At 71.2% G+C, this 56,536-nt stretch carries 50 protein-coding genes (1 of these 50 running past the window's edge); 22 read left to right on the plus strand and 28 right to left on the minus strand.

Translation table 11 applies throughout. The annotated features are described in order from the left end of the window. From OG322_RS04180 to OG322_RS04190, 3 genes are all read right to left on the minus strand, one after another. Nucleotides 1-814, minus strand: partial view of a M20/M25/M40 family metallo-hydrolase gene (locus OG322_RS04180; protein WP_306086100.1) — the 5' portion only. Its footprint begins 530 nt before the window's first position; the window shows 814 of its 1,344 coding nt (coding positions 1-814); it begins with the start codon at nt 812-814; its stop codon lies off the left edge, out of view. Further along, nucleotides 807-1,640: a M55 family metallopeptidase gene (locus OG322_RS04185; protein ID WP_123464073.1), complete on the minus strand. Its 834-nt coding sequence runs from the start codon at nt 1,638-1,640 to the stop codon at nt 807-809. The genes OG322_RS04180 and OG322_RS04185 overlap by 8 nt, the downstream gene beginning before the upstream one ends. A 142-nt stretch (nt 1,641-1,782) precedes the next feature. Beyond that, a complete protein-coding gene (locus OG322_RS04190; RefSeq protein WP_123464071.1) occupies nt 1,783-2,334 on the minus strand; it encodes a DinB family protein in 552 nt (183 codons plus the stop codon). Between the two features lie 84 nt (nt 2,335-2,418). Here OG322_RS04190 and OG322_RS04195 point away from each other — a divergent pair, with 84 nt between their 5' ends. Beyond that, the gene (locus tag OG322_RS04195; RefSeq protein WP_124285635.1) at nt 2,419-2,859 is read left to right on the plus strand and encodes a GNAT family N-acetyltransferase; all 441 of its coding nucleotides are present in this window, start codon (nt 2,419-2,421) and stop codon (nt 2,857-2,859) included. 95 nt (nt 2,860-2,954) lie between these two features. Here the strand turns inward: OG322_RS04195 and OG322_RS04200 are convergent, their stop codons facing one another. Beyond that, the gene (locus tag OG322_RS04200; protein ID WP_123464067.1) at nt 2,955-3,956 is read right to left on the minus strand and encodes an aldo/keto reductase; all 1,002 of its coding nucleotides are present in this window, start codon (nt 3,954-3,956) and stop codon (nt 2,955-2,957) included. A 152-nt stretch (nt 3,957-4,108) separates the two neighbouring features. On the opposite strand from OG322_RS04200, the gene OG322_RS04205 reads away from it, so the two are divergent. After that, nucleotides 4,109-4,999 (plus strand): LysR family transcriptional regulator, encoded by an 891-nt coding sequence (locus OG322_RS04205; protein ID WP_329306050.1) that lies wholly within the window; start codon nt 4,109-4,111, stop codon nt 4,997-4,999. A 181-nt stretch (nt 5,000-5,180) separates the two neighbouring features. Here OG322_RS04205 and OG322_RS04210 read toward each other — a convergent pair whose 3' ends face one another. The 4 genes from OG322_RS04210 to OG322_RS04225 all read right to left on the minus strand — a co-directional run bounded on the left by OG322_RS04210 (nt 5,181) and on the right by OG322_RS04225 (nt 11,730). Beyond that, entirely contained in the window at nt 5,181-5,900 is a 720-nt protein-coding gene (locus OG322_RS04210; RefSeq protein ID WP_329306051.1) for a class I SAM-dependent methyltransferase, read from the minus strand. A gap of 111 nt (nt 5,901-6,011) precedes the next feature. Then, complete coding sequence (locus OG322_RS04215; protein WP_329306052.1) at nt 6,012-8,459, minus strand: ATP-binding SpoIIE family protein phosphatase; 2,448 nt, start codon at nt 8,457-8,459, stop codon at nt 6,012-6,014. Between the two features lie 195 nt (nt 8,460-8,654). Next, on the minus strand, nt 8,655-11,099 hold the full coding sequence (locus OG322_RS04220) for an MFS transporter (protein ID WP_329306053.1): 2,445 nt from the start codon (nt 11,097-11,099) through the stop codon (nt 8,655-8,657). Between the two features lie 187 nt (nt 11,100-11,286). Further along, nucleotides 11,287-11,730, minus strand: coding sequence for an SRPBCC family protein (locus OG322_RS04225; RefSeq protein WP_123464059.1), 444 nt, complete (start codon nt 11,728-11,730; stop codon nt 11,287-11,289). Between the two features lie 149 nt (nt 11,731-11,879). On the opposite strand from OG322_RS04225, the gene OG322_RS04230 reads away from it, so the two are divergent. From OG322_RS04230 to OG322_RS04240, 3 genes are all read left to right on the plus strand, one after another. Next, a complete protein-coding gene (locus OG322_RS04230) occupies nt 11,880-12,929 on the plus strand; it encodes an Rv2578c family radical SAM protein (protein WP_266410655.1) in 1,050 nt (349 codons plus the stop codon). Nucleotides 12,930-13,069: 140 nt separating this feature from the next. Then, nucleotides 13,070-14,662, plus strand: a complete 1,593-nt coding sequence (locus OG322_RS04235) for an alpha/beta hydrolase (protein WP_329306054.1) — start codon at nt 13,070-13,072, stop codon at nt 14,660-14,662. Nucleotides 14,663-14,761: 99 nt separating this feature from the next. Next, nucleotides 14,762-15,274: a GNAT family N-acetyltransferase gene (locus OG322_RS04240; protein ID WP_124286120.1), complete on the plus strand. Its 513-nt coding sequence runs from the start codon at nt 14,762-14,764 to the stop codon at nt 15,272-15,274. Here OG322_RS04240 and OG322_RS04245 read toward each other — a convergent pair. After that, entirely contained in the window at nt 15,252-15,824 is a 573-nt protein-coding gene (locus OG322_RS04245) for an adenylosuccinate lyase (RefSeq protein ID WP_124285632.1), read from the minus strand. The genes OG322_RS04240 and OG322_RS04245 overlap by 23 nt on opposite strands. 372 nt (nt 15,825-16,196) lie before the next feature. On the opposite strand from OG322_RS04245, the gene OG322_RS04250 reads away from it, so the two are divergent. Further along, nucleotides 16,197-17,978 (plus strand): 3-hydroxyacyl-CoA dehydrogenase family protein, encoded by a 1,782-nt coding sequence (locus OG322_RS04250; protein WP_123464024.1) that lies wholly within the window; start codon nt 16,197-16,199, stop codon nt 17,976-17,978. Nucleotides 17,979-18,183: 205 nt separating this feature from the next. Continuing rightward, complete coding sequence (locus OG322_RS04255; protein ID WP_123464022.1) at nt 18,184-18,999, plus strand: TetR family transcriptional regulator; 816 nt, start codon at nt 18,184-18,186, stop codon at nt 18,997-18,999. A gap of 47 nt (nt 19,000-19,046) precedes the next feature. Here OG322_RS04255 and OG322_RS04260 read toward each other — a convergent pair whose 3' ends face one another. Further along, nucleotides 19,047-19,838 (minus strand): restriction endonuclease, encoded by a 792-nt coding sequence (locus OG322_RS04260; protein WP_123464020.1) that lies wholly within the window; start codon nt 19,836-19,838, stop codon nt 19,047-19,049. Nucleotides 19,839-19,968: 130 nt separating this feature from the next. Between OG322_RS04260 and OG322_RS04265 the strand changes: the two genes are divergently transcribed. The 8 genes from OG322_RS04265 to pssA all read left to right on the plus strand — a co-directional run bounded on the left by OG322_RS04265 (nt 19,969) and on the right by pssA (nt 28,877). Continuing rightward, nucleotides 19,969-20,796 carry a GNAT family N-acetyltransferase gene (locus OG322_RS04265; RefSeq protein WP_124285630.1) on the plus strand — a complete coding sequence of 276 codons (828 nt, stop codon included), beginning with the start codon at nt 19,969-19,971 and terminating at the stop codon, nt 20,794-20,796. 363 nt (nt 20,797-21,159) lie between these two features. After that, on the plus strand, nt 21,160-22,497 hold the full coding sequence (ccrA, locus tag OG322_RS04270; RefSeq protein WP_124285629.1) for a crotonyl-CoA carboxylase/reductase: 1,338 nt from the start codon (nt 21,160-21,162) through the stop codon (nt 22,495-22,497). A gap of 1 nt (nt 22,498) precedes the next feature. Beyond that, a complete protein-coding gene (locus OG322_RS04275; RefSeq protein WP_123464014.1) occupies nt 22,499-24,511 on the plus strand; it encodes a protein meaA in 2,013 nt (670 codons plus the stop codon). Then, nucleotides 24,508-25,470, plus strand: a complete 963-nt coding sequence (locus OG322_RS04280; protein WP_123464012.1) for an HpcH/HpaI aldolase/citrate lyase family protein — start codon at nt 24,508-24,510, stop codon at nt 25,468-25,470. The genes OG322_RS04275 and OG322_RS04280 overlap by 4 nt, the downstream gene beginning before the upstream one ends. Before the next feature lies 1 nt (nt 25,471). Beyond that, on the plus strand, nt 25,472-25,999 hold the full coding sequence (locus tag OG322_RS04285) for a MaoC family dehydratase (protein ID WP_123464009.1): 528 nt from the start codon (nt 25,472-25,474) through the stop codon (nt 25,997-25,999). A gap of 2 nt (nt 26,000-26,001) precedes the next feature. Next, nucleotides 26,002-27,207: an acyl-CoA dehydrogenase family protein gene (locus OG322_RS04290; protein WP_123464007.1), complete on the plus strand. Its 1,206-nt coding sequence runs from the start codon at nt 26,002-26,004 to the stop codon at nt 27,205-27,207. A 181-nt stretch (nt 27,208-27,388) separates the two neighbouring features. Continuing rightward, nucleotides 27,389-28,036 carry a phosphatidylserine decarboxylase gene (locus tag OG322_RS04295; protein ID WP_024489890.1) on the plus strand — a complete coding sequence of 216 codons (648 nt, stop codon included), beginning with the start codon at nt 27,389-27,391 and terminating at the stop codon, nt 28,034-28,036. A 22-nt stretch (nt 28,037-28,058) separates the two neighbouring features. Beyond that, on the plus strand, nt 28,059-28,877 hold the full coding sequence (pssA, locus tag OG322_RS04300; RefSeq protein ID WP_185095561.1) for a CDP-diacylglycerol--serine O-phosphatidyltransferase: 819 nt from the start codon (nt 28,059-28,061) through the stop codon (nt 28,875-28,877). Between the two features lie 228 nt (nt 28,878-29,105). Here pssA and OG322_RS04305 read toward each other — a convergent pair whose 3' ends face one another. After that, nucleotides 29,106-29,837 (minus strand): S1 family peptidase, encoded by a 732-nt coding sequence (locus OG322_RS04305; protein WP_329306055.1) that lies wholly within the window; start codon nt 29,835-29,837, stop codon nt 29,106-29,108. Between the two features lie 967 nt (nt 29,838-30,804). Between OG322_RS04305 and OG322_RS04310 the strand changes: the two genes are divergently transcribed. After that, a complete protein-coding gene (locus tag OG322_RS04310; protein WP_329306056.1) occupies nt 30,805-33,156 on the plus strand; it encodes a discoidin domain-containing protein in 2,352 nt (783 codons plus the stop codon). Between the two features lie 79 nt (nt 33,157-33,235). On the opposite strand, the gene OG322_RS04315 is transcribed toward OG322_RS04310, so the two are convergent. The 5 genes from OG322_RS04315 to OG322_RS04335 are packed head-to-tail and all read right to left on the minus strand — an operon-like array spanning nt 33,236 to nt 38,090. Continuing rightward, on the minus strand, nt 33,236-34,480 hold the full coding sequence (locus OG322_RS04315) for an ABC transporter substrate-binding protein (RefSeq protein WP_124285625.1): 1,245 nt from the start codon (nt 34,478-34,480) through the stop codon (nt 33,236-33,238). Continuing rightward, on the minus strand, nt 34,477-35,613 hold the full coding sequence (locus tag OG322_RS04320; RefSeq protein WP_329306057.1) for a branched-chain amino acid ABC transporter permease: 1,137 nt from the start codon (nt 35,611-35,613) through the stop codon (nt 34,477-34,479). Before OG322_RS04320 ends, OG322_RS04315 begins: the two co-directional genes overlap by 4 nt. Continuing rightward, nucleotides 35,606-36,496 (minus strand): branched-chain amino acid ABC transporter permease, encoded by an 891-nt coding sequence (locus OG322_RS04325; RefSeq protein ID WP_329306058.1) that lies wholly within the window; start codon nt 36,494-36,496, stop codon nt 35,606-35,608. Before OG322_RS04325 ends, OG322_RS04320 begins: the two co-directional genes overlap by 8 nt. Then, complete coding sequence (locus OG322_RS04330; RefSeq protein WP_329306059.1) at nt 36,493-37,296, minus strand: ABC transporter ATP-binding protein; 804 nt, start codon at nt 37,294-37,296, stop codon at nt 36,493-36,495. The genes OG322_RS04325 and OG322_RS04330 overlap by 4 nt, the downstream gene beginning before the upstream one ends. Further along, entirely contained in the window at nt 37,293-38,090 is a 798-nt protein-coding gene (locus OG322_RS04335; protein ID WP_329306060.1) for an ABC transporter ATP-binding protein, read from the minus strand. Before OG322_RS04335 ends, OG322_RS04330 begins: the two co-directional genes overlap by 4 nt. A gap of 327 nt (nt 38,091-38,417) precedes the next feature. Between OG322_RS04335 and OG322_RS04340 the strand changes: the two genes are divergently transcribed. Further along, nucleotides 38,418-39,182: a PucR family transcriptional regulator gene (locus OG322_RS04340; RefSeq protein WP_329306061.1), complete on the plus strand. Its 765-nt coding sequence runs from the start codon at nt 38,418-38,420 to the stop codon at nt 39,180-39,182. Nucleotides 39,183-39,291: 109 nt separating this feature from the next. On the opposite strand, the gene OG322_RS04345 is transcribed toward OG322_RS04340, so the two are convergent. Further along, entirely contained in the window at nt 39,292-40,407 is a 1,116-nt protein-coding gene (locus OG322_RS04345; RefSeq protein ID WP_123463987.1) for a glycerate kinase, read from the minus strand. Nucleotides 40,408-40,549: 142 nt separating this feature from the next. On the opposite strand from OG322_RS04345, the gene OG322_RS04350 reads away from it, so the two are divergent. Beyond that, nucleotides 40,550-41,041 carry an NUDIX hydrolase gene (locus OG322_RS04350; protein ID WP_329306062.1) on the plus strand — a complete coding sequence of 164 codons (492 nt, stop codon included), beginning with the start codon at nt 40,550-40,552 and terminating at the stop codon, nt 41,039-41,041. Between the two features lie 56 nt (nt 41,042-41,097). On the opposite strand, the gene OG322_RS04355 is transcribed toward OG322_RS04350, so the two are convergent. Beyond that, the gene (locus OG322_RS04355; RefSeq protein WP_123463983.1) at nt 41,098-41,496 is read right to left on the minus strand and encodes a (2Fe-2S) ferredoxin domain-containing protein; all 399 of its coding nucleotides are present in this window, start codon (nt 41,494-41,496) and stop codon (nt 41,098-41,100) included. Between the two features lie 337 nt (nt 41,497-41,833). Between OG322_RS04355 and OG322_RS04360 the strand changes: the two genes are divergently transcribed. Beyond that, entirely contained in the window at nt 41,834-42,418 is a 585-nt protein-coding gene (locus OG322_RS04360; protein ID WP_123463981.1) for a TMEM165/GDT1 family protein, read from the plus strand. A 71-nt stretch (nt 42,419-42,489) separates the two neighbouring features. Here OG322_RS04360 and OG322_RS04365 read toward each other — a convergent pair whose 3' ends face one another. Then, nucleotides 42,490-43,017 carry a methylated-DNA--[protein]-cysteine S-methyltransferase gene (locus OG322_RS04365; protein WP_329306063.1) on the minus strand — a complete coding sequence of 176 codons (528 nt, stop codon included), beginning with the start codon at nt 43,015-43,017 and terminating at the stop codon, nt 42,490-42,492. After that, complete coding sequence (locus tag OG322_RS04370; protein ID WP_266410668.1) at nt 43,014-44,501, minus strand: AlkA N-terminal domain-containing protein; 1,488 nt, start codon at nt 44,499-44,501, stop codon at nt 43,014-43,016. The genes OG322_RS04365 and OG322_RS04370 overlap by 4 nt, the downstream gene beginning before the upstream one ends. A 164-nt stretch (nt 44,502-44,665) precedes the next feature. Here OG322_RS04370 and OG322_RS04375 point away from each other — a divergent pair, with 164 nt between their 5' ends. Next, a complete protein-coding gene (locus OG322_RS04375) occupies nt 44,666-44,974 on the plus strand; it encodes a UBP-type zinc finger domain-containing protein (RefSeq protein ID WP_123463974.1) in 309 nt (102 codons plus the stop codon). Between the two features lie 98 nt (nt 44,975-45,072). On the opposite strand, the gene OG322_RS04380 is transcribed toward OG322_RS04375, so the two are convergent. After that, on the minus strand, nt 45,073-46,503 hold the full coding sequence (locus tag OG322_RS04380; RefSeq protein WP_124285619.1) for a phytoene desaturase family protein: 1,431 nt from the start codon (nt 46,501-46,503) through the stop codon (nt 45,073-45,075). 186 nt (nt 46,504-46,689) lie between these two features. On the opposite strand from OG322_RS04380, the gene OG322_RS04385 reads away from it, so the two are divergent. Both OG322_RS04385 and OG322_RS04390 read left to right on the plus strand, forming a co-directional pair. Next, nucleotides 46,690-47,493 (plus strand): nucleotidyltransferase domain-containing protein, encoded by an 804-nt coding sequence (locus tag OG322_RS04385; protein WP_329307704.1) that lies wholly within the window; start codon nt 46,690-46,692, stop codon nt 47,491-47,493. Nucleotides 47,494-47,521: 28 nt separating this feature from the next. After that, nucleotides 47,522-47,917, plus strand: a complete 396-nt coding sequence (locus OG322_RS04390; RefSeq protein ID WP_123463968.1) for a VOC family protein — start codon at nt 47,522-47,524, stop codon at nt 47,915-47,917. 86 nt (nt 47,918-48,003) lie between these two features. Here OG322_RS04390 and OG322_RS04395 read toward each other — a convergent pair whose 3' ends face one another. The 7 genes from OG322_RS04395 to OG322_RS04425 form a co-directional block, all read right to left on the minus strand. After that, a complete protein-coding gene (locus tag OG322_RS04395; RefSeq protein ID WP_266410669.1) occupies nt 48,004-48,831 on the minus strand; it encodes an inositol monophosphatase family protein in 828 nt (275 codons plus the stop codon). A gap of 120 nt (nt 48,832-48,951) precedes the next feature. Next, complete coding sequence (locus tag OG322_RS04400; protein WP_329306064.1) at nt 48,952-50,817, minus strand: gamma-glutamyltransferase family protein; 1,866 nt, start codon at nt 50,815-50,817, stop codon at nt 48,952-48,954. Between the two features lie 114 nt (nt 50,818-50,931). Next, nucleotides 50,932-51,888 carry an ABC transporter ATP-binding protein gene (locus OG322_RS04405; RefSeq protein WP_329307705.1) on the minus strand — a complete coding sequence of 319 codons (957 nt, stop codon included), beginning with the start codon at nt 51,886-51,888 and terminating at the stop codon, nt 50,932-50,934. 80 nt (nt 51,889-51,968) lie between these two features. Then, nucleotides 51,969-53,084 carry an ABC transporter ATP-binding protein gene (locus OG322_RS04410; RefSeq protein WP_329306065.1) on the minus strand — a complete coding sequence of 372 codons (1,116 nt, stop codon included), beginning with the start codon at nt 53,082-53,084 and terminating at the stop codon, nt 51,969-51,971. Further along, nucleotides 53,081-53,968 (minus strand): ABC transporter permease, encoded by an 888-nt coding sequence (locus OG322_RS04415; protein ID WP_124285616.1) that lies wholly within the window; start codon nt 53,966-53,968, stop codon nt 53,081-53,083. Before OG322_RS04415 ends, OG322_RS04410 begins: the two co-directional genes overlap by 4 nt. Beyond that, entirely contained in the window at nt 53,965-54,918 is a 954-nt protein-coding gene (locus OG322_RS04420; RefSeq protein WP_123463958.1) for an ABC transporter permease, read from the minus strand. The genes OG322_RS04415 and OG322_RS04420 overlap by 4 nt, the downstream gene beginning before the upstream one ends. After that, the gene (locus tag OG322_RS04425; protein ID WP_123463956.1) at nt 54,915-56,522 is read right to left on the minus strand and encodes an ABC transporter substrate-binding protein; all 1,608 of its coding nucleotides are present in this window, start codon (nt 56,520-56,522) and stop codon (nt 54,915-54,917) included. Before OG322_RS04425 ends, OG322_RS04420 begins: the two co-directional genes overlap by 4 nt. Between the last annotated feature and the right edge of the window lie 14 nt (nt 56,523-56,536).

The raw sequence follows: 56,536 nt of genomic DNA on the forward strand, positions 1-56,536 counted from the left end.
CGAGGTCGGGGTGGATGCCGTGCAGTGCGGCGATCTCGGTGAGCGCGGCGCGGACCGTCGGGGTGAGGCGCACCGGCCATTCGTGTGCGCCGATGCGGGCGACGGCGGCGGCCAGCGTGCTGACGGCGTTGGCCTTGTTGACCTTGGAGCCGTGCCCCGCCTTGCCGTGTGCGGTGAGCTTGAGCCATCCGGTGCCGCGTTCGCCCGCCGCGATGGGGTAGAGCGGCATGTTCGGTCCGGCGTGGAAGGTGAAGGCGCCGGATTCGCTGATGCCCTCCGTACAGCCCTCGAAGAGTCCGGGGTGCCGGTCGGCGAGGAAGCCCGAACCGTCGTCGGCGCTGGCCTCCTCGTCGGCGGTGTACGCGATCACGATGTCGCGGCGGGGCCGGATGCCCGCCCTGGCCCAGAACCGGACGACGGCGAGGACCATCGCGTCCATGTTCTTCATGTCGATGGCGCCGCGGCCCCAGACGACCCCGTCGCGGATCTCGCCGGAGAAGGGGTGCACGGTCCAGTCGTCGGCCTCCGCGGGCACCACGTCCAGATGCCCGTGGACCAGGAGCGCGTCGGCGGACGGGTCGGTGCCCGCGATCCGGGCGACCACGTTGGTGCGCCCGGGGGTGCGCTCCAGGAGCACGGGTTCGAGTCCCGCGCCGGCCAGCCGTTCGGCGACGTACTCGGCCGCCGGGCGTTCACGGCAGTCGCCGCCGCCCCGGTTGGTGGTGTCGATGCGGATCAGTTCGGAGGTGAACGTCACCGATTCGTCGAGCGCGAGGTCATCGACGCGGTTCTTGGGGTTGGTCACCTCAGCCATACTGTTCCTCCACGGCGGACGACACGATGGTCGTCACCGCCTTGAACGTGCGGATACCTTCGTACATCGTCTCGCTCGTGTAGGCGACACGCCTCTCGCCGGAGGCCGCCACACCGGGTACGACAGTGGCCGCCGCGGCCAGGTGCTCGGCGTCGAACTCCAGCTCCACGGTGAACGGTCCGCCGTCGACCGCCGGGTAGCGCCCGGCGAGAGCCGTCGCCTCCTTGGCCGCCGCACGGATGTCGGCGGCGGTACGGGCAGGGGTCCGGCAGACCGCGGCGTACCGCGAGACGTAGTCCTTGACCGCGACGGTACGGGCGTCGGGCGCGTATCCCCGCGCGTCCACACAGGTCAGGTCGTCCCCGGTGACCAGGACGACGGGGACGCCGTACTCGGCGGCGACGTGCGCGTTGAGCAGCCCCTCGCTGGCCCTGACCCCGTTCAGCCAGACCCCGGTGATGGAGTTGGCCAGATAGGTGTGGGCCAGGACGCCTTCCGTACCGGCACCCGTGTGGTAGCCGATGAAGGCGACCGCGTCGACGTCCCCGTGCTGGATGCCCTCCACCATGCTGAGCGACTTGTGCTTGCCGGTGAGCATCTGGACCCGGTCGTCGAGCTGTTCCAGCAGCAGGTTGCGCATGGTCCAGTGGGCCTCGTTGATGAGCACCTCGTCGGCGCCCCCGTCGTAGAAACCGAGGGCCGCGGCGTTGACGTCGGAGGTGAACAGGGAACGGCACCGCTCCCACTGCGGGGTGCCGGGCAGCACATCGGCCGGCCAGGTCACACCGGTGGCGCCTTCCATGTCGGCGCTGACGAGGATCTTCATGCGGCCACACGGTACGCGTCGTGGAACGCGCAGGCCAGAGCTGCCCGGACCTCCAGTGGTCCACTCCACTGAAGGAGATCCGTTCCGCCGGAAGAGGGCCTTTCCGCCATCGGGGCCCTTCCCCCGCCGGCCGCCGGCCCTGTCAGCTTCGCGGGTGGTCCCCGGTGGCGCCGTCGGTGCGCTCGCGCAGCAGATCCGCGTGGCCGTTGTGCCGGGCGTACTCCTGGATCATGGCCAGGTAGACCCAGCGCAGGCTGCAGGTCCTGCCGCCGCGCGTCGTCACGAACGTCTCGTCCAGGGTCCGCCCCGCGACTGCCGCCCCGGCTGCCTCGACCTCGTCCAGATAGGCGGCGTAGTCGTGTTCCGCGCGGGCCGCGTCCACGCCCTTGAGACCTTCGTCGCCGTCGTCGGGCCCGGTGAACACGTCACCGAGCGGCTCGGCCGCGAAGCTGCGCCGGAACCACCAGCGTTCGATCTCGGCCAGGTGCCGCACCAGGCCGAGCAGGGTGAGTCCGGAGGGTTCGGCGGTGGTGCGGGCCAGCTGCTCCTGGTCGAGCCCGGCGCATTTGACCAGAAGCGTCTCGCGGTGCCACTGGAGCCAGCCGGCCAGCATGGTCCGCTCGTCCGCGGTGCCGAGAGCGAGCTGGAGGTCGCCGGCGGTCGTACGGGTGATGTGGGGTGCCGTCCATGTCATGGCAGCCATCGTCACAGCCCGGGTCCGGGCGGGGGGGCCTTACTGCTGGGACGGGTGCGGCCGCGCCCGTTCTAGGCTCAGCGCATGAAGATCAATGTGCGGTCAGCGGCCGAGGCGGACCTGTCAGCGTTGCTGACTCTCTACGGCGAGTTGAATCCTGACGATGCGCCGTTGCCTCAGGCGTCCGCGGATGCGATCTGGGCTGCCATATCCAGGCAGCAGGGGCGGACGGTCCTGGTGGCTGATGCCGGCGGCACCGTGGCCGGAACGGCGGATTGCATCGTCCTGCCGAACCTCACGCGCGGTGGCCGGGCCATCCTGTTCGTGGAGAACGTCGTGGTGGCCGGCTCCTTCCAGCGGCGCGGTGTCGGCCGCCGGCTGATGGAGGCCGCCGTTCAACTGGGTGCGTCGGCCGACTGTTACAAGGTCCAGCTGCTGGCGGCGGATGACGAGTATGTCCACACCTTCTACGAGGCGTGCGGTTTCAAAGCCCTGGCAGAGGGCTTCCGCCGCTACATCCCGTAGGGTTCCTGCCGCTGGGGCGGTGCTTGCCGAGTCGGCGGCAGAGCCTGCGCTGTCCTGAGCGCAGGCCCCGCCCGGAGGTCGCCCGTTCTCCTGCCTCAGCGGCGCCCGGCTCCCTTCAACAGCTTTTCGATCCGGGCCAGTTCCTTGTCGCTGAACTCCAGGTTGCGGACCGCCTGGACGCTGTTCTCCAGCTGGGCGACGCTGCTCGCCCCGACGACGGCGGAGGTGACCCGGCCGCCGCGCAGCACCCAGGCCAGCGCCAGCTGGGCCAGCGACTGGCCTCGCTCGGAAGCCAGTTGGTCGAGCTCGCGGAGCCGGCCGACCAGCTCCGGGGTGACCGAGTCGGCCGACAGGAACGGGCTGCTGCCCGCCGCCCGTGAACCCTCCGGGATGCCGCGGAGATAGCGGTCGGAGAGGATGCCCTGCTCCAGCGGCGAGTACGCGATGGAACCGGTGCCCAGCTCGTCGAGGGCGGTGAGCAGGCCGTCCTCGACCCAGCGGTCCAGCATCGAGTAGCGGGGCTGGTGGATGAGCAGCGGGGTGCCGAGGTCCTTCAGGATCCGGGCGGCCTCCCGGGTCTGCTCGGCCGAGTAGTTGGAGACGCCCACGTAGAGTGCCTTGCCCTGCTGCACCGCCGAGTGGAGGGCGCCCATCGTCTCCTCGAGCGGGGTCTCGGGGTCGGGCCGGTGGGAATAGAAGATGTCGACGTAGTCGAGCCCGAGGCGGCCGAGGCTCTGGTCGAGCGAGGAGAGCAGGTTCTTGCGCGAGCCCCACTCGCCGTAGGGGCCGTCCCACATCAGATAGCCGGCCTTGGTGGAGACGATGATCTCGTCCCGGTGCCGGGCGAAGTCCGTCTTCAGCGCGCGGCCCATCGCGGTCTCGGCGGAGCCGGGCGGCGGGCCGTAGTTGTTCGCCAGGTCGAAGTGGGTGATGCCGAGGTCGAACGCCCTGCGGAGGATCTGCCCCTGGGTCTCCGGCGTCCGGTCCCCGCCGAAGTTGTGCCACAGGCCGAGCGAGAGGGCCGGCAGCTTCAGACCGCTGCGCCCGGTGCGCCGGTAGGGCATGTCCTGGTAGCGGTCGGCGGACGGGATGTACATGCGGGGCTCCACGGGAGAGATCGTTCCGGTCCGCCGGGTGCGAGGTGCCGTTCGGCTTCGCCCCGGCGGGGTGCAGGGTCCAGGCTCGCCCACATCGATCCAGCAGTCCAACAGGAGATTCCGCTTGGATTCAGCGTCTATATTTCTCAATCATGGAGTTGCGCCAGCTGGAACACTTCGTCGCGGTCGCCGAGGAACAGCATTTCACCCGGGCCGCCGAGCGCCTCGCCGTGTCGCAGTCCGGCCTCTCCGCCTCCGTCCGGGCGCTGGAGCAGGAGCTGCGGACCCCACTGTTCAGCCGGACCACCCGCAGCGTGCGACTGACCGAGGCCGGGCGCGCCCTGCTGGTGGAGGCCGAGCGCACGCTGGCGGGCGCGCGGGCGGCGAAGGACGCCGTCGACGCCGTACGGGGGCTGCTGCGCGGCACCCTGTCGGTGGGCGTCGAGCAGTGCGTGGCCGGGGTGAGCCTGCCGCGGCTCCTCGCCGCCTTCCACCGTGCGCATCCGCACATGGAGATCCGGCTCCGCCAGGAGGGGACGACGAGTCTGGTGGACGGGGTCGCCGGAGGGCGGCTCGACATCGCCTTCGCCGCCACGGTCAGTTCCGTGGAGTGGCGCGGCGAGCTGGTCCCGCTGGCCCGCGAGCCCATGGTCCTGCTGTGCGCCCCCGGCCACCGGCTGGCCGTGACGGACCGGGTCGGGTGGGACGAGCTGCCGGGTGAGCCGTTCATCGACTTCCATCCGGACTGGGGTCCGCGCCGCGCGGCCGACGAGGCGTTCGCGACGGCGCGGGTGCGCCGCACGGTGGCGCTGGAGGTGAACGACGTGCACAGCCTGCTGGAGCTGGTACAGGAAGGGCTCGGCATCGCGGTGGTGCCGCACCACTTCTCCCGCAAGCCCGAGGCGCGGGGCCTGGTCGCGGTCCGGCTCGACGGGCCGGTCCAGCCGTACTACGAGAGCGTCGTGGTGCTTCCGGACGCGCGGACCATGAGCCCCGGAGCGCGGGCGCTCATGGCGCTGGTACGGGAGGGGACCGTGCGCTGAGCCTTCCGGGGCGCGGCGGCTCAACCGCTCAGCGCCCTCGCGGACGCCGCCGTCTGCTGCTCGACGCCGCTGCACGTGTCGCTCGCCCTGCGATGTGTCCTCGTGAATGCACGGCCGGTCGCGGAGGGGCGGCCTCCGGCCCCGGACGGTCTCCGCGTCCGGGGCCGGCCCGCACTCCGGATCAGCCGACGGCCAGCACGAACCACCTGGCCGGCAGATCGATCCGGGTGCCGTCGGGCAGCTGCTCGGTCTGCGGCAGGACCGTGTGCCCGCTGTCCAGGGTGGTCAGCCCGGCCGCCCGCAGGAGTTCGGGCACCTCCTCCTCGGAGGCGTCCGCCGGTTTGAGCCCGTGGTCGTAGACCCGGCGCAGCTTCTTGGGCGGCCCGTCGGGCCCCTGTCCCGCCTGCCGGAGCACATCCTTGGAGGCAGGGGTCAGCTCGGCGACGAAGGCCCGGCCGCGCGCCCCCAGCAGCGTCGCGACGGCTGCGGCCACCGCGGGCCTGGCCTCGGCCTCGCTCTGGTGGATCACCGCTCGCATATAGACGTTGGCGTCCCCGATCCGCTCGTGCAGGGCCCGCACCGCGTCGCCGTCGGTCAGATCGAGCTGGGCGAACTCGGCGACGCCCTCGGGGTCCGCCCGGCGGGCGTGGCCGATCGCGGCGTGCGAGAGGTCCACACCGATGGCGCGGGCGAACCGGGTGGCGAGGTAGCGGGTCTGGGTGCCGTTGCCGCAGCCGAGGTCGACGACGGGCAGTGCGGCATCGGTGTACGGCAGGAGCAGTTCGCTGTGCGGTCCGGCGCTCAGCGAGGGGTCGGCATCCCAGATCGCCTCGCCCGGCGCGTCCGATGTGGCTGCCCAGAAGCCTTCCCACGCCTCGCTGTACCGCTGTGAAACATCCATGCGCACTCCCAAGTCCCGTCGCGCTGAGGCACCTTGCACAACAAGGGACTACCCTCCCGCGCAGATCAGGGCAAGGGTGCACACAGGACCGGCGGCCTGGAGCGGCCACTTTCACCAGTCGCCGCGCCGGGGACGGGGCAGCCGGGAGAGCGCCAGCTCGAACCAGACGGTCTTGCCGCGGGCCGTGGTACTGCTGCCCCACACCCGGGCGAGGCTGCTCACCAGGACGAGCCCGCGGCCGAACTCGTCGTCTGCGGTGGCATCGAGGAGCGTGGCGGGGGCGGGCTCGTCGTCACTGACCTCGCAGAGCAGGGCGCCCGTGCGGACCAGCCGGAGCCCGATGTGATGGGTGCGTCCGTGCTTCAGGGCGTTGGTGACGAGCTCGCTGACCATCAGCTCGGCCGCCTCCACGGCGTCCGGCAGCTCCCAGTCGAGCAGCTTGCCGCGGACCATCCGTCGGGCGCGGGCCACCTCGCGTGGGTCCAGGGCGAGTTGCCATTCGGCGACATCGGTGTCGGGGATGCCGTTGAGCCGGGCCATCAGCAGCGCGACGTCGTCCTTGCGGCCGCCGCTGGGGTTGAGTGCACGGATGATCGTGTCGCAGGCGTCGTCCATGGACGCGGCGGGGTGCGCGGCGGAGGCGCAGAGTGCGGCGAGACCGGCACCGATGTCCTGGCCGCGCACCTCGACCAGGCCGTCGGTGCAGAGCACCAGACGGTCGCCGGGCAGGACCCGCACGGTCGCGGTCGCGAAGGCCACCCCGCCGACCCCGATCGGGGCGCCGGTCGGCAGGTCGAGCAGCTCGGCCCGGCCGTCCTCGGCACGGACCAGCACCGGCGGGATGTGCCCGGCGTTGGCGATCTGGAGCTCGGAACGGATCGGGTCGTACACCGCGTAGAGACAGGTGGCCAGATACTGCTCGCCGAGGCGCTGGGCCAGGTCGTCCAGATTGCGCAGCAGCTGCTCGGGCGGCATCTCCATGGTGGCCATGGTCAGTACCGCGGTACGCAACTGCCCCATCATCGCCGCCGAGTTGAGGCCGTGCCCCATCACGTCGCCGACGACGAGAGCGGTCCGGGAGCCGGGAAGCTTCACCGAGTCGAACCAGTCGCCGCCGACCCTGCCGAGCAGGGCACCGGGCAGATAGCGGGTGGCGATGTCGCAGCCGGCCATGCGCGGCTCGACCTGGGGCAGCATGCTGTCCTGGAGGGTCTCGGCGACGTTCTCCTGGTAGGTGTACATGCGGGCGTTGTCGAGGACGAGCCCGGCCCTGGCGGCGAGTTCGGCTCCGGTGGTGCGGTCCATGTCGTCGAAGGGCTCCCTGCCGGGACGCCGCATCAGGACCATGAAGCCGAGCACCACGTCGCGGGCCTTGAGGGGCACGATGAGCAGGGAGCGGTGGGTGATCAGCGGACGCAGGTCGCGCTTCTCGAACTCGCCCGAGATCCGGTTGCTCAACTCCTCCCCGATATAGGGGATGATGACGGGCTCGCCGGTGACCATGCACTGGAAGAACGGGGTGTGCTCCGGGAAGGCGATGGCCTCGCCGACCGGCACGGTGTCGTCCCAGCGGCCCGGTTCGTCGTTGTGCTCGACCCAGACCCGGTGCCAGATCGTCGTGACGTCGGGCGGGCCGTCCGGGAAACCCTCACCGGCGAGGACCGCGGCGCGCAGATGCGTACCCGCGAAGTCCGTGAAGCGGGGTACCGCGGCACTGGTGACCTCGCGGATGGTGCGTGCCAGGTCGAGGGAGGAACCGATGCGGCCGCTGACCTCGTTGAGGAACTCCAGCCGTTCACGGACCGCCGCGTATTCGAGGTCCAGCTCGGGTCGGGGCACCGCGCGGGACGCGAGCTGTCCGTGGGCGATGTGCGGCAAGGCCTCGGAGCCCAGGTGTCCGGCGCGCTGCGGCACTCCCCAGTCGGGAGTCACCGGGATCCGGTCGTGGCGGCTGAACTCCAGCACGGGATAGCCGAGTTCGAGTACCTGGGAGATGATCCGAGTGGCCTCGTGGACGCTCATGCTGGGCAGGATCTCGGACAGCCGCCCGGACAGCTCCCGGTAGCCGGGGAAGTCGGTGTGCAGGGCGAATCCGGGTGTGATCGTCTCGGCTTCCCGGCCCTCCCCCGCCTCGCCGCCGCGTACTTGCGCGGAGTCCGCGGCGAGCACGAGCAGCCGTTCGGGGCCGGGGCCGACGAGCGGATAGGCCCACCACAGGACCTCGATCCGGCCGCGGTCCCGTTCGTCCACCCGGGCCCGGCCCGCTGTCGGGAAGCCGACGGCGCCGCTGAGGGAGCTGCCGAGCTCGGGTCCGAACTCGGCGTACGTCTCGTCCCGCCACGTCTCTGCGCGGTCCTGCAACGCTCCGGTGACCGGAAGCAGTTCGCCGGCCGGGCAGCCGACCGCGTGCTCCCGGGCGACACCGAAGAGCTTTCTGGCGCCGGTCGACCAGTGCGACACGAGTCCGTCCGCATCGACGACGACCACGGCGAGCGGCACGCGGCCTGCCGCGGTGTCTCGCGGTTGTGGTGTCCTCTGCGGCGGCACACCGAGGTCCATGGGTGGAAGGCTCCTTCCCCACCGCAAGGTTCTGCGGTACGTGGCTCCACCGTACGGGGCCGTGAGCGGCGCCCGCCGGTCATCGGCGGAATCACCCCCGAAGGTGGTGCGCCCGGCGCATCCAGGGGCGCACCACCTTCACCACCGGCGCAGCGGATGCCGGCGGACCGTCAGGCGCGACGGCCCGCCGCACGCTCAGTCCTCGTGGCCCAGCTGCAGGTCCCGTTCGGTGCGCCCGCCGCCCGCGACCTGCAGGACCGTGGCCACCGGCGGGTAGCCCGCGGCGATCACGGTGTACTCGCCGGTGGACAGGTCGACGAACCGGAAGGCCCCGTCGGGCCCGGTGGTCAGGGTGTCGACCACATTGCCCGCCGCGTCCAGGAGCGTGACCCGGGCGTCCTCGACGAGCCGTCCGCCGCTGGCGCGTACGACGCCGCGGAGCACGGCGCCGCCGGCCAGTTCGATGTCCTGGCGGGTCTCACGGGCCGCCTGCACACTGACCGGCAGCGCGGCGGGCCGGAACGCGGGGGCGCTGGCCGCGAGGGTGTACTCGCCGGCCACCAGTTCCGAGATCACATAGCCGCCCTCACGGCCGCTGCGGGTGGAGGAGACCACCTCGCCGCGTACGTCGGTCAGGGTGACGGCCGCGTCGCGCACCGGAACACCGTCCGCCGTCAGGACGGTCCCCGCGAGCCGGCCCGCACCGCCGAGCACCACGTCGAGCTCCACGGGCCGCTCGCCCACGGTGACGCTGACGGCTTGCGGCTGGTGGCCCCCGGCAGCGGCGATGAGGACGTACGAACCGGCGCCGGGAACGCTGAGCGCGTACCGCCCCTCCTCGCCGCTGGCGCCCCTGCCGACCTGCTGTCCCTGGACGTCGATGAGGGTGAGGGCGGCACGCGGGACCTTCGTGCCGTCGGGGTGCTGGACGCTGCCTTGGACGGGCACCCCCGAGAGGTGCCCGGCGGGCTGGGCGCCCGCGACGGGGCGCGCGGAGGGGATCGTCGCGGGCTCGGCTGTGGTTTCGGGGCTGTGGTGGGACACCAGCGGTTTCTCCTTGAGGAAGAAGGCGAAGAACAGGCCGAGCACGAGGACCGGCACGAGGTAGAGGAAGATCCGGGGCATCGCGTCGGCGTATGCCTGGATGTAGCTGTCGCGCAGGACCGGGTCCATGGCGTGGACCAGCTGCGGGGTGATCGACTCGGGGTCGGGCAGGCCGGCTCCGGACGGCAGGCGCACCGCGAGCGCGTCGGCGAGGCGCCCGGCGAAGAGCGTGCCGAACACGGCCGCGCCGACGCTGCCGCCGATCTGCCGGAAGTAGTTGTTGGCGCTGGTGGCGGTTCCGAGGTCGGCGGGCCGTACGGAGTTCTGCACGGCGAGCACCAGCACCGGCATGATCAGCCCGATCCCCAGACCGAGCACCGCCTGCGAGATGCTGTACTCCAGCCGCGGGGTGTCCGTTTCGAGCCGGGACAGCAGCCACATGCCCACCGCCGCGAGAGCGCTGCCGACGATCGGGTAGACCCGGTATCTGCCGGTACGGGAGATCAGCTGGCCGGAGACGACGGAAGCGGCGACGATGCCGCCCATCATCGGGAGCATCAGCAGCCCGGACTCGGTGGCGGTGGCCCCGTCGACCATCTGCAGGAAGGTCGGCAGATAGCTGGCGGCGCCGAACAGCGCGACTCCGACGACGGCGCCGACAAGCGCGCTGACGTTGAAGATCGAGTCGCGGAACAGCCGCAGCGGAATGATGGGTTCGGGCGCGCGGTGCTCGACGACGACGAAGAGCAGAGTCGTTCCGGCAGCTCCGGCGGCCAGTCCCAGGATGGTGCGCGAGCCCCAGGCGTACTCCGTGCCGCCCCAGCTGGTCAGCAGCACCAGACAGGTGGAGGCGGCGGCCAGCAGCACGGCGCCGAGGATGTCGAGCCGGGGCCGGACGGTGGGCTTCGGGAGCTTCAGCACGACAGTGATGACGGCGAAGGTGACCACGCCGAACGGGATGTTGATGTAGAAGCACCAGCGCCAGGAGGTGTGGTCGGTGAAGAAGCCGCCGAGCAACGGGCCCGCCACGGAGGCGAGTCCGAAGGCCGCGCCGATGAGCCCCATGAACCGGCCGCGCTCCCGGGGCGGCACGACGTCCGCGATGATCGCCTGGACGCCGATCATCAGCCCGCCGCCGCCGACGCCCTGGAGGGCCCGGAAGGCGATCAGTTCGTCCATGGTGCGCGACCAGCCGGCCAGCGCGGAGCCGATGACGAAGACGACGATCGCGAACTGGAAGACGCCCTTGCGGCCGAAGAGGTCGCCGAGCTTTCCGTAGACCGGGAGCCCGATGGTGGAGGCGAGCAGATAGGCGGTGACCGCCCAGGACATCTTCTCCAGGCCGTGCAGCTCACCGACGATCTTCGGGAGCGCGGTGGCGACGATCATCTGGTCGAGCGCCGCGAGCAGCAGCGTGAGCATCAGCCCGATGAAGATGAGCCGGATGCGCCGGGGGTCCGTCTCCGGACCCGGGGACAGGACGGGAGCGGCCGGTTCCGTCGCGGCCGGAGGCGGGGGCGGTTCGGACGTCTGCACCGTTCCGGTGTCGCCCGTACCCTCGGGTTCGTCCTTCACCAGAGTGATCCCACCCACCACGTGCCGCTCCCCTCGTCGCATCTGCGCCGCCCATTTCTCGCATTGCGATACAAGGGAGGGCAAACGCGGCGGGGGGCGCTGACGGCGCACTTGGAGGGCTTAGCCCCCGGTGGGAGCCACTACGGCGCACAACCGGCCGGACGGAAAGACCACCCGAACCGGTGAGGCCGGAAAGCGGGACCCGGAGCTACTTCTCCACCTCGGTGGCGAGATTCTGCAGGAGCTCGTCATAGATGCGGCCAAGTCCCTTGGGCGCGAAGGTCTTCTCGAAGAATCCGCCGATGCCGCCGGCGCCGTTCCACACGGTCGAGACGACCGCCTTGGACTTCCCCTCACCGGCCGGGGTGACGGTCCAGGTCGTGACCATCGAGGAGTTGCGGTCCTTCTCCACGAGCTGCCCGTCGACCGGCTCGCTGACCTCCAGCAGGCAGTCGCGCACCCGCTTGCTGGTGGCCTGGAGCTTCCAGTGGACGAGGGTGCCCTCGCCGTCGCCACCCTCACGCACCTCGTACTCGCTGAAGTGACCGGGCAGCACCTTGCCGCGGACGTCCTTGTAGTCGGCCAGCGCGTCGAACACCGCTTCCGGGTCCGCCGCGATGATCCGCTCTGTCGTGGCCTCGACCTGCGCCATGGCTGTTCCTCCAGCACTCGGTTGTTCGGGGGTGTGCTGAGCCAACCATCTCCGGCACCCGGCTCAAAATCCGGTCGGGGACGAAAGGGAGAAAACAATCAAGGGAACAAGTGTTCTATTCTCTGGTCAGTGCTACCTAGGAGGCGTCCATGCGTTGGGACAATCTGGCCGATAACCCCGCCAAAACCACCAAAGACGGAGACGGCGCGCTCTTCGCCGCGGACGCGGTGACGACGCGCACCTTCGACACCCCGGAGTTCCGGGGCATCACCTTCCACGAGGTCCGGGCCCGCTCGATCGTGAACCGGGTGCCGGGCGCGTCCCGGATGCCGTTCGAATGGACGGTGAACCCCTACCGCGGCTGTTCGCACGCGTGCGTCTACTGCTTCGCCCGCAAGACCCACAGCTATCTGGACCTCGACACCGGGCTCGGCTTCGACTCGCAGATCGTCGTCAAGATCAACGCCCCGGAGCTGGTGCGCCGCGAGCTGGCCTCCAGCCGCTGGCACGGCGCGCACATCGCGATGGGGACCAATGTCGACTGCTACCAGCGCGCCGAGGGCCGCTACCGGCTGATGCCCGGCATCCTCACGGCCCTGCGCGACCACGCGAACCCGTTCTCCATCCTGACGAAGGGCACGCTGATCCTGCGCGACCTGGAGCTGCTGCGGCAGGCGGCCGAGGTCACCGAGGTGGGCGTCTCGGTCTCCGTGGGCTTCATCGACCCCGAGCTGTGGCGCACCGTGGAGCCCGGCACCCCTTCCCCCGAGCGCCGCCTCGACGTCGTACGCACGCTCAGCGAGCACGGCATCGGCTGCGGGGTGCTGATGGCACCCGTCATCCCGTTCCTCGGCGACCGGCCGGACCAGTTGCGGGCGACCGTCCGCGCGATCGCCGCCGCCGGCGCGACCTCGGTGACCCCGCTCGTCCTGCACCTGCGCCCCGGTGCCCGGGAGTGGTTCATGGAGTGGCTCGGCCTCCACCACCCCGAGCTGGTGGGGCGGTACGAGCGCCTGTACGCGGACGGGGCGTACGCGCCCACGTGGTACCAGCGCCGCGTCACGCGCCACGTGCACGAGCTGGCGACCGAGTACGGCATCGGGCCCTCGCACCGCGGAACGCCCCGCACCCTCCCCGGGAGCGGCGAGCCGCAGCCCCCGATCGACGGCTCCGCGCCCAGCCAGCTGACCCTGCTCTGAGCGGACCGGCGCACCGGACTCCCGGTAAAGGCAAACGGGTCATCTCTCGCCAGAACGGGTCCTTCCGGCCCCGAATGCGGGGAGCATCCGGCGGGGGCTGCCGTCACGCGCAGCCGTGTTCCCCCACCACGGGAGGCCATATGACGAATCGTTCAGGAATTCTGTTCGCTGTCGGGGCGACGGTCGCCGGTCTGGTGACCGCCGCGCCGTCCCCGGCGACCGCCGACACCGGGGCGCAGCGAGCCGTATCGCTCAAGTGGACCGACTGCGCCACCAAGTCGTCCCCGACGCTCCAGTGTTCGTCGGTGAGTGCCCCGCTCGACCATGACGACCCGTCGGGCCGGAAGGTCACCCTCGCACTGACGCGGGTCCCGCACACCTCGAAGACCTTCCAGGGCCCGCTGCTGGTCAATCCGGGCGGCCCCGGCGGCAGCGGACTGTCGATGGCCGGTTTCGTCGCCGCCTCACTGCCGAAGGGGGTGGCCGCCCAGTACGACGTGATCGGCTTCGACCCGCGCGGCGTGGGCAAGAGCCGGCCGGCGCTGGACTGCGTGCCGAAGTACTCCGATCCGGTACGGCCCGACTCGGTGCCGCAGTCCCTGAGGGACGAGCAGGTCAACCGGGACCGCGCCCGGTCCTTCGCCGCCGCCTGCGGAAAGAAGTACCCGGATCTGCTGCCGTACATGGACACGGGCAGCGCGGCCAAGGACCTCGATGTGATCCGCCGGGCGACCGGCGCGGCGAAGCTCAACTACCTCGGGTACTCCTACGGCACCTACCTGGGCTCGGTGTACGCCAAGCTGTTCCCGGACCGCGTCCGGCGCCTCGTCCTCGACTCGAACGTCGACCCGACCGGCATCTGGTACGACGACAACCTCAGCCAGGACTACGCGTTCGACACCCGCCACAAGGCGTTCATGGCCTGGGTGGCGAAGTACCGGAGCACGTACGAGCTGGGCAGCGATCCGGCTCAGGTCGAAGCGGCCTGGTACCGGATGCGGGCGGCGGTCAAGAAGCATCCCGCGGGTAGGAAGGTCGGCGCGAGCGAGCTGGACGACACGTTCCTGCCGGGCGGCTACTACAACGGCTACTGGCCCGTGCTGGCCAGGGCGTTCGCCGGTTATGTGAACCACAAGGACGAGAAGGCGCTGGTCAAGGCATACGAGCGGTTCGGCGCGGTCGACGCGGAGGGCGACAACGGTTACTCGGTCTACACGGCCGTGCAGTGCCGGGACGCCCAGTGGCCGCGCGACTGGAACGCCTGGCGCAACGACGCCTGGAAGGTGCACACCAAGGCGCCCTTCATGGCCTGGAGCAACACCTGGTACAACGCGCCGTGCGCCGACTGGCCGGTGGAACCGCTGAATCCGGTCCGGGTCTCCAACCACGAGCTGCCGCCCGTGCTGCTCTTCCAGGCCACGGACGACGGGGCCACACCGTACGAGGGCGGGGTCACCCTGCACCGCGAGCTCCGCGGTTCCAGCCTGGTCGTCGAGCAGGGCGGCGGCAACCACGGCGTCACGCTGAGCGGCAACGCCTGTCTGGACAAGTACCTGGCGGACTATCTCGCCAAGGGCACCGTGCCGCGCGGGGAGGGCGGCGACGTGGACGCGGTCTGCGCGAAGACGCCGGACCCGAAGCCCGCGACCGGCAAGGCCGCGAAGGCGGCGCCCCGGGCGGGCGCCGAGGGCCGGGGCAGCGCGCTGCACGGAATGCTCGGCTTCCGGGGCTGACGGGCGGGTAACCGCGTGTCCTTCGGGGGCGTGCGCGAGGATGGGCGCGTGACCACACGAACCACTCCGGCGCACGCCCCGGAACTGCTGGTCCGGGACATGACCATCGAGGACTGCGAGGCCGTGGCGACCATCCGGGTGCGCGGCTGGCGGAGCGCGTACGCCGGGCTGATGCCGCAGGCGCATCTGGACGCGATGAGCATCGCCGAGGACGCGGAGCGGCGACGCGGCTTCTTCGCCGAGGGCAACGAGGTCGTCAACGTGGTGGCCGAGCGGGCGGACCTCGGCGTCATCGGGTGGGCGGCGTACGGGCCGTACCGCGAGAACGGCAGACGGCTCGCGCGCGCCGAGCTGTACGCGATCTACGTACTGCCGGAGCGGAAGGGGACGGGGGCGGGCCGGGCCCTGATGTCCGAGGTACTGGCGCGCGCCGGCGCGGCCGGTCACCCGGATCTCGCGCTCTGGGTGCTCAGGGAGAACGCGCCGGCCCGCCGCTTCTACGCACGCGCCGGCTTCCGCCCGGACGGCGCCGAGGAACCCTTCGAAGTGGACGGCGTACCGGTACCCGAGGTGCGCTACGCACGCCCTCTCAGGCCGCCGGCAGCCTGCTGAGCGCCTCGCCGGCCGCGCCACCCAGTCGCGGGTGCGGCAGGGCCGCCTCCAGCGCCGGACGGGCCTGTGCGTCACCGAGCAGCCCCAGCCCCTCGACGCAGGCGAGCGCCACCCGCCAGTGCGGTTCGTCCGGCCCGAGCAGCCTGCGCAGGGTGCTCATCAGGGCCGGCACGGACTCCGGGGCGCGCAGTTCGCCGAGCAGCCGGACCGGGTACAACGCGTAGGCGGTGCGCAGGGAGTTGGTGGCGAGCGCTGCGGCGGCGCGCGGGGTGCGCGGGTCGCCGAGGCGGGCCAGGGCGTGGGCGGCGCCGGCGCAGCGCTCCGGGTCGCGGTGGTTGAGCAGCAGCACCAGGGTCTCGAAGGCCCGCCGATCCCCGCCGCAGCCCAGCCGGAAAGCGGCGATCTCTCGGGCCCACAGCGGGCGTTCGCGCTCGATGAGTACCTGCGCCAGCTCCTCGGCGTCATCGGTGGCGAGCAGCCGGCGGTAGGCCGCCGACTCCCCCGCCTCGTCGGCCAGCCGGTGCGTCAGCGACCGCAGCTCCTCGTCCATGACCGTCAGCGTATCGGTGAACACGCAGCGTGCCGACAGGTGCGGCGAATGTGAGGGGGCCCACAACAAGCCAGGGCTGGCGCGCTCGTTACTCGCCGGTTAACCTCAGGTGAGCGGGACACTCCCCCGCCGGCTCCGGTGGCCTGGTGACGCAGCCACCCGGAGTGAATGTCGGTTCGGCAGCTTTGCGAGGCGTGACTCCGGGACAGAGTCCGCCGCCCCTTCCCCGGTCCCGGCGTGCCCCTCGCGCCCGGACGTGAGCACCACGACAGGCAACTCCCGCACGCCGCGCACCGGCCAGGCCTTCCGGGCCCCTCTCATCGGCCGCGCGCCGTGCGTCCCTCAGTCGTCACTCATCCCTGGAGTCCCGTGATGGACACCCCGCTCAGCACCATCGCCGTCGTCGGCCTCGGCACGATGGGCACCGGCATCGCCGAGGTCCTCGCCCGCTCCGGCCGCGAGGTCATCGGTATCGACATCAATGACGCGGCCGCCCGCCAGGCAGTCGCCGTGCTGGAGGCCTCCACCGCACGCGCCGTGCGGCGCGAGCGGATCACCGAGGAGGAGCGGCACGACATCCTCTCCCGGTTCCGTACCTTCTCCGATCTCCAGGCCGCCGCGGACGCGGAGCTGGTCATCGAGGTCGTGCCCGAGACGTACGAGATCAAGCAGCAGGTCTTCCGGGATCTCGACGCGGTCGTCTCCCCCACCGCGATCCTCGCGACGGGCACCAACGCCCTGTCCGTGACCCGGCTCGCCGCCGAGTCACGGCACCCGGAGCGCGTGCTGGGCCTGCACTTCTTCAATCCGGCGCCCGCGATGAAGCTGGTCGAGGTGGTCTCGTCCGTGCTCACCGCGCCGCCCGCCGTCGCGGCGGTCACGGAGCTCGCCCGCCATCTGGGCAAGGAGCCGGTCGCGGTCGGTGACCGCCCGGGGTTCGTGGCCGACGGGCTGCTGTTCGGCTACCTCAACCAGGCCGCGGCGATGTACGAGGCGAACTACGCCTCCCGCGAGGACATCGACGCGGCGATGAAGCTGGGCTGCGGTCTGCCGATGGGCCCGCTCGCCCTGCTGGACCTGATCGGCGTCGACACCGCCCGTACCGTCCTGGAGGCGATGTACTCCGCATCGCACGACCGGCTGCACGCCCCCGCGCCGATCCTCGGCCAGCTCAGCGAGGCCGGGCTGACCGGCCGCAAGGCGGGCCGCGGCTTCTATACCTATGCGCAGGCCGGCAGTGAGAACGTGGTCCCGGACGCGCTGACGCCCGCGCAGGACACCGCGGCGGGGGCCGGGCGCACCGTGCGTTCGGTGGGGGTCGCCGGCTCCGGGACGATGGCTTCGGGGATCGCCGAGGTCTTCGCGAAGGCCGGTTACGACGTGGTGCTGGCGGCGCGCGGCCAGGAGAAGGCGGACACGGCCAAGGGCCGGATCGCCAAATCACTGGAGCGTTCGGTCGCCAAGGGGCGGCTGACGGCCGGGGCCCGGGACGAGACCCTGGCCCGGATCACCGCGGCGGGTTCGCTGGACTCCTTCGCCGAGGTCGACCTCGCCGTCGAGGCCGTGGCCGAGGACCTGCTGGTCAAGCAGCAGCTGTTCGCCACCCTGGACAAGGTGTGCAGGCCGGGCGCGGTGCTCGCCACCACCACGTCCTCACTGTCGGTGGTGTCGATAGCGCGGGCCACCGCGCGGCCCGAGGACGTCATCGGGATGCACTTCTTCAACCCGGCGCCCGCGATGAAGCTGGTCGAGGTGGTCCGTACGGTGCTCACCGCGGACGATGTGCACGCCACGGTCCGCGAGGTCTGCGTGAAGGTGCGCAAGCACCCGGTGGACTGCGGGGACCGGGCCGGGTTCATCGTCAACGCGCTGCTGTTCCCGTACCTCAACAACGCGATCAAGATGGTCGAGGAGCACTACGCGACCCTGGACGACATCGACGCCGCGATGAAGCTGGGCGGCGGCTATCCGATGGGTCCCTTCGAGCTCCTGGACGTCGTGGGTCTCGATGTCTCGCTCGCCATCGAGAAGGTCCTGCACAGCGAGTTCCGCGACCCGGGCCTGGCCCCGGCGCCGCTGCTGGAGCACCTGGTGGCCGCCGGCTGCCTCGGCCGCAAGACGGGGCGCGGCTTTCGCGAATATGCCCGCCGCTGAGGTCCCGGCGGTGGGGAGCGCGGGTGAAGGAGCGGGGCCGGGGTGCGTGCATCGCACGGCACAGGACGCACCCCGGCCCCGCGACGCCGCGAAGCCCGCTGCCGGGGCCGCCGGGCCGGGAGCCGGCTGGGGCGGGCTGCTCGGCCCACCGGGCGGCCCGCCCCCACAGGCGCGCTCTCCTGCACCGATGCAGTACGTTCACACCATGTCCCAGCCCGCCAGGTCCCCCCGTGTGTCCGCCGCGCCCGACGCCCCGGAAAGTGCCGCGGGCACGCGTGCCGCCGCCCAACGGCTCAAAATGCGCCGCGAACTGGCCGCCGCGGCGATGGAGCTCTTCGCCACGAAGGGGTACGAGGCCACGACGGTCGACGAGATCGCGGGCGCCGCGGGCGTCGCCCGGCGGACCTTCTTCCGGCACTTCCGTTCCAAGGAAGAGGCCATCTTCCCGGACCACGACGACACCCTCGTACGGGCCGAGGCGGTCCTGAACGCCGCTCCGGCGCACGAGCACCCGCTCGACACGGTCTGCCGGGGCATCAAGGAAGTCATGAAGATGTACGCGGCGAAGCCCGCGGTCTCCGTGGCCCGCTACAAGCTGACCCGCGAGGTGCCCACCCTGCGGGAGGCCGAGATCGCCTCGGTGGCCCGCTACGAGCGGCTGTTCACGCGCTACCTGCTGGGCCACTTCGACGAGCGCGACCACCATGTCGGCAATGACGACCCGCTGCTGGCGGAGGTGGCGGCGTCCGCCGTGGTCACCGCGCACAACCATGTGCTGCGCCGGTGGCTGCGAATGGACGGCCAGGGCGATGTGGAGGCGCAGCTGGACCACGCCTTCGCCATCGTCCGCGACACCTTCGGCACCGGGATCGGTGCGGGCCGGACCGCCGGCGGCGAGCCGGCGAAGCCGCCGGCCGCCTCGGTGAGCGCCGAGGGCGAGGTGCTGGTCGCCGTGGCGCGCACGGACGCGCCGCTGGACGAAGTGATGCGCACGATCCAGCAGGCGCTCAAGGAGCGCTGAGCGGGGGCCGCACGGCTCCCGCCCGCCCCACCCGGCCCCCGGAGGCCTCAGAGAGCGACTTCGGTCTGCCACGGTGGTGGCGAGGCCCCCTCGTCCCAGTCCGCGAGCGCCGCACCGTCCAGGCAGAGGATCGCGCACTGCTCCGCGTACTCCAGGGCGGGCGCGGTGTATTCGCTGGTGGTGACGCAGACGGCGATCTCCGCCTCGTGCACGGCGTAGCAGGTTCCGCCGAATCGCTGGAGGTCCTGGGAGCCGACCTTGGTGTTGGGGCCGTAGCGCTTGCACTGGACGACCAAACGCCGCCCATCTGGGGCCGTCGCGATCACATCGGCCCCCAGATCACCCGCTCCGCCCACGACCTGCACGTCGGAGCAGCCGTCCCGCTCGCAGAGCGCGGCGATCGCGTCCTCGAACCCGTCGGCGTCCAGGTCCTCATAGCCCTCGGCCTCCTGCGCCGGCTCCGCCGTTTCCGTTTCGGTCAGGACGGCCGTGCGCGCGATGTCGTCGTCCTGGGGGCGTTCGAACGGCCCCGGCGCCGGGGCCGAGGACTCCTGAGGCGGGTCGAAGAGCTCGTGCACGGCCTCGGCGAGCGGGCCGGGCCCCCCGCGCGGCCGGCGACGCGGCCGGCGGAGGTACAGGAGCAGGATGCCCGCCGCACCGAGCGCCGCGACCGGCACCACGGCGGCCGGATGCCTGCACGCCCCCTCCCACGCGGTGCGCACCATGAATCCTCCACCGCAGATCAGCAGGGCGACGGCCCCCAGTCCGTAGGCGGTCGTGCGCACGCTGAAGGCCTTCCGGGACCCGTCGGAGCCCCGTTCGCGTCTCGGTACCGTCATCCCCGCCGCTCCGCCCGTACCGATATGAGTCTTCCAAGATCATTCATCTCTGCCGTCTGCCCCGGTCCGCCGGATCCAACAGCCTTGAAACGCGGTTGCCGGTGCCCTCGCCCGGTGCTGTGGTGTGCGGATGACCAAGAATCAGGACCACCAGAGCCTGCTCGCCGTGTTCGACCGGGAGATGCGCGAGCACGCCCGCCCCGACGGCCCCGGCGTCCGCGTCGAGCGCACCGGCGACGTCGTACGGCAGGCCGGCGCGGCCCATGACTGGAACGGGGTCGTCTGGTCGTCCCCGGACCTGGACGCCGCACGGGCCGACGCGGCGATCGCCGCGCAGGTGGCCCACTGCGTGGAGCGCGGGTACGAGGAGTTCGAGTGGAAGCTGTACGCGCACGACCAGCCGGCCGATCTCGGGGCCCGGCTGCTGGCGGCCGGTTTCGAGCCGGAGGCCCCGGAGACCCTGCTGGTCGCGCCGGTCGCGGACCTTCCCACCGAGGTAGTGCTCCCCGACGGCGTCCGGCTGCGCACCGTGCGTGACGAGGCCGATGTGGAGCTGATGGGCCGGGCCCATGAGCAGGCCTTCGGCTCGGACTGGACCCGGCTACGGCACCAGGTGCTGGCCCGGCTGAAGGAGGACCCGGACCACTTCGTGGGGGTGCTGGCCATGGCGGGCGACGAGCCGGTGAGCTCGGCCCGGATGGAGCTGTACCCCGGCACCGGCTTCGCCGGGCTGTGGGGCGGCGGCACGGTCGAGGCGTGGCGCGGCCGGGGCGTCTACCGGGCGCTGATCGCCTTCCGGGCCCGGATCGCCGCGGAGCGCGGCTTCCGGTACCTCCAGGTCGACGCGACCGAGCAGAGCCGCCCGATCCTGCAACGGCTCGGGTTCACGGTCCTGGGCACGACGACCCCGTACGTCTATCGCCCCACCTCCCCACTTCCTGACCGCCCCACCTCCTGACCGCCCCCTCCACGACGGGGCACAACGCACCAAAACGCCCCTCGTGTTGCTCATGCGTGGCACCCGGACGACAATTGAGGGAAATTGCTGGCACCCAGTGCCTTGCCAGCTGTCACGGAGTGCCATACGTTGAAGTCGTCCGGGCGGCCGGCGTGCTGAGACCTCACGTACGCCGGCTGTCCCCGCAAGCCAGGTGCCTGCGCGCCCGGACGCCTGCGTCACAGGCAAACCCTTCTGCTCCACAGAGCAAGCAGCCGAAGCATCGCCCGCCGAACCGACGGCACACCTCCACGCACCACCGCTCCCCCTGCTTCGCAGGACCCTCAAGCGTTCCCTCAAACGCAGCTCCATCGGAGGCACACCGTGAAGGAAATCCTGGACGCGATCCAATCGCAGGACAGCACGGCCGCGGACTTCGCGGCGCTGTCCATCCCCGAGTCGTACCGCGCGGTGACCGTGCACAAGGACGAGACGGAGATGTTCGCCGGGCTCGACACCCGTGACAAGGACCCCCGTAAGTCCCTGCACCTCGACGAGGTGCCGGTGCCCGAGCTCGGCCCCGGCGAGGCGCTGGTCGCCGTCATGGCCAGTTCGGTGAACTACAACTCCGTCTGGACCTCGATCTTCGAGCCGATGGCCACCTTCGGCTTCCTGGAGCGCTACGGAAAGCTCAGCGAACTCACCCGGCGCCACGACCTGCCCTACCACGTCATCGGCTCCGACCTGGCGGGCGTCGTCCTGCGCACCGGTCCCGGCGTCAACGCCTGGAAGCCCGGTGACGAGGTCGTCGCGCACTGCCTGTCGGTCGAACTGGAGTCCTCGGACGGCCACAACGACACGATGCTCGACCCCGAGCAGCGCATCTGGGGCTTCGAGACCAACTTCGGCGGGCTGGCCGAGGTCGCCCTGGTGAAGTCGAACCAGCTGATGCCGAAGCCGGACCACCTCAGCTGGGAGGAGGCCGCGGCCCCCGGGCTGGTCAACTCCACCGCGTACCGCCAGCTGGTCTCGCGCAACGGCGCGGGCATGAAGCAGGGCGACAACGTGCTGATCTGGGGCGCCAGCGGCGGCCTGGGCTCCTACGCGACGCAGTTCGCGCTGGCCGGCGGCGCCAACCCCATCTGTGTCGTCTCCAGCGACCAGAAGGCCGAGCTCTGCCGGAAGATGGGCGCCGAGGCGATCATCGACCGCAACGCCGAGGGCTACAAGTTCTGGAAGGACGAGCACAACCAGGACCCGCGCGAGTGGAAGCGGTTCGGCAAGCGCATCCGGGAACTGACCGGTGGCGAGGACGTCGACATCGTCTTCGAGCACCCGGGCCGCGAGACCTTCGGCGCGAGTGTGTACGTGACCCGCAAGGGCGGCACGATCGTCACCTGTGCCTCGACCTCGGGCTACACCCACGAGTACGACAACCGCTACCTGTGGATGTCGCTGAAGAAGATCGTGGGCTCGCACTTCGCCAACTACCGCGAGGCGTGGGAGGCCAACCGCCTGGTCGCCAAGGGGAAGATCCACCCGACGCTGTCCAGGGTCTACTCCCTGGAGGACACCGGCCAGGCCGCGTACGACGTGCACCGCAACCTCCACCAGGGCAAGGTCGGCGTCCTGGCACTGGCACCGCGCGAGGGTCTGGGCGTGCGTGACGAGGAGCTGCGCGAGCAGCACATCGACGCCATCAACCGATTCCGGAACATCTGACATGAGCGGCCGCCAGAAGGACCGCCCCTGGCTCATGCGGACGTACGCCGGCCACTCGACCGCCGAGGCGTCCAACGAGCTCTACCGGCGCAACCTCGCCAAGGGCCAGACGGGCCTGTCGGTCGCCTTCGACCTGCCGACCCAGACGGGTTACGACCCCGACCACGTCCTCGCCCGCGGCGAGGTCGGCCGGGTCGGCGTGCCCGTCTCGCACCTCGGCGACATGCGCCGGCTGTTCCAGGACATCCCGCTGGAGCAGATGAACACCTCGATGACGATCAACGCCACCGCGATGTGGCTGCTGGCGCTCTACCAGGTGGTCGCAGAGGAACAGGGCGCAGACGCGGGCAAGCTCCAGGGCACCACGCAGAACGACATCGTCAAGGAGTACCTCTCCCGCGGGACGCACGTCTTCCCGCCCGGCCCCTCGCTGCGGCTGACCACCGACATGATCACGTACACGGTCAACCGCATCCCCAAGTGGAACCCGATCAACATCTGCAGCTACCACCTCCAGGAGGCGGGGGCCACCCCGGTCCAGGAGATCGCGTACGCCATGTCGACGGCCATCGCGGTCCTCGACGCGGTGCGCGACTCCGGGCAGGTGCCCGAGGAGAAGTTCGGCGATGTCGTCGCCCGGATCTCCTTCTTCGTGAACGCGGGTGTCCGGTTCATCGAGGAGATGTGCAAGATGCGCGCCTTCGGCCGCATCTGGGACCGGGTCACCCGGGAGCGGTACGGCATCACCGATGCCAAGCAGCGCCGCTTCCGCTACGGCGTCCAGGTCAACTCGCTCGGCCTGACCGAGGCGCAGCCGGAGAACAACGTCCAGCGCATCGTGCTGGAGATGCTGGCCGTCACCCTCTCCAAGGACGCCCGGGCCCGCGCGGTGCAGCTGCCCGCCTGGAACGAGGCGCTGGGGCTGCCGCGCCCCTGGGACCAGCAGTGGTCGCTCCGTATCCAGCAGGTACTCGCCCACGAGAGCGATCTGCTGGAGTACGAGGACATCTTCGCCGGATCCCACGTCATCGAGGCCAAGGTGGACGAGCTGGTCACCGACTCGCTGGCGGAGATCGACCGGATCCAGCAGATGGGCGGCGCCATGGCGGCCGTCGAATCCGGCTATCTCAAGTCCGAGCTGGTCTCCTCACACGCCGCCCGGCGGGCACGGATCGAGGGCGGCGACGAGAAGATCGTCGGCGTCAACATCTACGAGAGCACCGAGCCCAACCCGCTCACCGCCGATCTCGACGCCGCGATCATGACGGTCGACCCTTCGATCGAGGCCAAGGTCGTCGCCGCGCTCCACGAGTGGCGGGACAACCGCGACGAGGCCCGCGCCACCGAGGCGCTGGCCGTCCTGAAGAAGGCCGCCGCGGGCACCGAGAACATGATGGAGGCCACCGTCGAGTGCGCCCGCGCGGGCGTCACCACGGGCGAGTGGTCCTGGGCGCTGCGCGATGTCTTCGGCGAGTTCCGCGCACCTACCGGGGTGTCGTCCGCCCCGGTGGCGGTGACGGCCGAGGAGGGCACCCCGCTGGCCCTCGTACGCGAGAAGACCGCCCGGACCGCCGCGGACCTGGGCGCGGGCCGGCTGCGGCTGCTGGTCGGCAAGCCGGGCCTGGACGGCCACTCCAACGGTGCCGAGCAGATCGCGGTACGCGCCCGCGACGCCGGTTTCGAGGTCGTCTACCAGGGCATCCGCCTCACGCCCGAACAGATCGTCTCGGCCGCCGTCGCCGAGGACGTGCACTGCGTCGGCCTGTCGATCCTGTCCGGCTCGCACGCCGAGCTGGTGCCCGACGTGCTGACCCGGCTCCGCCGGACCGGCGCGGGCGACATCCCGGTGATCGTCGGCGGGATCATTCCCCCCGCCGACGCCGCGGCCCTGGTCAAAGCCGGTGTCGCCGCCGTATTCACCCCGAAGGACTTCGGCATCACGGAGATCATCGGCCGTATCGTCGACGAGATCCGGAAAGCGAACAAGCTCGACCCTCTGGAGGTCCCCGCATGACTGCCGTCAACCGCCTGCGTCCCCGCCGCTCGTGTCTGGCCGTGCCCGGCTCGAACCCGCGGTTCCTGGAGAAGGCCCAGGGCCTCCCGGCCGACCAGGTCTTCCTGGACCTGGAGGACGCCTGCGCGCCGCTCGCCAAGGAAGGCGCCCGGCACCACATCGTCGACGCGCTGAACAACGGCGACTGGACGGGCAAGACCCGGGTCGTGCGGGTCAACGACTGGACGACGCACTGGACGTACCGCGACGTCATCACGGTCGTCGAGGGCGCGGGTCCGAACCTCGACTGCATCATGCTGCCGAAGGTCCAGGACGCCCAGCAGGTCGTCGCCCTGGACCTGCTGCTCACCCAGATCGAGAAGACGATGGGCTTCGAGGCCGGGCGGATCGGCATCGAGGCGCAGATCGAGAACGCCAAGGGCCTGGTGAACATCGACGACATCGCCGCCGCCTCGCCCCGTCTGGAGACCCTGATCTTCGGCCCGGCCGACTTCATGGCCTCGATCAACATGAAGACCCTGGTCGTCGGCCAGCAGCCGCCCGGGTACGGCGCGGACGCGTATCACTACATCCTGATGCGCATTCTGATGGCGGCCCGCACGCACGACCTCCAGGCGATCGACGGCCCGTTCCTGCAGATCCGCGACGTGGACGCGTACCGCGAGGTCGCGGGCCGTGCGGCAGCCCTCGGCTTCGACGGCAAGTGGGTGCTGCACCCCGGCCAGGTCGACGCGGCGAACGAGGTGTTCTCGCCCTCGCAGGAGGACTACGACCACGCCGAGCAGATCCTCGACGCCTACGACTGGTGCACCTCCGAGGCGGGCGGCAAGAAGGGCTCGGCGATGCTCGGCGACGAGATGATCGACGAGGCCAGCCGCAAGATGGCGCTGGTCATCGCGGGCAAGGGCCGTGCGGCGGGCATGCAGCGCACCTCCAAGTTCGAAGCTCCGGAGGCCTGATATGCAGTTCGGACGCACCTACGAGGAATTCGAGATCGGTGCGGTCTACAAGCACTGGCCCGGAAAGACCGTCACCGAATACGACGACCACCTCTTCTGCCTGTTGACCATGAATCATCACCCGCTGCACATGGACAGCAACTACGCGGAGAAGACGACCGATTTCGGTAAGAACGTTGTCGTCGGCAACTACATCTACTCGCTGCTGCTCGGCATGTCGGTGCCGGACGTCTCCGGAAAGGCGATCGCCAACCTGGAGGTCGAGTCGTTGAAGCATGTCGCGCCGACCTTCCACGGCGACACGCTGTATGGCGAGACGACGGTCCTGGACAAGACTCCGTCGAAGTCAAAGAGCGACCGCGGAATCGTTTATGTGGAGACCCGTGGACACAAGCAGGACGGCACGCTGGTCTGCGTGTTCCGTCGCAAGGTGATGGTCCCCACAGAGACGTACATCAAGGAGCGGGGCGGGGAACAGCCCGGCCGCCCGGAGCCGAAGCAGCCTTCGCAGAAGAACGTGGAGAAGTAGCCATGGCCCGACTCGCCCAGACTGCCGGCCTCAACGATGTCCAGCAGGAAATCCTCTCCACGGTCCGGAATTTCGTCGACAAGGAGATCATTCCGGTCGCGACCCAGCTGGAGCACCGGGACGAGTACCCGGCCGAAATCGTCGAGGGCCTCAAGGAACTCGGACTTTTCGGACTGATGATTCCCGAGGAATACGGCGGGCTGGGTGAGTCCCTGCTCACGTACGCCCTGTGCGTGGAGGAGATCGCCCGCGGCTGGATGAGCGTGTCCGGGATCATCAACACGCACTTCATCGTGGCGTACATGCTCAAGCAGCACGGCACACAGGAGCAGAAGGACACGTTCCTGCCCCGGATGGCGCTGGGCGAGGTGCGCGGCGCGTTCTCGATGTCCGAGCCGGCCCTGGGCTCCGACGTCGCGGCGATCAGCTCCAAGGGCGTCAGGGAGGGCGACGAGTACGTACTGAACGGCCAGAAGATGTGGCTGACGAACGGCGGCACGTCCACTCTCGTCGCCGTCCTGTGCCGGAGTGACGAAGGCCACCCCGAGGGCACACCGCCGCACAAGTCGATGACGACGTTCCTGGTGGAGAAGGAGCCCGGATTCGGCGAGGTCCGGCCCGGCCTCACGATCCCCGGGAAGATCGACAAAATGGGCTACAAGGGCGTCGACACGACCGAGCTCATCATGGACGGGCTACGTATTCCAGCCAATCGTGTACTCGGCGGCACCACCGGCCGAGGGTTTTACCAAATGATGGACGGAGTGGAGGTCGGCCGGGTAAATGTCGCTGCACGTGGCTGCGGCGTCGCACAGCGTGCCTTCGAGCTGGGCGTTTCCTACGCACAGCAGCGCCACACCTTCGGAAAGCCGATCGCCCAGCACCAGGCGATCCAGTTCAAGCTGGCCGAAATGGCCACCAAGGTCGAGGCCGCTCATGCGATGATGGTAAACGCAGCGCGCAAAAAGGACTCCGGGGAGCGAAACGACCTGGAGGCAGGGATGGCGAAGTACCTCGCCTCCGAGTACTGCAAGGAAGTCGTCGAGGACGCCTTCCGGATCCACGGCGGTTACGGCTTCTCCAAGGAGTACGAGATCGAGCGCCTCTACCGGGAGGCCCCGATGCTGCTGATCGGTGAAGGTACCGCCGAGATCCAGAAAATGATCATCGGGCGCCGACTCCTCGAGGAGTACCGGTTCCAGGGTTGATTGCCCCATTCGCGGTGATTTAACCGCGAAGAAGATCACACCCTGTCATCCTCATCCGGTGCCTTCCAGACGTCCGACTCGGCTGCTGGCTTGCCCAGTTGCGGTCCGCAACCGATAACATCGCCGGAAAAGCCGCCGTCCCCCGTTGCCAGCGCGGCATCATCCGCTACGAAGGTCATCCATGCCCGACAGCCATACCTCTGCACCACGCGGCGGGGTCCGCCTTGCACGCGGAGCTTCGCCGTGGCTCCTCCCGACCGTCGCCACCGCCGCACTCAGCCTGTCCCGGGCCCGCAGGTCCGGGCGCTGGGCGGCCGTGGCCGTGCCCACCACCGCGCTCGCGGCGGGCATGCTGTGGTTCTTCCGCGACCCCGAGCGCGAGATCACCCAGGGCCGCGTCATCTCACCGGCCGACGGCGTGGTGCAGAGCATCATGCCGTGGAAGGACGGACGCACCCGCGTCGCGATCTTCATGAGCCCGCTGAACGTCCACGTCAACCGCGCGCCACTGGCTGGCACGGTGACATCGGTCGAGCACATCCCCGGTGGCTTCGTTCCGGCGTTCAACAAGGAGAGCGAGAACAACGAGCGGGTTGTCTGGCACTTCGACACCGAGCTCGGCGACATCGAGATGGTGCAGATCGCGGGCGCCGTCGCCCGCCGCATCGTCCCGTACGTCCCGCAGGGCACGAAGGTGGACCAGGGCGAGCGGATCGGCCTGATCCGGTTCGGCTCCCGGGTCGACATCTACCTTCCGGAAGGTATCGATGTCGCGGTCGAGGTCGGCCAGGCCACCACCGCGGGGGTGACTCGAATTGACCGTGATTGATCCTGAGACACAGGCAGGCTGGGTGCCCGAGGCGGACACCGAGGACGACACCGAGGACATGCCGCTCTCGATGCGGCTGTCGATAGCGGACACCCTCACTCTCGGTAACGCCACGTGCGGTTTCATGGCGGTGTACTTCACCACCACGGGCATCCTCATCCCGCACCTCACCGGCAGCGACGAGAGCGGCATGGCCCGGCACTCCGCGGCCACCGCCGTGATCCTGATGCTCATGGCCGCGATCTTCGACCTGTTCGACGGACTCGTGGCCCGCAAGCTGCGCTCCTCGCCGATGGGCGCCGAGCTGGACAACCTCTCGGACCTCGTCAGCTTCGGGCTCGCCCCGGCGTACTTCGTCCTCGTGTACGGCATGGTCGCGGACGACGCGCACCAGCGGGTCTCGGCCCTCGCGGCGATCGTCGTGCTGCTGGCTGTGGTGCTCAGGCTTGCGCGATTCTCCTGTGTGACCTTGAAGGACGGCATGTTCCAGGGCATGCCGAGCCCCTTCGGAGCGCTCACGGTCATCTCGATCGTGCTCCTGGAGCTGCCCTTCGTGCCGACGCTGCTCGCGATCGTCGGAGTGGCGTGGCTGATGGTCAGCCGGGTCGAGTACCCCAAGCCGCGGGGTGTCCTCGCGGTGGCGATGCTCGGCTGGATCGTGGCCGCGATGGGGCTCCTGGCCGCTTGGGCGTTCGACGCTCCCGGCGGTCAGCTGCTGCTCCAGACCGGCTGTGCGCTCCAGGTGGTCCTGGGAGCGGTCATCCCGCTCTTCGCGACCGCCCGCCGGGTGAACACCTTCCGCGACAACCGGCGCGAGGCACGGGCGGCGCAGCTGCCGTAACGGCTCACGCACGTCATGCACGAGGGCCCGGATGCTCCCCAGCATCCGGGCCCTCGTGCGTGTCCCGGGAGGGCACGCGCCGGCGTTCCACGACCGTCCCGCGTTCCGCTCGGGCGGGAGCCCTGCGCGTGCCCGGCTCCCGCCCTCAGCGGTCGTCCCCGGAAAGGCAGTTGTGCTCTCGAACGCGCCCTGTCGGACAGACGCCGGGTCCACGTTCCGCCCGGTCTGTCACCTGATGACCGAGCGAATCCAGGTGAGTTGCCGGGCGATCTCGCCGGCCCCCGCGGTCTTCTCCCGGTCGGAGCCGTCGAAGACGCCGAGGAGGGTTTCGGTGCCGCGTGGGGCGATGCTCATCACCGGGCCCCCGGAGTCGCCGCCGGCGGGAATCCCGGACACCTTCGCCATGCAGAAGTCCGAGCCGTCCGGCACGGTGTAGCCCTCGCACCGGGGGTCGTCAGGCCGCAGGACCCGCAGGACCGACTGCTTGAGCACCGGCGACTGGCAGGTGTTCTCGTCCCCGGCGCAGGTGGCGCCCCACCCGTACTGCCGCACGGTCCGGCCGGGGTGGACACCGGCTGTGGCCAGGCGAGCCGTGCGGACCTTCATCGGCGGAACCTTGATGAGCATCATGTCGGCCCGCGCGCTTCCCACCCGGCCGCGGGGCACCGGGCGAACCGTGGTGCCCTTCCGCATGTCGAGGCTGCCGACCCGGAACGAGATCCGTTTGTCGGCGATCGGCTCCCCCTGCTCGAAGAAGCAGTGCGAGGCGGTGATGATCCACTGGCGGGCGACCGCCGTCCCGGTGCACGCAGGGGTGCCGTCGACGAGCATGCGCACCGCCCACGGGCCGTACGTGCTCTTCGATCCACCGATAACGGCAGAGGCAGGGGCGGACGAAATCACCGAGCCCGTCACCACCAGTAAGGCGGTCAACAGCAATACACGAACGCGACGCAGCATTTTGAACAGCTCCTCCGGTCGGGGCACGGTCCGTACTTGTGGTCAGATACCCCGCCGGGCCGGAAAGTTCCGAACAGGCCGAATGATACGAACGAGCGGCCCGGTCCCCGATCCGCCGGACAGGCGCTGAGCAGGGGATATTCAATGGCAGGTCAGCTGCTCAAGGCAATGGGAGATCCTTTCCGTTCGATCGGTGGCGCCATCGCCACTCCTGCCGGCCTGCCGCCGCGCCCCCGGGGAGAACGTGGCGGTGGGTGCGGCCCACGGAACAAGGCCGTTGCATCCGTTTCCGAACATGAGGCCGAGCAGCATTCCCCATTGCGGCGGCACATCAAATGCGCAGGGCCGGATGCTCCCGGCATCCGGGGCCCATTCATGCCGCGGGGGCGTGCTCGGCACCTTGACGATGCTGTTCTTCCTGTGCGCCGGTGACCGGTTCGCCGGCATCATGGGCGGCCGCACTTCCTGGGGCATCCTCGGCTTCGTCGTGTCGCAGACGGAGGAGAAGGGTGTCTGTTTCTTCCCCCGGTTCCACCCCCGCCCGGTACGGGCCGCCGACCAAATGTCTCGGCGACGGTGGCCGGCCTCGGGGGCTTCGCACGTCTCCGGTGCGGGTGATTGCGATGTCCGGGTTTCCCCGGCCGCCGAGCCACCTCACCCCCTCGGAGACAGCCGTTTTTTACGTATGAATGCAAGTTTTTGCACAACACCCGTAGATCAGGTGGCCGACCCGGCCGTACCCCTTTGTGCGCACAGCCTGTCGGCACACGGGGACCCACCGGAGCCCGGCACGTCTCACCCCCGTAGGCGATCAAGCACCCCACATCACGCATTCTTCACCAGTTTGAGTCATAAATTTGAGTGTCTCAAGCAGAATTTTGCGCATCAGCATAGACGTCCTTGCGGTACTGCTCCTAGCCTGTGGGGCGTCCGAAGAGCCCCCACGAGCCGCAAGGACGACTGTTACGTGACCCCACCTCCCAGACGCCAGTTGCTCAGACGCTCCATATCCGCCTCTCTCTCGCTGGCCCTCGCCGCGTTCGGCACCGCTGCCGCCGTGGTCATGTCCAGCGCTCCCCCCGCCCAGGCGGCGGGGGTACCCGCCCCTTCCCCCATGGCGGTTCCCGGTCGCGGGGCGACCGTTCCGTTCAAGGAACAGGAAGCCGAGTACGCGGCCACCAACGGCACACTGATCGGCCCGAACCGGCTGTACGGCACGCTGCCCTCCGAGGCCTCGGGCCGGCAGGCCGTAACGCTGGATGCCGTCGGCGAGTACGTGGAGTTCACGCTCACCGCACCGGCGAACGCGATGTCCTTCCGCTACTCGCTGCCGGACAGCGCCGCCGGATCGGGCCGGGACGCCTCGATCGACGTGCTGGTGAACGGCGCATCGCCGAAGGCGGTGCCGGTCACCTCCAAGTACGGCTGGTACTACGGCGGCTATCCCTTCAACAACAATCCGGGCGACACCAATCCGCACCACTTCTACGACGAGGCCCGGACCATGTTCGGGTCGACCCTCGCGGCCGGTACGAAGGTCCGGCTGCGGGTCTCCTCCACCTCCGCGTCACCGTCGTTCACCATCGACCTGGCGGACTTCGAACAGGTGGCCGCGCCGACCGCCAAGCCCTCGGGCGCGCTCGACGTCGTCTCCGACTTCGGCGCCGACCCGACCGGGGCAGCGGACTCGACCGCCAGGATCCAGGCTGCCGTGGACGCGGGGAAGGCACAGGGCAAGGAGGTCTACATCCCGCAGGGCACCTTCCAGGTCCGCGACCACATCGTCGTGGACAAGGTGACGCTGCGCGGTGCCGGTCCCTGGTACTCCGTGCTGACCGGGCGCGATCCCTCCAACCGGAGCAAGGCCGTCGGTGTCTACGGCAAGTACGCCGCGAACGGGGGAAGCAGCAACGTCACGCTCAAGGACTTCGCCATCATCGGCGACATCCAGGAGCGGGTGGACGACGATCAGGTCAACGCCATCGGCGGTGCGCTGTCGAACTCCACCGTCGACAACGTCTGGATGCAGCACACCAAGTGCGGTGCCTGGATGGACGGCCCGATGGACAACTTCACCATCAGGAACAGCCGCATCCTGGACCAGACCGCCGACGGCGTGAACTTCCACTACGGCGTCACCAACTCCACGGTCACCAACACCTTCGTCCGCAACTCCGGTGACGACGGTCTGGCGATGTGGGCGGAGAACGTCCCGAACGTGAAGAACAAGTTCACGTTCAACACCGTGGTGCTGCCGATCCTCGCCAACAACATCGTGACGTACGGCGGCAAGGACATCACGATCTCCGACAACGTCATGTCGGACACCATCACCAACGGTGGCGGGCTGCATGTCGCCAACCGCTACCCGGGCGTCAACTCCGGTCAGGGCACAGCCGTTTCAGGCACCACAACAGCGGCCCGCAACACCCTGATCCGAACCGGGAACAACGACTTCAACTGGCGCTTCGGCGTCGGCGCGATCTGGTTCAGCGGGCTCAACGAGCCCATCAACGCCACCATCAACATCTCCGACACGGAGATACTCGACAGCTCGTACGCCGCGATCCACCTCATCGAGGGCGCGACCAACGGGCTGCACTTCGACAACATCAAGATCGACGGCGCCGGTACCTACGCGCTCCAGGTCCAGTCGCCGGGCACGGCGACCTTCACCAACGTCGTGGCCACCCACATCGCGCAGTCCAACCCGATCCACAACTGCGTCGGCAGCGGCTTCCAGATCACCCGGGGCGCCGGCAACTCCGGCTGGTACGCCGACCCGCCGGCCTGCACCGGCAACTGGCCGGACCCGGTGTGGACCAACGGCGGTGTGCCGCAGGGCGGCAGCGGTCCCACCGACCCGCCGACCGATCCCCCCACCGACCCGCCCACCGACCCGGGAAACCTCGCCCAGGGCCGTCCGGTGACCGAGTCGGGCCACGCGGACGTGTACAGCGCGTCCAACGCGGTGGACGGGAACGCGAACACCTACTGGGAGAGCACCAACCATGCCTTCCCGCAGACGATCACCGTCGATCTCGGCGCGGCCAAGGCCGTCAAGCGGGTGGTCCTGAAGCTGCCGCCGGCAGCCGCCTGGTCCACCCGCACGCAGACCCTGAGCGTGTCGGGCAGCACCGACAACAACACGTTCAACTCGCTCAAGGGATCCGCGGGTTACACCTTCGATCCGTCGAGCGGCAACAAGGCGACCGTCACCCTGCCCGGCACATCGGCCCGCTATCTGCGGCTGACGTTCACCGGCAACACCGGGTGGCCGGCGGCGCAGCTCTCCGAAATGGAGGCGTACACCAGCTGACCTGGACCCGGCCGGCCGCCGGACGGACGCGCTGAGCGCGTCGGTCCGGCGGCCGGTCCTGCTGCTCTTGCTGCTTCTGCTACTTCAGCGGGTAGGACTTCGCTGCCGCCTCCGCCGGCCTGACCACCTTCAGGCCGCCGGGGGTCTTGGCGTCCGGCTTCATGATCACGCTCTCCCGGGTGGAGGGCGCCGCCGGGTCCGAGAAGTTGTGCGACATCCCGAAGTCGCTCCCGAAGTCCGTGATGGTCAGCAGCGCCTTGTCGATGCCCGCACGGGTGAGGTCCTTCGCGGCGCAGGCCTTCTTCAGCGCCTCGCCGTACAGCGTCGCCGCCGTGTATCCGGCGATGACGCCGTTGTCGAGGCCGTCCTTCGGGTACTCGGCGCCGTACTCCTTGGAGAGCTTGGCCGGGCCCGCGCCCGGGTCGCCGATCGGCAGGGTGGAGGCGGCGACGTAGTAGTCCTTGAGCAGCGCCGGTCCCGCCTGGGTCTTCAGCAGTTGGGGGGCGAAGGCGGAGTTGTTGCCGACGACGGGGACCTTGAATCCGGTGGCGGCGGCGACGCCGACCAGCGAGGCCGCCTGGCGCGGGCCCGCGCTGACCACGACGGCCTTGACCCCTGCCTGCTTGAGCGCCGCGACCTGGGCGGTCATGTCGTTGTCGGTGGGCTTGATCTTCTGCTCGACGACGGTGAGCCCCGCCTCCTTCGCCGCGTACGTCGAACCGGCCAGGGCGTTCTCGCCGTAGTCGCCCTCGAAGTAGACATGCCCGATCCTGTCCCCCTTGGCGATGCGCTTCTCGGCGAGCAGGTAGTCGATCGCGTTGACGGTCTCGACGTCGTACGTGGCACCGATGACGCGGACGTACTTGCTGCCGAGCAGATTCGCCGACCAGGCCTGCGGCAGGACGAGTCCCTTGTCCTGACCGTCGATCCGCTGCTCGACCGCCGCGACGAACGGCGAGCCGATGAACTGGACGAAGCCCAGCACCTTCGGCTCCAGCTCCGTGTAGCCGGCGATGGCCTTCTGGGGGTCGTAGCCGTGGTCGCGGACGGTGAGCGCGATCTTCCGCTCGCAGATGCCGCCGGCGGCGTTGGTCTGCTTGACCCACAGCTGCTGGGCCTGGGTGACGCTCTTGCCGAGGGAGGCGTAGACACCGGTCATGTCGGTGAGGGCACCGAGGGAGATCACCGAGTCGGTGACGCCCTCGCCGGTCTTCACCCCGCCCTTGTCCTTGACGCCCCCGTCGGAGGTGTTCGCCTTCTCGCTGCAGCCCACGAGAGTGAGGGTGAGGGCCGCGCACACGGCCCCGAGCACACGCAGTTTCATTTCTTCTCCCCTGAGTTCTTCGAACGTGTCGGGCCGCCGGGCAGGAGCCGTGTCAGGCCGCCGGGCAGGAACAGGACAGCCGCGACCACCGCGGCGCCGTACAGGTAGCGCGAGGCCTCACCCGGTGCCAGACCGCCCGTACCGGGGGCGGAGACCAGGGGCAGGGAATCGCTGTAGTGGGTGAGCACCTGCGGCAGCAGCGAGACGAAGGCGGCGCCCACGACCGCCCCCGCCACGGTGCCGAGCCCGCCGATGACGATCATGGCGAGGTATTCGAGGGACAGGACCATGCCGAAGTACTCGGGCACCGTCCGCTGGAAGACCAGCGCGAGCAGTACACCCGCGAGTCCGGCGTACATCGAGGACAGGACGAAGACACCGGCCCGGTAGCGGGCCACCGGCACCCCCATCACGCCTGCCGCGATGCGGTGGTCGCGGATGGCGTTGAGCGCCCGGCCGGGCCTGCCGCGCAGCACACCGCGGGCGAACAGTCCGCTGAGGAGCAGGGCGAGCAGCGCCGCGTACCAGAGCTTCTCGGCGGACTGGAAGGGCACCGCCGCCACCACGACCTCGGTGTCGTCGAAGTCGAGGCCGAACAGCGAGAGGGACGGGACGGCGCGGCCGTTGAAGCCGCCGGTGAGGGAGCCGGCGTTGAACAGCACATGCTGGCCGATGAAGATGAGGGCCAGGGTGGCGATGCCGAGGTAGGCGCCGCGCAGCCGGCCGGCGATGGGGCTGAACAGTCCGCCCGCGACCCCGGTCAGGAGTACGGCGAGTACGGCGGCGAGCCAGCTGGGCAGGCCGAGTCCGGTGAGTTCGTGCCCCTTCGACGTACTGCTCTCCCCGGCCAGGACGCAGTATCCGTACGCGCCCACCGCGAGGAAGAAGGCGTGTCCCATGGAGAGCTGGCCGGTGGCTCCGGTGAGCAGGTTGAGTCCGATGGCGCCGATGGCGGCGGCCATCGCGAAGAGCCCGGCCTGCAGCCAGAAGCGGTCGAGGTAGAACGGGAACGCGAGCAGGAGCACCGAGCCGACGGCCCAGAGGCAGGTACGGGGACTGCGCAGCCGCGCGGTGAGGCCGGTGCCCGGTGCACGGGGCACGGTCCCGGCCGTGGTGGTCGTGGTATCAGACACGGGCGAGCTCCTTCGTACCGAAGAGTCCGGCGGGCCGCAGGAGCAGCACGATCACCATCACCAGGTAGGGGGCGAGGTCTCCGATGCCGCGGCCCAGGAAGGAGAGGTCGCTCTGGTAGCCGGTGGCGAGCGACTCGGTGACTCCGACGATCAGCCCGCCGACCAGGGCCCCGGTCGTGGAGTCGAGTCCGCCGAGGATCGCGGCGGGGAACGCCTTGAGGGCGGCCAGTGAGGTGACCCGTTCCAGGCCGGGTGTGGGGAACACCGTGAGGAAGAGGGCGGCCACGGCGGCGAGTGCTCCGGCCACCGCCCAGGCGGCGAGCGAGACCCGGCCGAGTTTGATCCCCATCAGGGCGGCGGTCTGCGGGTTCTCGGCGGCGGCCCGCATCGACACCCCCCAGGAGGTGAAGCGGAAGGCGAGCAGGAACACGGTGATGAGGAGGGCGGCGGCGACGAAGGCCGCGACCCTGGTCTGGGCGAGGGTGATATCGCCGACGGTGACGACCCGGTCGCCCCAGGGGTCGCCGAGCGGGAGCACCTCTGTGCCCATGCGGCGGGTGAGTTCGGTGGTGAGGAGGATGTCGACACCGATGGTGACGATGGCCAGCACACTGTGGTCGCTGCCCCGGTAGCGGCGCATCACCAGGAACTCGACGGCCGCTCCGACGACGGCCGCGCCCGCGATTCCGACGGCGAGCGCGGGCCAGAAGCCGATGTCGTCGTGGAGCACGGCGGTGACGTAGCCGCCCGCGAGCAGCAGGGAGGCATGGGCGAAGTTGACGACCTCGGTGGCCTTGAAGATGACGACGAAGCCGAGCGCGATCAGGGCGTAGACCGAGCCGATGGAGAGCCCGCCGAGGAGGAGTTCGATGAAAGTGGTCATTCCGGTGCCCCCAAGTAGGCCTGGACGACGGCCGGATCGTTCTGGATCTCGGCGGGGGTGCCGCCCGCGATCCTGCGTCCGAAGTCGAGTACGGTCACGGCGTCCGCGAGCCGCATCACCACTCCCATGTCGTGTTCGACGAGGACGATCGATATGCCGAGGCCGTCCCGCACGCCGGCCACGACCGCCGCGGTGCGCTGCCGCTCGTCGGCGGTCATTCCTGCGACGGGCTCGTCCAGGAGGAGGATCTGGGGCTCCATGCACAGTGCGCGGCCGAGCTCGACGAGCTTCTGCTGCCCGTACGGGAGCGCCCCGGCGGGCCGCTCCAGCTCCTTCTCCAGTCCGATGAATTCGGCGATCTCGCGGACCCGTTCGAGATGTCGCCGGGCCTCGCGGGCAGCGGACGGCAGGCGCAGTCCGCTCGCGAGGAACCCGGCGCGGGTGAGCCGGTGGCGGCCGAGCAGCAGGCTGTCCGCGACGGTGGCGTGCGGGGGCAGCGCGAGGTTCTGGAAGGTCCGGGCGACACCGAGGGCGGCGATCCGGTGCGGGGCGAGTCCGGTGAGCTCCGCCGTCCCGAGGCGGACGCTTCCGGCGGCGGCCCGGTACACCCCGGAGAGCACGTTGAAGCAGGTGGACTTCCCGGCCCCGTTGGGGCCGATGACGGCGTGCACGCTGCCGGGCTCCACGGTGAAGGAGACGCCGTCCAGGGCGGTGAGTCCGGCGAAGCGGACGGTGATGTCGCGGACGGCGAGTGCGGCCGGGGCGGTCGCGAGCGGTGCGGCCTCGCGGGCGGTCCTCATGCGGACCACCGGCTGAGGGTGCGTGCGATGCCGGCGGCCCGGTCCGCGTCCGCGGCGGCCGTCTCGTCGACGACGCCCAGGTAGCGCCGGCGCACCTCGTCGGATGCGGCGAGCTCGTCGGCCGGCCCCGCCAGGGTGACCTCGCCGACCTCCAGCACGTACGCCGTCGAGGCGAGCCGCAGGGCGATCGCCGCGTTCTGCTCGACGAGCAGGACGGAGGTGCCCGCCGCGTTGATCTCACGCACCGTCTCGGCGATCCTCGCCGCCATCAGCGGGGCCAGGCCGAGCGACGGCTCGTCGAGCAGCAGCAGCCGGGGCCGGGCCATCAGGGCGCGGCCCATGGCCAGCATCTGCTGCTCGCCGCCGGAGAGCAGCCCGGCTCGCTGGTGTGCGCGCTGGGCCAGTACCGGGAACAGCTCGTGTACGCGGGTCAGGGCGCCGGCCGACGCCTTGCGGCCGCCGCGGGCCCCGAGAGCGCCCGCCCGCAGATTGTCGGTCACCGTCATCCGGGCGAACACCTGTCGTCCCTCGGGGACCTGGACCACTCCCGCGGCCACCACCTGGGCGGGGCGCAGCCCGTCCAGCCGGTGGTCGTCGAAGCGGACGGTTCCCGTGCCCGTACCGCGGTGGAAGCCGAGGGTCCGCGAGACGGCCCGCAGCAGTGTGGTCTTCCCGGCCCCGTTGCCGCCGAGCACGGCGGTGATCGCGCCCGCCGGCACATCGAGGGAGACGTCGCGCAGGGAGCGTACGGGGCCGTAGCCCACGGACAGTCCGCGGATCTCCAGCGTTGCCATGCGTCCTCCTCCTTCCGCCTTGTCGTCGAACCGGGCCGGCGCGATTCGCCGGACCGGCCGGCGCCGCGGCCGCGACCGCTGTTTCGGCGGTGGCCGCCTCCTGCGCCGTGGGGCCACAGACCAGCAGCGGGCGGGCCGCCCGTCCACGGCGTGCGGCCGAGACGCTGCGGATGACCAGTGCGGGAGACCGCCGCTTGTGCACGCGCACAGAGGCGGGCCGCCGGCTGTCGCCTCCCGTCCGGTCCGGTGGCATCCTCACGTCGGCGGCCCGGCGGACGGACCGGGCGCGGACGCGGTCCGCGGCGGCGTGCGAGGAACGGAGCGGCCATGCGGCAGAGCGGGGAGGAGCGGGGGTGGGCGCTGCTCGACGCGCTGCTGGACGACGACACCGGGCCGGGCCTGCCCGCGCTGGCCGCCGCGGTGCTGGGGCTGCCGGAGGCGGGCCGGTACGCGGTGGCCGTGCTGCCGCTCCGGGGGCGTCCCTGCCCCACGCCCCGGACAGCGGGCGCGCACGGGCTCCGGTTTCTCTGGCGGGCCCGGCCGGACCGGGAGATCGCGGTGGTCGCGCTGGGTGAGGCGGATCCGGCCGCGGTCGTCACGCTTCTGGCGGACCTGGGTCCGGGGCCGGGTGGTGTCAGCCCGGCCGTGGCGGGCCTGGCGGGTCTGGGCACGGCCCGCCGGCTGGCCGATGCGGCACTGCTGGCGTGCGGCCCCGCCGGGGAGGACGTCGTCTGCCTGGACGGCAGGGTCCCGGCGGCCCTGGTGGCCGGCCGGCCCGCGGTGTCGGCCTACCTGGCCGCGGACGTCTTCGGCCCCCTGCTGGCCCGCGATCCGGCGGACCGGGCCCTGCTGGTGTCGACGCTGGACGCGTGGCTGGAGTGCGGGGGGTCGGCGGCGCGGGCGGCGGTCCGGCTGCGCTGCCACCGGAACACGGTGCTGAACCGGCTGCGGCGGCTGGAGGAGCTGACGTCACGCTCGTTGCCGCGGCCGCGGGAACTGGTGGAGGTGGCGCTGGCGCTGGACGCGGTGCGGTTGCTGCCGCTGGGGGCTGTGCCCCCCGATCCCCGCTCCTCGGTCGCCGCAGGGGCTTGACCGGCTCAGCCCCGTCGGCGTTCGAGGCACGGGGGGCGGGGCGAGGCCCCGGTTCGGGAGGGGCGGGGACGGGAGCGCCACCCGCCGGTGCGCTCCCGTCCCCGTCAGGTCAGCGCAGGAAGTCCCGGGCGATGGACTCCGCCGCCCGCTCCAGCAGCGGCCCCGCCTCGGCCATGCACACCGCCGGATCCGGCTCCAGTTCGGTGAGCGCGTACGCACGGCGGATCCCGGCCCGGCCGAGCGCCTCGGGCGCCAGCGCGAGACGGCCGCAGACCGCGACGACCTCGATGCCCGCCGCACGGGCCGCCGCGGCGACCCCCGCCGGAGCCTTGCCGTGCAGGGTCTGCTCGTCGAGCGAGCCCTCACCGGTGATCACCAGCGTGGCGCGGGCCAGCGCGGGAGCGAAGCCGAGAACGTCGAGCATCACGTCGATCCCCGGCCGGAACCGCGCACCGAGGGCGACCAGCGCCCCGTACCCGATACCGCCCGCCGCCCCCGCCCCGGGCAGTTCCGCGTGGTCCGGCCCCAGCACGGACGCGTAGTGGGCGAGCGCCGCGTCGAGGGCCGCGATGTCCTCCTCGGTCGCGCCCTTCTGGCGCCCGTACACCTCCGGCGCGCCCTTCGGCCCGGTCAGCGGGTTGTCGACATCGCTCGCGAGGATCAGGTCGATCCCGGCGAGCCGCGGGTCGAGCCCGGACAGATCGGCCGAGGCGAGGGCGGCGAGCCCGCCGCCGCCCGGGCCCACCGGCTTGCCGTCGGCATCCAGGAACCGCGCGCCGAGGGCGGCCAGCATCCCCGCTCCGCCGTCCGTGGTCGCACTGCCGCCGACCCCGAACACCAGGGTCCGCGCGCCCGCTTCGAGCGCGGCGAGCAGCAGTTCGCCCGAGCCGTACGTGGTCGCGGTGAGCGGGGCGAACACTCCCTCGGGCAGATGCTGGAGGCCCGAGGCCTCGGCCATCTCCACCACCGCTGTGGTGCCGCGCAGGGCGTACGCCGCCGTCACCGGCTCCCCCAGCGGCCCGGTCACCCGCGCCTCGCGGCGCTCGAACCCGGCGGCCACCGCCGCCGCCACCGTGCCGTCGCCGCCGTCCGCCACGGGCAGGGTCTCGACCCGCACCTCGGGGGCGATGCGCCGCAGCCCGGCCGTGACCCGCTCCGCGACCTGTACGGCCGTGAGCGAGCCCTTGAACTTGTCCGCCGCGACGAGCACGCGTGCGGTCTTCATCACTGCTCCGTCCGTCACCTTGATTCCCTTTGCTTTCGAACAGGCAGTCGCGCCGCCCCGACCCTATCCGGACCACCCGCTCCCTGCCCATGGGTGTCCGTGCCCTGGACCTGCGACGCGGGACGCGGCCTAGGCTGCTCGCGTGACCAACAACGACTACGCCACGTATATCGCTGGACTCCCCAAGGTGCTCGCGGGCGCGGCCTGCATCTTCCGCGACGCGGAGGGACGGATGCTGCTCGTCGAGCCGAATTACCGGGACGACTGGGCCCTGCCCGGCGGCACGATCGAGTCGGCCGCGGGCGAGACACCCCGTCAGGCGGCCCGGCGCGAGTCGGCCGAGGAGATCGGTCTCGACGTGGCGCCGGGCCGCCTGCTCGCGGTCGACTGGGCGCGGGGCACCGCACGGCCACCGATCGTCGCCTATGTCTACGACGGCGGCGTGCTCGACGAGGAGCAGCTGAAGGCGGTGCGCGTCCAGGAGGACGAGCTGCTGTCGTGGAAGCTGGTCGACCGGGCGGAGCTCGGCAGCCATCTGCCCGAAAGGCTCGGGCTGCGGGTGCAGGCGGCGCTGGACGTCCTGGATTCGGGCGCGGGGGCGGCGGAGCTGGAGGACGGTCTGCCCGTCGCCTGAGGTGAGGGGCGAGGTGGCCGGGGAACGGGGCCCGTGCGTGGGCCGGACGAGAGGCCTCAGTCCTCCGCCGGCTCCTGCCGCGCCCGCCGGGAGGGGCGGAACTCGTACAGGTCCAGAATCCCCGGCGGGTCCACGAGTCCCGGGCCGCCCCCCGCTACCCAGCCGGCGATGTCGGCGATCGCCTCGGCGTCGTTCACCAGGCCGAGCCAGACCGGCCGGCCACCGGCCCGGCGTCCGTCGGCGGACGGCTGGACGACCACGACATCTGCCTGGTCGCAGGCGTCCAGGCAGTCCACGACCCGGACCGTCGCGATCCCGTCGAGCGAGCCGCGCACCGCGGCGAGCAGCCCCGCGTGGTCCACGCCCGCGATCTTCGGGGTCCCGCAGCAGCAGCCGCGGCAGACGCTGACTGTGGGCCGGGGCGGGGCGGCGGCCCTGCGGTCGCGGCGGCTCATACGGGCAGGTTCCGGAGCGGGACGTGGATGATCACCGTGGGACTGTACCGGGGCCCACCACCGGCTCGACCGAGCGAGTTCCCCCGTTGCCCGTGCGGTAGTGTTGATGGCTGCGAAGGGGAGTAGCCCTGCAAACCGGTCGTCGACACACTGGAACCTCCGGGTTCCCGGTGGCCGGGTTCGTGGATCATCACGGGCGGGCGAGACCTTCGGTCAGGTATGACACACCCGCCTCCCGCGGGTGCCGCCGTCATGCCGGGCCGAGTGGTCCTCCGAAAAGCCCGAGTGGCACTTCGCGGAAGACCCGGGGCCCGGCTCTTACAGAAAGCCACCCGGAATGCATCTCGACCCCCTGGCGATCCTCACCGCTTTCGGGCTGATCTTCCTCGCGGAGCTCCCCGACAAGACGATGTTCGCGTCGTTGGCCATGGGCACGCGCATGCGCCCGCTCTATGTCTGGTTCGGTACGTCGTCCGCGTTCATCGTCCATGTCGCCATCGCGGTCGGAGCGGGCGGCCTCCTCGGACTGCTGCCCGGCTGGATCGTCAAACTCGTCTCGGCGTCCCTGTTCGCGTTCGGGGCGTTCATGCTCCTGCGCGCCGGCGGGGGCGAGGACGAGGAGGAGGACGGCCCGAAGACCGTGACCGGATTCTGGCCGGTGTACTCGACCGCGTTCATGGCGGTGTTCATCAGCGAGTGGGGCGACCTCACCCAGATCACGACGGCCAACCTGGCGGCGAGCAATGGCGCCTGGTCCACCGCGATCGGATCCGCGGCGGCCCTGATGTCCGTGTCGGCACTGGCGCTGCTCGCCGGGCGCTTCATCTCCAAGCGCGTACCGCTCAAGACGGTCCAGCGCATCGGCGGCCTGTGCATGCTGGGGCTGGCGATCTGGACGGTCGTCGAGATCTTCACCGGCTGACGCGAGCGGCTCCGCCGCGGGGCACAGGTGCGGGCCCGTCCGCCGGCTGGGCGGGCCCGCCGTCGCGTGCTCTAGAACAGCGCCTGGACCGTGTCCTGCGTACCGTTCTCGAAGGCCAGCAGCCGTTGCTTGCGGTCGAGTCCGCCGCCGTATCCGGTAAGGCTCCCCGACGCCCCGATCACCCGGTGGCAGGGCACGATGATGCCGACCGGATTCTTGCCGTTGGCCAGCCCCACCGCACGCGAGGCGCCGGGCTTTCCGAGGATCTCGGCCAGTTCGCCGTACGAACGCGTCTCGCCGTACGGAATCCGCTGGAGCTCCGCCCAGACGGTGCGCTGGAACGGGGTGCCGTCGAGGTCCAGCGGGAGGTCGAACTCCCGGAGTTCACCGGCGAAGTAGGCGTCCAGCTGCCGGATCGTCTCGTCGAAGGGGGCGGGGTCGGGCTCGCCGAAGGCCTCCTCGGGCGGACGGTGGCGCTGATCGGTCATGTAGAGGCCGGCGAGGACCCCGTCGGTGGCGACGAGGGTCAGCGGGCCGTAGGGGCTGTCGGTCACGGTGTGCCGGCGGGGCGCGATGGCGGTGGTGCGTGCTGCGGTCACGATGGACTTCCTTGTGCGGGAAGGTGGTTGATGGGGTGGTCGTCTACGGTCCACAGATACTGGACCGCGTACGCCCGCCAGGGACGCCAGGCCGCCGCGCGGGCGGTGAGTGCGGCCGGTGTCGAGGGAAGACCGAGTTCCTGCGCGGACCGCCGGATGCCGAGATCCGTCGGCAGGAAGGCGTCCGGATCACCGAGCGCCCGCATGGCGATGACCTCGACCGTCCACGGCCCGAAGCCGGGCAGCGCGGCCAGTTCGGCCCGCGCCTTCTCCCAGTCGGTGTCGGTGCCGAGCCGCAGCGAACCGGTCGCCAGGGCCTCGACGAGTGTGGTGAGCGTCCGGCGCCGGCTGCGCGGCAGGGCCAGCCGCTCGGGGTCGAGTCCGGCCAGCGCCCCGGATGCCGGGAAGAGGTGGGTGAGACCGCCCTCGGAATCGTCTACGGGCGTGCCGTGGGCGGTGACCAGCCGGGCCGCGTGGGTCCGTGCCGCGGCCGTCGACACCTGCTGGCCGAGCACGGCCCGGACGGCGAACTCCGCACCGTCGACGGTTCTCGGCACCCGCCGCCCCGGCGCCTTGTCGACCAGCGGGGCGAGCAGCGGATCGGTGCGCAGCTGTTCGTCGACCGCGACCGGATCGGCGTCGAGGTCCAGCAGCCAGCGGCAGCGGCTGATGGCCAGGGTGAGATCACGCGGGTCGGTGAGCGAGAGCCGGCAGGCGATGTGGTCGGGGTGCGGGGTGAGGGCGACGATGCCGTGCCCGTACGGCAGATCGAGCGTGCGCCGGTAGGCGCCGTCGCGCCACTCCTCCACGCCCGGGACGGCCGTCGCGGCGAGGTGTCCGAAGAGGTTGCTGGGATTGAGCGGTGCACGGTACGGCAGCCGCAGCGCTATCACGCCGGGCGTGACCGGGGGCTTCGCCGACCGGGCCGCGCGGCCGCGCAGCTCACCCGGGGCGAGGGCGAAGACCTCACGGACGGTGTCGTTGAAGGTGCGGATCGAGGAGAACCCGGCCGCGAACGCCACCTCGGCCATGGGCAGCCCCGTGGTCTCGATGAGCACCCGCGCGGTCTGCGCCCGCTGCGCCCTGGCCAGCGCCAGCGGCCCCGCTCCCAGCTCCGCGAGCAACTGCCGCTCGATCTGCCTGGCGGAGTATCCGAGCCGGGTGGCGAGTCCCGGCACCCCCTCCCGGTCGACGACTCCGTCCCGGATGAGCCGCATCGCACGGGCGACGGAGTCGGCGCGGGCGTTCCACTCGGGCGACCCCGGGCTGGTATCGGGCCGGCAGCGCTTGCAGGCCCGGAATCCGGCCTGCTGGCAGGCGGCGGAGCTCGGGTAGAAGGTCATGTTCTCGACCTTGGGCGGCACGACGGGGCAGCTCGGACGGCAGTAGATCCTGGTGGTCAGGACCGCGGTGAAGAACCAGCCGTCGAAACGGGAGTCCTTGGACCGGACAGCCCGCACGCAGCGCTCGGTGTCGGTGTGCATGGTTCAAGCATGGGGCACCCGGCCGGGCCACGGCTGGCGAGAATCCGACATCAGCCTTGAGCTGCCTGCACCCGTCCGCTCCGCCTCTCCCCTCGCCCCGTTCCGTACTTCGCACGAGAATGGGACGGGGCCGCTGCGGTGAGCAACGAGAAGGAGGCCCGACGATGACGGACGCACAGGCGACGCCGCTCTGCTCCCACCTGGACCAGGTACGGCGAGTCGCCCCGGACAGTGCCGACTCCTGCACGGAGTGTGTCGCGATGGGCGACACCTGGGTACATCTGCGCGAGTGCCCGACCTGCGGACACGTCGGATGCTGCGACTCCTCCCGCAACAAGCACGCCACCGCGCACTACTCCGCCACCGGGCACCCGCTCATCCGCTCCTACGAGCCGGGCGAGACCTGGTGGTGGTGTTACGAGGACCAGCTGACCTTCGACGTCGAGGGAGCCGGACCGGCGCGGCCGGCCTGAGGGCCGCGCCGGGTCGGCGGACGTGTCCGCGATGCCGCTCAGTAGGCGTCGCGGACGTACCGCTTGCCGGCGGCGTGCCCCGGCCCTGAGCCGGAGGGTCACCTGCGGGAGGGACCCGACTCCCGCAGCCGGCGCCATACCGCCTTCGCCGCGTGGTGTCCGGACATGCCGTGCACACCGGGTCCGGGCGGGGTCGCCGAGGAGCAGATGAAGACCGCCGGATGCGCCGTCGCGTACGGCACCCGGGCGAGCTTGGGGCGGATCACCGTCTGCAGCCCCGAAAAGGCACCGCAGGCGATGTCCCCGTCCACGTAGTTCGCGTTGCGCGCGGCGAGCCGGGGCGGTCCGGTGACCGCGCGGGCGAGCACCACGTCGCGGAAACCGGGGGCGAAGCGCTCCAGTTGGCGTTCGATGACCTCGGTGGCGTCGCCCTCCCAGCCCGCCGGGACGTGTCCGTACACCCAGAACACCTGCTTGCCCTCGGGGGCGCGGGACGGGTCGACGAGGCTGGGCTGGGCGGTGATCAGGAACGGCACACTCGGGTCGAGGCCGGTCACCGCGGCGTGCAGGGCGGAATCGATCTCGCCGGCCGTGGGGCCGATGTGTACCGTGCCTGCCCGGCGGGCCTCCTCGGCGGTCCAGGGGACGGGGCCCGACAGGGCGTAGTCGATCTTGAAGCAGGACGCGCCGTAGCGGTAACCCCGGTAGGCGTTGCCCAGTCCGGCGATCCGGGCCAGCGCGGTCGGCGAGGTGTCGAAGATGTAGGCGCGGGCCGGCGGGAGTTCGTCCAGGCGCTTGACCTCCGTGCCGGTGTGGATGACACCGCTCTGTTCCCGCAGGTACGAGGCCAGGGCGTCGGAGATGGCCTGGGAGCCACCGCGCGGCACCGGCCAGCCCTTCTCGTGCGCGGCCAGCGCGAAGAGCAGGGCGATTCCGCCGGTCGCGATACCGCTGGTGGGGGCTATGGCGTGGGCGGCCAGTCCGGCGAAGAGGCCGCGCGCCTTCTCGCCGCTGAAGCGGCGGGACAGGAGCGTGGCGGGCTGGATGGCGTCGAGGCCGAAGCGCACCCAGCGGTACGGGTCGCGCGGCAGCCCGTCCCACGGGGTGCGCAGGAAGTCCTGGGCGAGGCTGTCCCAATGGCCGAGGAACGGTGCGAGGAGTCTCCGGTAGGCCCCCGCGTCATGCGGCCCGAGCGACATGGCGCTCTCCCCCACCGAGCCGGCCAGCACGGCGGCGGACCCGTCCGGGAACGGGTGGGCGAGGGCCAGCCGGGGCTGCAGCCACTCCAGGCCGTGCCGGGCGAGCGGCATCGCGTCGAAGGCGGGCGAGCCGATGCCCAGCGGGTGGACCGCCGAGCAGGGGTCGTGGCGGAAGCCGGGGAGCGTGAGCTCCTCGGTACGGGCTCCGCCGCCGACGGCCCGCCCGGCTTCGAAGACCTCCACGGCGTAACCGCGGCGGGCCAGTTCGGCTGCGGCGGTCAGCCCGTTGGGGCCTGCCCCCACGACGACTGCGTCAAGCATCGACGGCACCTTCGGACTCCTTTGTCAGCCGACGGTCGGAGTCCCCAGGATATTCACAGGCGCCGACGGTGCGGGCACGGGTAGGGTTCCCGCTCGATGAACACCGAGAACCCCGCGCAGCCGCCGCACCCCGCCCAGCTCCCCGCCTCCGGAACGACATCGGAGGATTTTGGGCCGCACCGGTGGATCGGCGCCATGGCCGAGCAGCTCGGCGCCGTGCCCGGGATACGCGCCGTCGTCCTGGGCGGCAGCCGGGCCCGGGGCACCCACCGCCCGGACTCCGACTGGGATCTGGGCCTCTACTACCGCGGTGTCCCGGACCTGGCCGCGCTGACCGCACTGGCCCGCGAGGTGCAGGGCTCTCCGGTCGAGGTGGCCGGGCCGGGCGGCTGGGGGCCGTGGGTCAACGGCGGGGCCTGGCTGAGAGTGGACGGCACACCGGTGGACTGGATCCTGCGCGATCTGGACCGGGTCGAGGCTGTCTGGTCCGACTGCCGCCAGGGGCGCTACGAGGTGGGCGTCCAGCCCGGCCACCCGCTCGGCTTCTGGTCCCCCGCCTATCCGGGCGAGGTCGCCCTGGGGCGCGTACTCGCTGACACCCAAGGGGACGTGACGGAGCTTCAGGCCGAGACGCGCGACTATCCGGAGCCGCTGCGCAAGGCCCTTGCCGATGCGGCCTGGGAGGCGGAGTTCTCGGTGGCATCGGCCCGCAAGTCGGCTCCTTCCGGCGACCGGCTCCATGTCTCGCTCTGCCTGTCCCGCGCGTTCGGCATCCTCGCCCAGTCGCTGCACGCCCACCACCGCACCTGGTGCCTCAACGAGAAGGGCGCGCTGGCGGCCGCCGCCGCCCTGCCGGACACGCCCGAGGGCTTCGCCGACCGGGCCGGTGAGGCACTGCGGGGACTGGACGCCGCGGCGGTGGAGACAGCGGCGGAAGTCGTGAGCGAGGTACGGGCGGTCCTGGCCGGCGCATCCGCCCAAGGCCCTGACCGTACCTGAGCCTTCGGACAGGCCTTACGATTCCGCCATGATCGCCGAACTGCAGTGCGTGGTGCTCGACTGCCCCGATCCCGCACGTCTCGCCGGGTTCTACCGCTCGCTGCTCGGCGGACGCGTGAACCAGGTGGACCGCCGATGGGCGCTCGACGAGAGCTGGGCAACGCTGCACACCGCTGCCGGGCTGGTGCTCGCCTTCCAGCGGGTGGCGGACCACCGGCCGCCGCGGTGGCCCGATCCGGAGCGCCCGCAGCAGTTCCATCTGGACTTCGGGGTCCCCGACCTGGACGTGGCCGAGTCCGAGGTGGTGACGGCCGGTGCGACCGTACTCGACGACGGCGCCGGGTCCGACCGGCCATGGCGTATCTACGCCGACCCCGCAGGGCACCCGTTCTGCCTGGTCAAGCACGGCACGAGCGGGAACTGAGGGGATCCGCTCAGTCCCGCTGGATGGCCGTGACGCAGCGGGCCGGTCGCGGCGAGGTCCGCACCTGCCTCGCCGCCCCCGTCCCCTCAGCCTCCGGCGCGCAGCGCGGCCAGGACGCTGTCGGCCGTCGCCCGGTCGCGGGCGGCCGTGAAGGGCATGTCGTTGCCCCCGGCGATGCGGAACGGCGCACCGGACAGCGTCGACTGGGCGCCGCCCGCCTCGGTGACCAGGAGGAGCCCCGCCGCGTGGTCCCAGGCGAACTCCCAGTTGAAAGCGACCGCCTCCAGGTCACCGCGGGCGACGGCGAGGTATTCGAGTCCGGCCGATCCGCAGGGACGGGCGTCGATGCCCTCGGTGCGCAGCCCCAGCAGGGCGCGCTTCTGGGCGTCGGTGGTGTAGTCGGGGTGCGACATCGCCACGCTCAGGACGGTGCCGGGCGCGGGCGAACCGGAGTGCAGGGGCGCCCCGTTGAGCGTCGCTCCGCGGCCCCGGACGGCCACGGCCATCTCGTCCAGGGCGGCGGCGTACGTCCAGGAGGCCAGGGTCTCGCCGTGGTGCGCGAGGGCGACCAGGGTGCAGAAGCCGGGTTCGCCGCGGACGAACTGGCGAGTGCCGTCGACCGGGTCGACGATCCAGACGGGTGCCTCGCCGCCCAGCGCCTCGTACACCTTCGGGTCGGCGTGGACCGCCTCCTCACCGACGACCACCGAGCCGGGCAGGAGCCGGCTCAGGGCGGCGGTGAGGTGTTCCTCGGCGAGGCGGTCCGCGGTGGTCACGAGGTCGTGCGGGCCGTTCTTCTCGACTATCTCGTGTGCGGCGAGCTGCCGGTAGCGCGGCATGATCTCGGCGGCGGCCGCTGCGCGGACCGCCGCCTCGATCTCGGTCAGGTCCCCGGCAAGGAATTCATCGATCATGCCCCCAGCTAAGCACGCGGGTCCGGGGCGCCGACGACCTGGTCATGACGGGTGGATGACCGGCCGGCGTCCGGCCGGTCCGGCCTGACCGGCCAGGTCAGGCCGGGTGGCGGTGCCCGGTCAGCGGCCGACCGCGTACCCCTGCATCCCCCGCGGGTTCGCGGCCGCGGACAGCACCCCGGTCCGCGGGTCACGGGCGACCGCGCACATCCGGCCCTCGGACCACGGGTCGCCGACCGTGACGTCATGGCCGCGGCGGCGCAGCTCGGTCACGACCTCCGGGTCCATGCCCTCCTCGACGGTGACGCTGCCGGGGCGCATCCCGCGCGGGAAGAAGGAGCCGGGGAAGCTGTCGTTGTGCCAGTTCGGGGCGTCGATGGCGCCCTGGAGGTCGAGGCCGCCGCGGACCTCGGCGCGCAGGGCGACGGCGAGGAAGAAGTGCAGCTGCCACTGGTCCTGCTGGTCGCCGCCCGGTGTGCCGAACGCCATCACCGGGACGCCGTCGCGCAGGGCGAGCGACGGGGTCAGGGTGGTGCGGGGGCGCCGGCCGGGGGTGAGGGAGTTCGGCAGGTCCTCGTCCAGCCAGGCCATCTGGAGGCGGGTGCCGAGCGGGAAGCCGAGCTCGGGGACGACCGGGTTGGACTGGAGCCAGCCTCCACTGGGCGTGGCGGAGACCATGTTGCCCCAGCGGTCGACGACGTCCACGTGGCAGGTGTCGCCGCGGGTGGCGCCGTCCGCGGCGACGGCCGGTTCACCGACGCGGTCCACGGTCGCCGTCGGCTCCCCGGCGCCGTCCTTGGCGACGGTCGGCTCGCCGACGCCTGCGGCCGGTATGCCCATCGCGTCGAAGCCGGACTCGCCGGAGGCGACGGCGTGGGCGTGCTCGCTCAGGACCGGGGTGCGGCCGTCGGGGCTGCCCGGTCGCAGCACGCGTGAGGCCTCGTCGGTGACGAGGACGCGGCGGGCGGCGTTGTACGGCTCGGAGAGCAGGGTGTCGAGCGGGACGTCGGCGGCGTCGCCGTACCAGGCCTCGCGGTCGGCCATGGCGAGCTTGCAGCCCTCGATGAGCAGGTGCACGTACTCGGCGGAGCCGTAGCGGGGCAGCTCGGCGGGGAGCAGCGCGAGCTGCTGGAGGAAGGCGGGGCCCTGGCTCCAGCCGCCGGCCTTGGCGAGTGTCCAGCCGTTCCAGTCGTAGGTGGCCGGGGCCTCGTACGAGGCGGACCAGCCGGCCAGGTCGGCGGCGGTGAGGGTGCCGGCGTGCCGTTCGCCGCTGGTGTCCATGGTGGGGGCGGCGGCCTGGCGGACCAGGGCGTCGGCGATGAAGCCCTCGCGCCAGATCGCGCGGGCGGCCTCGATCTGCGCGGTGCGGTCGTCGCCGCCGCTCTCCTCGGCCTCGGCGATGAGCCGGCGCCAGGTCGCGGCGAGGGCCGGGTTGCGGAAGAGCTCGCCGGGCTTGGGGGACTTGCCGCCCGGCAGGTACACCTCGGCGGAGGACGGCCACTCGTTCTCGAAGAGCTCGCGGACGGTCTCGACGGTCTGGCCGACCCGGTCCACGGGAGCGTGCCCGTCCTCGGCGTAGCCGATGGCGTACCGCAGCACCTCGGCGACGGTACTGGTCCCGTGGTCGCGCAGCAGCAGCATCCAGGCGTCGAAGGCGCCCGGGACGGCGGCGGCCAGCGGTCCGGTGCCGGGGACCAGGTCGAGGCCGAGCGAGCGGTAGTGGGCGATGGTGGCACCGGCGGGGGCCGGGCCCTGGCCGCACAGCACCTGGACCTCGCCGTCGGCGGGCGCGAGGATCATCGGCACTTCGCCGGCCGGTCCGTTGAGGTGCGGTTCGACGACGTGCAGGACGAATCCGGCGGCGACGGCGGCGTCGTAGGCGTTGCCGCCGTCCTCCAGGACCGCCATCGCGGACTGCGAGGCGAGCCAGTGGGTGGAGGACACCATCCCGAAGGTGCCCTGGAGGGTGGGCCTGGTGGTGAACACGGATGCGGCTCCTTGCTGCGGGCGTGCTGAGATTTTTCGTGGTCCGTGGTTCGTTGCGGATCGAACGTACGGGAGCCCGGGCCCGGGTGCGGGGCCCGGTTCTCGTTCCGGAGGTCAGGCGGCCGCGTCCGGCGCGGTCCCGTCGTCGCCGACGAGGTGGCAGGAGACCTGCCGGCCGCCGGGCAGTTCGCGCAGGGCCGGCACCTCGGTGCGGCACCGCTCGGCGGCGAGCGGACAGCGGGTGTGGAAGCGGCAGCCGGGCGGGGGGTCCAGCGGGCTGGGCAGCTCGCCGTGGAGCACGATGCGTTCGCGCGAGCGCTGCAGAACCGGGTCGGGTACCGGGGCGGCGGAGAGCAGTGCCTGGGTGTAGGGGTGCTTGGGGGCGGCGAACAGCTCGGCAGTGGGGGCCTGTTCGACGATCTGGCCGAGGTACATCACGGCGATCCGGTCGGCGAGGAATTCGACGGCGGCCAGGTCGTGGGTGATGAACAGGCAGCCGAAGCCGCGGTCGCGCTGGAGGTCGGCGAGCAGGTTGAGCACGGAGGCCTGTACGGAGACGTCGAGCGCCGAGGTCGGTTCGTCGGCGACGACCAGATCGGGGTCGCAGGAGAGGGCGCGGGCGATGGAGATCCGCTGGCGCTGGCCGCCGGAGAGTTCGTGCGGGTGCCGGTCGGCGTGTTCGGGGCGCAGCCCGACCTGGCCGAGGAGCTGCTCGACGCGTGTCCGTACGGCGGGGCCGCGGGCCCGGCGGTGCAGTTTGATCGGTTCGGCGATGATCTGGCCGATGGTCATGCGCGGATCGAGCGAGGACGACGGGTCCTGGAAGACCAGGTGGAAGTCCTTGCGCAGCGGGCGCAGGGCGCGGCGGGAGAGATGGGTGATGTCGGTGCCGTTGATGTGGACGGTGCCGGCGGTGGGTTCGTCGAGGCGTACGGCGCAGCGGCCGACGGTCGACTTGCCGCTGCCGGACTCGCCGACCAGGCCGACGACCTCGCCGGGGCCGATAGTGATCGAGACGCCGTCGACGGCTCGGACGGTGCCGCCGCCCGAGGCGGCGAAGTGCCGTTCCATCGAGTCGATCCGCAGCACGGGCTGCTGGTCCACGGTGCCCTGTGCGCTGTCGCGCGGGGCGGGGACGGTCTGTGCTGCGGTCACTTTCCGGCCTCCTGGTCGGATCGGGCGGGCCCGGCGACGGGGGTGCGGTCCGCGGCGGGGGTGGCGGTGAGGACGTCGGACGCCTCGTCGGCCGCGTACGGGTGCCGGCACGCCGTACGGTGGGCCGCGTCCGCGCCCTTTTCCGGGTCGACGGACCGGAAGCCCGGCCTGCCGCTCGTACAGCTGTCGTCGGCGCGGCTGCACCGGGGTGCGAAGGTGCAGGCGTCGGGCTGGCTGTCGAGGCTCGGCACCAGGCCGGGGATCTCGGGCAGCCGGCGCTTCCCCTCGCCGCCGGGCCGCAGGACGGCGCCGAGCAGGCCGCGGGTGTACGGGTGCCTGGCGGTGGCGAACAGGTCGTGGACGGGGGCCTGTTCGACGGAGCGCCCGGCGTACATGACCAGCACCCGGTCAGCCGCGTCGGCGACGACACCGAGGTCGTGGGTGACCAGGACGATCGCGGTGCCGAGCCGTTCGCGCAGGGCCTGGAGGACTTCGAGGATGCCGGCCTGCACGGTGACGTCGAGTGCGGTGGTCGGCTCGTCGGCGATGAGGACGGCGGGGTCGCAGGCGACGGCGATGGCGATCATGACGCGCTGGCGCATCCCGCCGGAGAGCTGGTGCGGGTATTCGTCGATGCGGCTGCGCGGGGCGGGGATGCCGACCAGGCCGAGGAGGTCCACGGACCGTTCCCTGGCCTCCTTCCTGCTCAGCCCCTGGTGCCTGCGGAGTACCTCGCCGATCTGGCGGCCGATGGTGAGGACCGGGTTGAGCGAGGTCATCGGCTCCTGGAAGATCATCGCGATGTCCTTGCCGCGGACCCTCTGGAGCTCCTTCTCGTGTGCGCCGACCAGTTCCCGGCCGCCGAGCCTGATGGAGCCGCCGATGTGCGCGGTGGACGGGAGCAGCCCCATCACGGCCATCGAGGTGACGGACTTGCCGCACCCCGACTCCCCCACCACGGCGAGCACTTCGCCGGGGTGGAGGTCGTAGGAGACGCCGTCGACGGCGTGCACGGTCCGGGTGTCGGAGCGGAAGGACACCGACAGGTCGCGGACGCTCAGGACCGGTTCGGCCGCCGGCTCCCGTACGGATTCGAGAACGGTCTCGGTCATCGGGTCCCTCCACGGGGGTCGAGGACGTCCCGCAGTCCGTCGCCGAGCAGGTTGAAGGCCAGGGTCGCCGCGACGATCGCCAGGCCGGGGAAGACGGCGAGCCAGGGCGCGGGCGCCAGGAAGGACTGGGCGCCGGAGAGCATCACGCCGAGGGACGGGTCCGGCGGCTGGACCCCGAGGCCGAGGAAGCTGAGCAGCGCCTCGCCGATGATCGCGGCGGGGATGCCGACGGTCGCCTGGACGATCAGCGCGGAGGTGGCGTTGGGCAGGATGTGCCGGAACAGCACGGTCCCGTCGCCGCCGCCGTTGGCGATGGCCGCGCCGACGTAGTCGACGTGCTTGAGCCGCAGGGTCTCGGCCCGGGTGATGCGGATGACGGCGGGGATCTGCGAGATGCCGATGGCGATGGTGGCGTTGGTCAGCGAGGGGCCGAGGATCGCCGCCAGGCCCACGGCGAGCACCAGGAACGGGAACGCCAGCATGGTGTCGGTGAGCCGGGAGATCGCACCGTCGGTGAACTTCCCGTAGTAGCCGCCGGCCAGCCCCAGCGGTACGCCGATCACGAAGGCCAGCACCACGGCGACGAGCCCGACCTGCATGGAGGCGCGGGCGCCGTAGACGATCCGGGAGAGCTGGTCGCGTCCGAGGTCGTCGGTGCCGAGCCAGTGGGACCAGCCGGGCTGGGCCAGTACGTTCCCGAAGTCAGGCCGGGACGGGTCGTACGGGGCGATCAGCGGGGCGAGGAGGGCGACCAGGATGAAGACGGCCGCGATGACGCCGCCGATCAGGGCGAGCCTGTTCCCGCGCAGGGCGCGCAGTCTGCCGCCGCCGGACCGCCGCTTCGCGGTCTGCTGGGCGGGGAGCGCTGGGGTCGCTGCGGTCACCGGGCACCTCCGAGCCGGATGCGCGGGTCGATGACCGAATAGACCACGTCGACCAGCAGATTGATGAGGATGTACGCGGCGGAGGTGCAGAGCACCACGGCCTGGAGCGTGGCGTAGTCACGGGTGAAGACGGCGTCGATGGTGAGCTTGCCGAAGCCGGGCAGGACGAAGATCTGCTCGGTGACGACCGCGCCGGAGATCAGGTGGCCGAGCTGGAGCCCCAGCACGGTCACCACGGTGACGAGGGAGTTGCGCAGTGCGTGCCCGCCGACGACGGACCGTTTCGACAGGCCCTTGGCGCGGGCCGTCCGTACGTAGTCGGCGCAGAGCGAGTCGAGCATCGCGGCCCGGGTCTGGCGCATCACGACGGCGGCGAGTCCGGAGCCGAGCACGATCGCGGGCAGCACCATGCGGCGCAGGTTGTCGAGCGGGTCGGTGCCGAAGGGGACGTATCCGGACGCGGCGAACACCGGGACGGCGATGGCGAATCCGAGGACCAGCACGATGCCGAGCCAGAAGGTCGGGATGGAGAGGCCGATCAGCGCGATGACGTTGGCGATCCACTCCTCGGGCTTCCCCCGCCGTACGGCGGCGACCACGCCGGCGCCGATGCCGAGGACCACGGCGAGCAGCAGCGAGAGCGCGGCCAGCTCCAGCGTGACGGGGAGGGCCTGGCCGATCGCGTCGGCGACCGGGAGCCCGGTCCGGGAGGAGGTGCCGAGGTCGCCGGTGAGTGCGTGGCCGATGAACCGTCCGTACTGCACGACGATGTTGTCGTTGAGGCCGTACGCCTCCCGGATCGCGGCGAGCGCCTCGGGGCTGCGCTCCTCACCGGCCAGGGCGAGCGCCGGGTCGCCGGGCAGTGCCCGGATTCCGGCGAAGACCACGATGGAGACGAGGAAGAGGGTGATGAGGGACTGGCGCAGGCGCGTCAGCAGGTATTTCGTCATCGGGTGTACCCCGCAGTCGTGACCCGGACCAGTCCGTCGCCGTAGACGCGGATGCCCGCGACGTCCTTCGAGGCGACGACGTAGTTCTTCTGCCGGTAGAGGTAGATCATCGTGTGGGCGTCCTGAACGCGCCGGGTGAGCTCGTCGTAGATCTCGGTGCGCCGGGCCGGGTCGGAGACCGTGCTGCCCTCGGCGATGAGCTTGTCGATCTCCGGGTCGCCGAGGCCGTAGGCGTTCATGGCGCCCGCGGTCTTGAGGAAGTTGGCGACGTTGCCGTCCGGGTCGAGCCGGCCGGACCAGCCGCTGGTGAAGACGTCGTAGTCCCCGGCGTCGGTCTCGGAGAGCATGGTGGCGTACTCGGTGGGCCGCAGCGAGAGATCGAATCCGGCCTCCTTGACCATGGCCTGGAGGACCTGTCCGACGCGTCCCTGTTCGGGGGTGGTGGAGGTCTTCAGCTCGATCTTCACCGGGGTGCTCACCCCCGCCTGCCTCAGCAGCTCCTTCGCCTTGGCGACGTCACGCTTCGGGCAGTCCTGCGCCTTGATGCCGGGGGCGATGGCGGACTGCGGGGAGATCGGACCGCAGGCCGGCTCGTACATGCCCTGGAAGACGACCTTGTTGAGGGTGTCGCGGTCGATCGCGAGCTCGAACGCCTCGCGGACGCGGACGTCCCGGGCGATGGGGGTGTCGAGTCTGCCCGGCTTCTGTCCGAGGCCCTTGACGTTGCCGACGTTGAGGCCGATGCCCTGGTAGCCGAGCGAGGGCGAGTTGAAGAGCTGGAGCCCCGGCTCGGTGAGGGAGCTCTGTACGTCGATGGGGCCCATCTGGTCGCCGACCTGGAGGTCGCCGGACCGCAGGTTGGCGAGCCGGACGTTGCCGTCGGGGATGGGTTTGTAGACGACCCCGTCGAGGTGGACCTTGTCCGCGTCGTAGTAGTTGGGGTCCTTCTTCAGGACGATCCGGTCACCGCCGACCCGCTCGACGAACCGGAAGGGGCCTACGCAGGAGGGGTGGTTGGTGAAGTTCTTGCCGTACTTCTTGAGCGCGGCCGGTGACATCACCATCCCGGCCCGGTCGGCGAGGACGCCGGTGAGGGGCACATAGGGCTGCTTGAGTCTCATCCGGACCGTGTACGGGCCGGTGGCCTCGATGGAGCCGACCGGGGCGAGTTCGGTGCCGCGGGCGGATCCGGGGAGGTCGCGGTGGCGCAGCAGCGAGGTGACGACGGCCGCGGCATCGAGCCGGGTGCCGTCGCTGAACCTCGGGCCGCGCCGCACCTTCAGGGTGACGGTGCGGCCGTCGGCCGAGGTGGTGGGCAGTGCGGCAGCGAGCTGCGGCACGACGACACCGTCCTCGTCGATGTCGTAGAGCTTCTCGCACATGCCCGCGAAGACCGTGCGGCCGACGAGGGTCTGGGCGAGCGTCGGGTCGAGCTTGTCCGGGTCGGAGTTGAGAGCGACGGTGAGTGTCCCGCCGTCGCGCACGGGCCGGTCGTCGGTCTTGCGCACACCGCCGACCTCGGTCGCCGAGGACTGCAGCGACGCACAGCCCGAGGTGAGGGACACCAGTACAACCGCCACCAGGGCAATCGCTTTTCGGCGCACGAGGGCCTACCTCC

Source organism: Streptomyces sp. NBC_01260 (assembly GCF_036226405.1).
Taxonomy (GTDB): domain Bacteria; phylum Actinomycetota; class Actinomycetes; order Streptomycetales; family Streptomycetaceae; genus Streptomyces; species Streptomyces laculatispora.

Excerpts from the sequence above, each read along its gene's own strand:
- OG322_RS04185 (WP_123464073.1), bottom strand. The coding sequence starts at position 1,640 with ATGAAGATCCTCGTCAGCGCCGACATGGAAGGCGCCACCGGTGTGACC.
- OG322_RS04190 (WP_123464071.1), bottom strand. The coding sequence starts at position 2,334 with ATGACATGGACGGCACCCCACATCACCCGTACGACCGCCGGCGACCTC.
- OG322_RS04195 (WP_124285635.1), top strand. The coding sequence starts at position 2,419 with ATGAAGATCAATGTGCGGTCAGCGGCCGAGGCGGACCTGTCAGCGTTG.
- OG322_RS04200 (WP_123464067.1), bottom strand. The coding sequence starts at position 3,956 with ATGTACATCCCGTCCGCCGACCGCTACCAGGACATGCCCTACCGGCGC.
- OG322_RS04205 (WP_329306050.1), top strand. The coding sequence starts at position 4,109 with ATGGAGTTGCGCCAGCTGGAACACTTCGTCGCGGTCGCCGAGGAACAG.
- OG322_RS04210 (WP_329306051.1), bottom strand. The coding sequence starts at position 5,900 with ATGGATGTTTCACAGCGGTACAGCGAGGCGTGGGAAGGCTTCTGGGCA.
- OG322_RS04215 (WP_329306052.1), bottom strand. The coding sequence starts at position 8,459 with ATGGACCTCGGTGTGCCGCCGCAGAGGACACCACAACCGCGAGACACC.
- OG322_RS04225 (WP_123464059.1), bottom strand. The coding sequence starts at position 11,730 with ATGGCGCAGGTCGAGGCCACGACAGAGCGGATCATCGCGGCGGACCCG.
- OG322_RS04230 (WP_266410655.1), top strand. The coding sequence starts at position 11,880 with ATGCGTTGGGACAATCTGGCCGATAACCCCGCCAAAACCACCAAAGAC.
- OG322_RS04235 (WP_329306054.1), top strand. The coding sequence starts at position 13,070 with ATGACGAATCGTTCAGGAATTCTGTTCGCTGTCGGGGCGACGGTCGCC.
- OG322_RS04240 (WP_124286120.1), top strand. The coding sequence starts at position 14,762 with ATGACCATCGAGGACTGCGAGGCCGTGGCGACCATCCGGGTGCGCGGC.
- OG322_RS04245 (WP_124285632.1), bottom strand. The coding sequence starts at position 15,824 with ATGGACGAGGAGCTGCGGTCGCTGACGCACCGGCTGGCCGACGAGGCG.
- OG322_RS04250 (WP_123464024.1), top strand. The coding sequence starts at position 16,197 with ATGGACACCCCGCTCAGCACCATCGCCGTCGTCGGCCTCGGCACGATG.
- OG322_RS04255 (WP_123464022.1), top strand. The coding sequence starts at position 18,184 with ATGTCCCAGCCCGCCAGGTCCCCCCGTGTGTCCGCCGCGCCCGACGCC.
- OG322_RS04260 (WP_123464020.1), bottom strand. The coding sequence starts at position 19,838 with ATGACGGTACCGAGACGCGAACGGGGCTCCGACGGGTCCCGGAAGGCC.
- OG322_RS04265 (WP_124285630.1), top strand. The coding sequence starts at position 19,969 with ATGACCAAGAATCAGGACCACCAGAGCCTGCTCGCCGTGTTCGACCGG.
- OG322_RS04275 (WP_123464014.1), top strand. The coding sequence starts at position 22,499 with ATGAGCGGCCGCCAGAAGGACCGCCCCTGGCTCATGCGGACGTACGCC.
- OG322_RS04280 (WP_123464012.1), top strand. The coding sequence starts at position 24,508 with ATGACTGCCGTCAACCGCCTGCGTCCCCGCCGCTCGTGTCTGGCCGTG.
- OG322_RS04285 (WP_123464009.1), top strand. The coding sequence starts at position 25,472 with ATGCAGTTCGGACGCACCTACGAGGAATTCGAGATCGGTGCGGTCTAC.
- OG322_RS04290 (WP_123464007.1), top strand. The coding sequence starts at position 26,002 with ATGGCCCGACTCGCCCAGACTGCCGGCCTCAACGATGTCCAGCAGGAA.
- OG322_RS04295 (WP_024489890.1), top strand. The coding sequence starts at position 27,389 with ATGCCCGACAGCCATACCTCTGCACCACGCGGCGGGGTCCGCCTTGCA.
- OG322_RS04305 (WP_329306055.1), bottom strand. The coding sequence starts at position 29,837 with ATGCTGCGTCGCGTTCGTGTATTGCTGTTGACCGCCTTACTGGTGGTG.
- OG322_RS04315 (WP_124285625.1), bottom strand. The coding sequence starts at position 34,480 with ATGAAACTGCGTGTGCTCGGGGCCGTGTGCGCGGCCCTCACCCTCACT.
- OG322_RS04325 (WP_329306058.1), bottom strand. The coding sequence starts at position 36,496 with ATGACCACTTTCATCGAACTCCTCCTCGGCGGGCTCTCCATCGGCTCG.
- OG322_RS04330 (WP_329306059.1), bottom strand. The coding sequence starts at position 37,296 with ATGAGGACCGCCCGCGAGGCCGCACCGCTCGCGACCGCCCCGGCCGCA.
- OG322_RS04335 (WP_329306060.1), bottom strand. The coding sequence starts at position 38,090 with ATGGCAACGCTGGAGATCCGCGGACTGTCCGTGGGCTACGGCCCCGTA.
- OG322_RS04340 (WP_329306061.1), top strand. The coding sequence starts at position 38,418 with ATGCGGCAGAGCGGGGAGGAGCGGGGGTGGGCGCTGCTCGACGCGCTG.
- OG322_RS04345 (WP_123463987.1), bottom strand. The coding sequence starts at position 40,407 with ATGAAGACCGCACGCGTGCTCGTCGCGGCGGACAAGTTCAAGGGCTCG.
- OG322_RS04355 (WP_123463983.1), bottom strand. The coding sequence starts at position 41,496 with ATGAGCCGCCGCGACCGCAGGGCCGCCGCCCCGCCCCGGCCCACAGTC.
- OG322_RS04360 (WP_123463981.1), top strand. The coding sequence starts at position 41,834 with ATGCATCTCGACCCCCTGGCGATCCTCACCGCTTTCGGGCTGATCTTC.
- OG322_RS04370 (WP_266410668.1), bottom strand. The coding sequence starts at position 44,501 with ATGCACACCGACACCGAGCGCTGCGTGCGGGCTGTCCGGTCCAAGGAC.
- OG322_RS04375 (WP_123463974.1), top strand. The coding sequence starts at position 44,666 with ATGACGGACGCACAGGCGACGCCGCTCTGCTCCCACCTGGACCAGGTA.
- OG322_RS04385 (WP_329307704.1), top strand. The coding sequence starts at position 46,690 with ATGGCCGAGCAGCTCGGCGCCGTGCCCGGGATACGCGCCGTCGTCCTG.
- OG322_RS04390 (WP_123463968.1), top strand. The coding sequence starts at position 47,522 with ATGATCGCCGAACTGCAGTGCGTGGTGCTCGACTGCCCCGATCCCGCA.
- OG322_RS04395 (WP_266410669.1), bottom strand. The coding sequence starts at position 48,831 with ATGATCGATGAATTCCTTGCCGGGGACCTGACCGAGATCGAGGCGGCG.
- OG322_RS04405 (WP_329307705.1), bottom strand. The coding sequence starts at position 51,888 with ATGGAACGGCACTTCGCCGCCTCGGGCGGCGGCACCGTCCGAGCCGTC.
- OG322_RS04410 (WP_329306065.1), bottom strand. The coding sequence starts at position 53,084 with ATGACCGAGACCGTTCTCGAATCCGTACGGGAGCCGGCGGCCGAACCG.
- OG322_RS04420 (WP_123463958.1), bottom strand. The coding sequence starts at position 54,918 with ATGACGAAATACCTGCTGACGCGCCTGCGCCAGTCCCTCATCACCCTC.